The sequence below is a fragment of the Herbiconiux sp. 320_LB genome, assembly GCF_059691755.1.
On sequence record NZ_JCAWAD010000006.1, the window covers coordinates 171,751 to 227,233 of the forward strand.

The following is a 55,483-nucleotide window of genomic DNA, read 5'->3' on the forward strand; positions in this document are numbered from 1 at the left end:
AGCTCACACAATGCTCTGGGGCCAGCCCGCAGGCTCAGTTGTTGATGACCTCGGTGCCCTCGACCGGCGGCACCCGGAGCGCACGGAGCAGCTCGATCGAGTGCGCCGTCGTGACCATGAGGCGCGAGAACTCCTGACCCTCGAGGTCGATCACGACCGAGGTGCGCGTGCCCTTGACCAGCAGGAAGTCTTTGCCGTCGTGGAACTTCCAGGTACCCACGGCCAGCGTCAGCGGAACCGCGGTGCCGGGCGCCCGGATGCCGCGTACCCACACCCACGGGTCGTCCGTCAGCGCGGCCGAACGGATGCTCTCGAGGGGCACCACGATGTCGGTGCGCCGGAACGACAGCATCTTCTCGACGCGTGTCAGTCTCACCTCGAGGCGGTCGGTGTGGACGAAGAGGACGGCCATGTCTCTATCCTGCCGTGGCTTGCCTGAATACCGGCAGGATTCCCCCTGCGCCCGGGTAACGATTGGGGAATCCCACCCCTAGGGGGGAGAAGGACGCCCCGGCGAGGCCGACCTGACTGGTCACGAGGGAGGCCCGAGAGGGCCGGGAAAGGCGCACGCGATCAGGCTCGCGGCGGGCTCGCCTGCGCCGCCGCGCGGGCCGCGCCGGGGAGGGCGTCGAGGATGCGAGCGAGGGACGCGTCGTCGTGGGCCGCCGAGACGAACCAGGCCTCGTAGACCGAGGGCGGGAGCGAGACGCCGGCGTCGAGCATCGCGTGGAAGAACGGCCCGTAGCGGTAGCCCTCCTGCGCCTGCACGTCGGCGTAGTCGCGCGGAGGCGTCGCCGATCCGAAGGTGAAGCTGAACAGGTTGCCCGCGCGCTGCACGCTGTGGGCGACGCCCTCGGCCTCGAGGGCCGACGAGACCGCTGTCGACACGGCGAGCGCCGTGCGATCCAGCGCCTCGTAGACCGCGGCGTCGGCGAGCCGCAGCGTCGTGAGCCCAGCAGCGACGGCGACCGGGTTGCCGCTGAGCGTGCCGGCCTGGTACACCGGGCCGAGCGGCGCGAGGTGGTCCATCACGTCGGCCCGGCCGCCGAGCGCGGCGAGCGGCATCCCGCCGCCCACGACCTTCCCGTAGGTGACCAGGTCGGGGAGGTAGGCGGGCACCGGGGCGCCGTCGGGAGCATCCTGGTGCAGCTCGGCGACCAGCTGCCCGGAGTTCTCCAGGCCCCACCAGCCGGCCGCGCCGACCCGGAAACCGGTGAGCACCTCGTCGACGATGAGCAATGCGCCGTGGGCGTGGGCGATGTCGGCGAGGGCGGCGTTGAAGCCGGCCACGGGCGGCACGACGCCCATGTTGGCCGGGGCGGCCTCGACGATGATCGCGGCGATGTCGCCGCCGAACGAGGCGAAGGCCTCGCGCACCGCGCCGAGGTCGTTGTAGGGCAGCACGATCGTGAGCGCGGCGGTGGCCGCGGGCACCCCGGCGGAGGCGGGCAGCGCCAGCGTGGCGAGGCCGGAGCCGGCCTCGGCCAGCAGCGAGTCCGAGTGGCCGTGGTAGTGCCCGGCGAACTTGATCAGCACGTCGCGCCCGGTGAACCCGCGCGCCAGCCGGATCGCGGTCATGGTCGCCTCGGTTCCGGTCGAGACCAGCCGCAGCTTCTCGATCGGGTGGGCGCCGCCGGCGGTCACGCGCTCGCGCACGAGCTCGGCCAGGTCGGTCTCGGCCGGGGTGGTGGCGCCGAACGACAGTCCGCGCGCGGCGGCCTCCTGCACGGCGGCGACGACCTCGGGATGCGCGTGGCCGAGGATCGCCGGACCCCACGACGACACCAGGTCGACGTACTCGACGCCCTCGGAGTCGGTGACGTACGGCCCGCGGGCCGAGACCAGGAAGCGGGGGGTGCCCCCGACCGAGCGGAAAGCCCTCACCGGCGAGTTGACCCCGCCCGGGATGGACCGCTGCGCCCGCTCGAACTCGGCGGCGTTGGTCGTGGTGCTCTCGTGCGCGTCGATCAGGCTCATCACAGCCCCTTCAGAGTCGTGGCGACCTCGACCGCCCAGTAGGTGAGCACGGCTTCGGCGCCGGCCCGGCGGATGCTGGTGAGCGACTCCAGGATGGCGCGGTCGCGGTCGATCCAGCCGTTCGCCGCCGCGGCCTCGATCATCGCGTACTCGCCGGAGACCTGATAGGCCCAGACCGGCACGGGCACCGCCGCCGAGACGTCGGCGACGAGGTCGAGGTAGCTCATCGCGGGCTTGACCATCACGATGTCGGCCCCCTCCTCGACGTCGATCACGGCCTCGCGGAGCCCCTCGCGCCGGTTGGCGGGGTCGAGCTGATAGGTCTTGCGGTCGCCGCGGAGGGTCGAACCGACGGCCTCGCGGAACGGGCCGTAGAAGGCGGAGGCGTACTTCGCCGCGTAGGCGAGGATCGCCACGTCCTGGAAGCCGTCCGCATCCAGCGCAGCCCGCACGGCGGCGACCTGGCCGTCCATCATCCCCGAGAGGCCGAGCAGCTGCGAGCCGGCCCTGGCTTGCTCGACCGCCATGTCGCGGTAGCGCACGAGGGTGGCGTCGTTGTCGACCGAGCCGTCGGGAGCGAGCACGCCGCAGTGACCGTGGTCGGTGAACTCGTCGAGGCAGAGGTCGGTCTGCACGACCAGCGCGTCGCCGACCTCCTGGGCCACGACCCGCGTGGCCGCGTTGAGCACGCCGTCGGGGTCGGTCGCCGCGGTGCCGCGCGCATCCTTGTCGGATTCGCCGGGCACGCCGAACAGCATCACGCCGCCGATCCCGGCCTCTGCCGCCTCGACGACCGCGGTCTTCAGGCTGTCGAAGGTGTGCTGCACCACTCCGGGCATCGACTGCAGCGGCGCGGGCTCGACGATGTCGTCGCGCACGAAGAGCGGGAGCACCAGCTGCGCCGGGTCGATCCGGGTCTCGGCGACGAGCCGCCGCATCGCGGGGGTGCTTCGGAGACGGCGCGGACGGATGTCGGGGAAGCCGGAGGTCATGACCTCCAGTTTAGATCCGCCACGGTGGGCGGGGGCTGGACGGGTGCACCCGAAGACCTCGATGCTCCCCGAACGGGGGATATCATCCTGAGCATTACTCAGCTACCGTTCACGGCACGGGCGTTCGCCTGATCGTCCGGTTCCTCCGATGGATTGGGGCACCAGAATGAACACGATAGCAAAGGGAGCGATCGCAGCGGGAGCCGCCGTCGTCCTCCTCACAGGCGGCCTCGGGTCGTACGCACTGTGGTCCGACCAGGCACAGGTCGCGAGCGGCACGATCCGCTCGGGCTTCCTCTCCCTTTCCGTGCAGGAGGCCGCGTGGACGGACGTGACGACGGGCATCCCGGTTCCCTTCGATCCGGCGACCGACCAGATCGTGCCGGGCGACGTCATCCGGTACACCGCGAACGCGGTCGTCGACGGCACCGGCAAGAACCTCGAGGCCACCCTGCTCGCCGACACGGCCGACCTCGGCGGCGACCTGCTGCCCTACCTCGACATCACGATGACGGTCGACTCGGTCACCACCTCCGATCTCAGTTACGACTTGGGGGCGATCGACGGGCCCGAGGCGTACCCGATCCAGCTCGACTTCAGCTTCGACGGCGACACGTCCTTCAGCGACGCGATGGACGCCGCGGTGAACCTGAACGACTTCGAGCTGACCCTGGTGCAGAACCCGAACCCGTGAGCGCGCGGCGGGCGGCCGGGCGGGTCGCTACGTGGGCCCTGCTGTTGATCGCGGCGGCGCTGCTCGTGACGATGGTCGTCCTCCCGCGCCTGGCCGGCGGCACCGCCTACACGATCCTGACCGGATCGATGCAGCCGGAGCTGCCGCCGGGTGAGCTCGTCGTGGTGCGGCCGGTCGATCCCGCGTCGGTGGCCGTCGGGCAGGTGGTCACGTATCAGCTCGAATCCGGCGAGCCCGCGGTCGTCACGCACCGGGTCGTCTCGGTCGCCGTCGCCGGGGGCGGTGACCGCGTCTTCACGCTGCAGGGCGACGCGAACCCGGCACCCGATCCCGATCCCGTGCGCGCCGTGCAGCTCCGCGGAGCGCTCTGGTACCACGTGCCGCTCGCGGGCTATCTCAATCTCTGGGCGACCGGTGCCTGGCGAGGACCGGTGACGGCGGCCGTCGCCGGCCTGCTGCTCGGGTACACGTCACTGATGTGGTTCAAGACGGTGCGATCGCTGATCGCGCGACGGAAGGGGGTTCCGGATGCGGTGCGCGATGATGCGGAGGTCGCACCCGCTCCGGAGAGCGGCGGCGATGCTGATCGTCACCCTCTCCTGGTCCGCAGCGACGGCGGCGGCCGACATCCCTCCGGCCGGGGCCGCTGAGACCTCCGTCGAGGTGAGCACCGACGGCACGATCTGGTCGGCCGCACCGCTCACCGACCTGATCCCCTCCGACTACCGCTTCGCACCCGGCTCCTCGCTGGCGCGACAGCTCCGGATCCGCACCCGGGTCACCAGCGCCGCCGAACTCCGCCTGACCCTGTCCCCGACGATATCGACCGCACTGTGGACCTCGCTGTCGGTCTCGGCGCACACCACCGGAGGCCCCGCCGTCACCGCGCCCGCCGCGGTCGACGTCGTGAAACCGCCGGGCTCGCCGGACGCCCTTCTCCTGCCGCCGGTGCAGTCCGATCCGGGCGAGTCCATCCACCTCGAGCTCCGGCTGACACTGCCGAGCGACGCGGCGAACACCCTCCAGCACGAGGCCGCAGACCTGGAGCTCCTGGTCGCCCTGCAGCAACGACCCCCGGTCGCCCTGGCCACGACGGGGCGGAAAGGGGAAGCCGTCCTGCCCGCTGTCGCGGGCATCCTGTTCGGGCTTCTGCTTCTGTTCACTAGAACATATCTTCGAATGTCGGTAGGCTGTCAGTCATGCACCTCGACTTCCAGACCTCCCTCTTCGACGACCTCGACGCCGAGCCCGGCCTCGAGGCGCTCGGCTCGACGGTGCAGCGCACCGAGCTCGGGCAGGGCGCCTGGGTCGACCTCCGGCCCGGGTGGGTGACCGACTCCGACGCCCTCTTCGAGCGCCTCGCGCTCGACGTGCCCTGGCAGGCCGATCGGCGCGAGATGTACGACCGGGTGGTCGACGTGCCGCGCCTGGTCTCGCACTTCGGCGCCGGTGACCGCTATCCCGATCCGCTGCTCGACCGGGCTCAGGATGCACTGAACGAGCACTACGGCCGGCCCACCGCGCAGGTGTTCCAGACCGCGGGCCTGTGCTTCTACCGCACCGGCGACGACAGCGTCGCCTGGCACGGCGACCGCGTCGGCCGCACGATCGATCAGGACACGATGGTCGCCATCGTCTCGGTGGGCGCCGCGCGCACGCTTTCGGTGCGGCCGAAGCCGGGTCTGGGCGGCGAACCGGGGGCGACGCTCAAGTTCCCCGTGGGCCACGGCGACCTGATCGTGATGGGCGGCAGCTGCCAGCGCACCCATGAGCACGCCGTGCTGAAGACCAAGCAGGCGGTCGGCCCGCGGATCAGCGTGCAGTTCCGGCCGGTCTGGCCGCGCTGAGAGCGGCTACGCCTCGCCGTCGGCCCGTCGGGCGTTCGCGACCTCGATCACCGCGTTGATCAGCGACTCCGCCGAACGGCCCTTCGCGATCACGTCGACCCGCAGGCCGTAGGCGCGCGCGTCGTCGGCGGTGCGCGGTCCGATGGCCGCCACAAGGGTCGACTCCGGGATCGGGCCGAGCTGCAGCTGCACCTGCTCGGCCACCGAGCCCGAGGTCACGAAGATCGCGTCGATCGCACCCGCGGCCACGTCGGCCCGGATCTGCGGGTCGACCTCGACCCCGATCGTGCGGTACGCCACGACCGACTCGACGGTGTGACCGCGCTCGATCAGCCCCTCGGTGAGCACCGGCTTGGCGATGTCGCTGCGGAGCGTCAGCACCCGGAGCTCGGGCCCGAACTGCTCGAAGCGCTTGAGCTCGCGCAGCAGCCCCTTCGCCGAGTTGTCCTCCGGCGGCACCAGGTCGACCTTGTACCCGGCGGCGGTGAGCGCCGCCGCCGTGGTCTCGCCGACCGCCGCGATGTGGGTCTCCGGCGGCACGACGGCCTGGTGCGCGGTGAGCACGTCGACCGTGGTCGCACTGGTCATGGTCAGCCAGTCGAACGATCCGGCGGCCAGCGCCTGGAGCGCCCGCTGCAGCGTCTCATCGTCCTCCGTGGGGGCGAAGTTGATCATCGGCGCCACGATCGGCTTCGCGCCGACCGCTCGCAGGTCGGCGGCGACGCCGTGACCCCACGGGCCTCCGCGGGGGACGAGGATGCGCCACCCGCCGAGCGGGCGCTGCGACCAGGCGGTCACTCGGTGCCGCCGGACAGATCGGTATCGCGGCCCGAGGCCTGAGCTCCGCTCTCGGGGCCGACCGGAGCGATCTCGGCCGCGCCGTCTTCGAGCAGCTGGGCGGCGACGGCCTGGCCCAGGAGCCCCGCGACGACCAGGTCGTCGCCGAGGAGGGAGGCGGATCGTTCGCAGCCGAGCTCGGCCTCGCCGTCGGGCTGGTAGACGGTCGCGGAGAGCTGCAACTCGTCGTCCTCGACGACGGCGGCCGCGCCGATCGGTGCGGCACAACCGGCCTCGAGCGCCGCCAGCACGGCGCGCTCGGCCAGCACCGCCGTGCGGGTCGGCGGATGTTCGATGCTGAGCAACTCGGGAATGCTGTCCCCCTCACGGGTTTCGATCGCGAGCGCACCCTGTCCTGGCGCGGTGGGCCACAGTTCGAGAGCGAACAGTTCGGATGCTGCGTCTAGCCTACCGAGCCTGGCGAGGCCCGCTGACGCCAGCACCACGGCGTCGAGGTCGCCGGAGGCCACGCGGCCGAGCCGGGTGTCGACGTTGCCGCGGATGTCGACGATCGTGAGGTCGGGCCGCAGGCTGAGCAGCTGGGCGACGCGACGGGGCGAACCGGTGCCGACCCGGGCGCCCTCGGGCAGCTCGTCCAGGGTCAGGCCGTCGCGGGCGCAGAGCGCGTCCCGCGGATCCTCGCGGATCGGCACGGCCCCGATGACCAGGCCCGGGTAGTCGGCCGTCGGGAGGTCTTTGAGCGAGTGCACGATCAGGTCGCACTCGCCGGCGACGAGCGCCTCGCGGAGGGCGCTGGCGAAGACCCCGGTTCCGCCGAGACTCGACAGCGACTCCTTCGAGCGGTCGCCCTCCGAGGCGATCACGATCGTCTCGACCTCGACGCCCGTGGCCGCCACCAGGGCCGCGACGACGTGCCCCGTCTGCGCCCGGGCGAGTGCACTCCCCCGGGTGGCGACACGGAGCGTCCGGCTCACGGTGCGATCCCCGCCAGGGCCGGTTTGAAGCCGAGGCGCACGTTCTCGCAGCAGCCGGGCCGGCACACGTCGTACCAGGGGCCGAGGTCGGTGACGGAGGGGCGCTCCTCGGTGGGGGTGCCGTTCACCCGCTCGAGCACCAGGTCGACGAGCCCGGCGACGTAGGCCGGGTCGACGCCGGGCGTCGGCGTGCGGACCCCGTAGAGACCCTGCTCGGCGCAGGTCTCGAGCGCCTCGTTGTCGAGGTCCCACATGACCTCCATGTGGTCGCTCACGAAACCGAGCGGCACGATCACGACCGCGCGGACGCCCTTGGCGGGCAGCTCGGCGATCGCGTCGTTGATGTCGGGCTCGAGCCAGGGCTGGCTCGGCGGGCCCGAGCGCGACTGGAAGACCAGCTGCCACGGCACGTCGGTGTCGCCGACCCCCGAGGTGGCGGCGAGCATGACGACCTCGGCGACCGCGCGGTGCTGGGCGGCGTAGGCGCCCTCCGGCCCGAAACCGCGGAACGAGGGGCCGGAGCGCTCGGCGTCGGCGCTCGGGATGGAGTGGGTCGTGAACAGCACCTCGACCTCACGGGCGAGGTCGATGCCCTCGAACCGTTCGCGGATGTCGGCGAGCGCGGTGCGGAGACCGTCGATGAACGGCTGCACGAACCCGGGGTGGTCGAAGAACTGACGCACCTTGTCGATCGTGATCTCGCCGGCGAGGCCGGTCTCCTCGAGCGCGATCGCGAAGTCCTCGCGGTACTGGCGGCAGCTCGAGTACGAGCTGTAGGCGCTGGTCGCGACGGCGATCAGCTGCTTCAGACCGCGGTCGTGGGCCTCGGTCAGCGCTTCACGGAGGTACGGGTCCCAGTTGCGGTTGCCCCAGAGCACCGGGAGATCGATGCCGCGGTGGGCGAGCTCGGCCTCCAGAGCGGCCTTGAGCATCCGGTTCTGGGCGTTGATCGGGCTGACGCCGCCGAAGGCGCGGTAGTGGTGCGCGACCTCTTCGAGCCGTTCGTCGGGGATGCCGCGGCCACGCGTGACGTTGCGGAGGAACGGGATAACGTCCTCCTGACCCTCCGGTCCGCCGAAGGAGGCGAGCAGGATGGCGTCGTAGGCGACCGGTTCGGTGACGTGCTCCGGCCCGGAGGAGGCGGCGGGGCTCGCACTCAGCACGACGGTCACTGCAGCACCTCGATGATCTCGGCGACCTCGAGCCGCCGGCCGGTGTAGAACGGGACCTCCTCACGGACGTGCAGCCGCGCATCCGTCTGTCGCAGGTGACGCATCAGGTCGACGAGGTTGAGCAGCTCGTCGTCCTCGAGCGCGAGGATCCACTCGTAGTCGCCGAGGGCGAAGGAGGCCACGGTGTTCGCGAGCACCGAGCGGTACTCCGAGCCCTTGCGGCCGTGGTCGGCGAGCATCGCGCGCCGCTCCTCCTCGGGCAGCAGGTACCACTCGTAGCTGCGCACGAAGGGGTAGACGGTCACCCAGGCGGCGGGCTCCTTGCCGCGCATGAAGGCGGGGAGGTGGTTGGAGGAGAACTCGGCGTCGCGGTGCACGCCCATTGCGTTCCAGGTCGGCAGGAGCGGCGCGAACACCCGGGTGCGACGCAGCTGCCGGAGCGCCCACTGCAGGGTCTCCGGAACACTGCCATGGAGCCAGACCATGATGTCGGCGTCGGCACGGAGGCCGGAGACGTCGTAGATGCCGCGCACCATCACGTCCTCGTCCTCGATCGAGACGATGGCCTCGTCGACCTCGGCCAGGAAGTCGGGCACGTCGGTGCCGTCGACGAGCAGCGGATGCTCGGGGTTGCGCCGGAAGACGGCCCAGAGCGTGTAGCCGACGACGGGGACCGCCTCGGAGTCCTCGACGTCGCGAGGGGAAGTGGGCTCGGGGTCGACGCCGACTGTCGGGTCAGTCATGTTCCTTCTTCGTGTTCTGTGATGCCGGTGGCCGCGGGACGCGGCGGTGGAGCACTCTCGATGCTACTTCTTCGAAGCGAAGCGGAAGCCGAGAACGGCGACAGCACCCAGGGTGACCACGGCTCCGGCGGCGGCCGCGGCGAAGGCGGTCGGGTTCGCCTCGCGGAAACGGTTCACGCTGCTCTTCAACCGGTGCACCGCGTGACGGGTCTGCTTGGGCACGTTGAGCTTGAACTCGATCGCGTCGAGGGTCGACCGCAGTTCGGCCCGGGTCTTCTCGATGTCGGCGTGCAGCTCGGCCTTCGACCGCTCGGGGGCGGGGGCGGGCTGGGCCTTCACGGCCGGGGTGCGCGTGTCGGTCATGACTGGCCCAATCCCTTGACGGTGTTGAGGTCTTTCTTGATGCTGGTGATCGCTTCCTCCGGCACCGGGGGCAGGCCCTTCTTCAGCGACGACATCCCGACGGCGACCAGGATGCCCGCGATGACGAGCAGCGCGGCCGCCACGATCAGGGCCGCCAGCCAGGCCGGCAGCGCGGTCGCGATGCCGAGCACCGCGGCGGCGACCAGCGTCGCGAACGCGAAGAAGGCGAAGAGCGCCGCGGCCACGAAGAGCCCGATGCCGATGCCGAGCTTGGCGAGGCGGGCCGTGAGCTCGCGCTTGAGGTTCTCGATCTCGTCTTTCAGCAGCTGGATGACGAGCGTGGGCAGCTCGGCGAACAGGGACACCAGCGAGCGGCGTGCCTTCTTGTCGCGTTCTTCGGTCACGGCTGACGCCTCCTCGTTCTACTCGTCGCCGTCGGACGAGGCCGAGTCGGCCTGGGCGCCCGCGGGCTTCGTCGCGGCGGTCGAGCCACCGGCCGACTTGGGGGTGGACTTCGTGGTCGTCTTGGCCGAGCCGGACGCGGTCGCGCTCCCCGTGGTCGACTTCGCGGTGCTGGTCCGGCTCGCGGCGGGGCGCGGCGGCGTCGCCTTCGTCGACCCGACGGCCTTCGCGGCCGAGCTCTGCTGGGGGCCGGTCAGCGGGTCGCGGCCGAGCAGCCCGGCGAGCGCATTGCGCGCCGCGCGGGAGAGGGAGGCCTTGACCTCGTCGACCCGCTTGTCGGCGAACTCCTGGGCCTTGCCCACACCGGCCTGCACGGGCCGGGTGTTCCAGATCTTGTCCGCTCCGGTCTTGATCTGCTCGTACCGCTCGCGACCGGCTCGCGAACCGAGGACGTACCCGGTGGCGAGCCCGACGACGAGGATGATCTTCCCGCGCATGTGAACTCCGATCGATCGCGAGTACAGGGTTCTTTCCAGCGTAGTCCCAAGGATGCGCGACCCGCATTGCCCCCCGAGCCCGCCCCACAGGGGATCCCCAGGCCGGTGCGGTCGGGCTCCTGCGCTCAGTCGGTGGGCAGGCGGGGCTGGCCGCGCAGCTCGGCGGCGAGCCCGGATGCGGTGGTGCCGGCCGCGGCGACGGTCGCCGCGAGGCCCGTCCCCGACACCCACGCGCCGACGACGTCGAGCCCGGGCAGGGCGGCGACGGCGGCGAGCGCCTGGGCGACCCGGGCCCTGTGGCCGAGGGTGGCGAAGGCGAGTGAGTCCTTCCACTGCACGGTGTCGAAGTCGACCACGGTGGCGGGGCTCAGGCGGATGCCGAGGAGGGTGGAGGCGTCCTGGAGCGCCAGGGCGGCGTCGACCTCCGGAGCGGCACCCGCCGCTGCGTCGGTCGGTGCCGGGCCGGCCGCATCCGCTCGCCCGTACGACAGCCGGAGCACGTGCCGGTGGGCCGGCAGCGACTCGGCGAGCCAGGCCCACTTCGCGGTCGCGTGCGTGAGCGCCTTCGCGGTGACCCCCCGGGTGCCGGGGGCGACGAGCACGCCGGTGCCGCGGGGCGCCGCATCCAGTCGCGCGTCGTCGACCACGAGGGTCGCGATCGTCACCGAGGCGGGGGTGGGCCAGTCCTCGGCGGCGGGCAGCGGCGGGACGGATCGGGGCGCGGGCGAGGCGGCCGCGCTCCCCTCGATCCCGGCACTCGCGGCACGCGCGGCACTCGCGGCACGCGCCGGCCGCCCCACGCCGGCCTGCTCGAGGAGGCCGAGAGCGGGACGGAAGTCGGTCGCCACGACGACCGCTCGCGCCCGGATCGCGTCGGACCCGGCCCGCACGACCCAGCCCTCGCCCTCCGCGCCCCGGTCGAGGCCCGTCACCCGCGTCCCGGTGCGGAACTGCACGCCGTAGTACCGCGCATCCGTCTCGAGGGCGTCGATCAGCGTGTGGATGCCGCCCACGATCCCCTGCACCTGCGACCCGGCGGGCGCCTGCTCGCGCAGGGCCATCACGGCCCCGGAGAGCGAGCCCTGGGTGGTCATGGCCTGGGTCAGCCCCGGCGCGACCGAACGCACGTCCACGATCGACGGGTCGGCCGAATGCACCCCGGCGACCACCGGCGTGACCAGGCGGTCGAGCACCTTCCGGCCCATCCGGCGGCGCACGATGTCGCCGAGATCGTGTTCGGGCTTCACCCGCAGCAGCGGCATCAGGCGGTCGAGGTACGCCCTCAGCGAACCGCCCCAGCCGATCACCCGTCGCACGTCGTCGGCCAGGGGCACGCCGGGGATGCCGAGCAGGCCGGCGGCGGGGAGGGGGGCGGTGCCTCCGGTCCAGGCCACCCAGGCGCCGGCGCGGGCCGGTACGACGATGCGGTCGCCGAGGCCCAGCTCGGTGACCAGGGCGGCGACGGTGCCGCGCCGGGTCGCGAAGCTCTCGGCACCCGAGTCGAGCACCACGCCGTCGAGCTCGTGGCGGCCGACGAAGCCGCCCAGCGAGCCGTTCGCCTCGACCACGAGCACCGTGTTGCCGAGGTGCGCGAGCCGGCGGGCGGCGACGAGACCGCCGGCCCCGCCCCCGATCACGACCACGTCGACCTCGACGCCGGCGCTCGTGTCGGAGATCGGGCCCGGGTCCACCTGGTCCGTCACCTCAGACCTCCCCGGTCTCGGCGCCCCGCTCGTGCACGAGGGCGACGATGCGGCTGAGCACGTCGGGGTCGGTCTCCGGCGGCACGCCGTGACCGAGGTTCAGCACGTGGGCGGGCGCGCTCCGTCCGCGGCGCAGCACGTCGAGCACGTGCGCCTCGAGCACCGGCCACGGCGCGGCCAGCAGCGCGGGGTCGATGTTGCCCTGCACGGTCACGTCGCCGCCGAGGCGGGCGGAGGCGACATCCAGCGGGATGCGCCAGTCGACGCCCACGACGTCAGCCCCGACCTCGTGCATCTCCTTCAGCACCTCGCCGCTGCCCACACCGAAGTGCACGACGGGCACGTCGAGATCGCGGATGGGCGCGAGGGCCGCGCGCGAGAACGGGGCGACCCGCTCGACGTAGTCGGCCTTCGAGAGCGACCCGACCCAGGAGTCGAACAGCTGGGCCGCGCTCGCGCCGGCCTCCAGCTGGGCCCGGAGGAAGCGGCCCGTGACGTCGGCCGCCCACGAGAGCAGGCCCTCCCAGGCCTCGGGATCGGCGTGCATGAGGGTGCGCGCCCGGATGTGGTCCTTGGACGGGCCGCCCTCGACCAGGTAGGCGGCGAGCGTGAAGGGGGCGCCGGCGAAGCCGATCAGCGGGGTGCTGCCCAGCTCAGCGACGGTGAGCGCGACGCCGGCCCGGATGGCGCTGAAGTCGGCGCCATCCGGAGCCGGCAGCGCCGCCACGTCGGCGAGGGTGCGGACGGGCTTCGCCAGCACGGGGCCGCGCCCCGGCACGATCTCGACGTCGACGCCCGCGAGCTTCAACGGGATGACGATGTCGCTGAAGAAGATGCCCGCGTCGACGTGATGCCGGCGCACGGGCTGGAGCGTGATCTCGCTCGCCATCGCCGGGTCCAGGCACGCGTCGAGCATCCGGGTGCCGACGCGCAGCTCGCGGTACTCCGGCAGCGATCGGCCGGCCTGCCGCATGAACCAGACCGGGGTCACCGGCCCGCGGGTGCCCCGATAGGTCGTGACGAGGGGGGAGGATGCGGTGCGGCCGTCGAGCAGGGGATGGGTTGCGGGCAGAGTCACTGGCACATCCTACGGCGCACGGCACCGGGTGCCGCTGGGCGGGTTTAGACTTGGGCAGTGCTCATCTGCCTGACCGCGAACCACCGGAACGCGAGCTTCGACCTCCTCGAGAAGCTGTCGGTGGGCACGGCCGACGTGGCCAAGAGCCTCGTGGCCGAGAGCGATTTCGTACAGGGCGCCGTCGTGCTCGCGACCTGCAACCGCTTCGAGGCCTACCTCGACATCGACGAGCCGCTCACCGCCGGGGTCTCCCTGGCCGTCGAGCAGGCGGCCGAGAGCTTCGGCACCGCGTCGGGAACGGATGTCGCCGAGCTGCGCGACAGCCTGACCGTGCTCTGCGGCGACGGCGTGGCCGACCACCTGTTCGCGGTGTCCTCCGGGCTCGAGTCGGTCGTCGTCGGGGAGGACGAGATCGCCGGCCAGGTCAAGCGCGCGCTCAGCACCGCGCGGATCGAGGGCACCACGTCGTCCTCGCTCGAGCGCCTCTTCCAGCGCGCGGCCCACACCTCCCGCGGGGTCAAGACGAAGACCGGTCTCGGCGGAGCCGGCCGGTCGCTCGCCCGCCTCGCGCTCGACCTGGCCGAGAGCCGGGTCACCGACTGGGCCCGCACCCGGGTGCTGCTGGTCGGCACCGGTCAGTACGCCCGCGTCACCCTCGCCAACCTCCGCGACCGCGGGGTCACCGACATCCGCGTCTACTCGCCCTCGGGCCGGGCGGTCGCGTTCGCCGCGAAGCAAGATCTCGTGCCGGTGCTCGCCGACGGCTACCTCGACGCCCTGGCCACGTCCGACGTGGTCATCACCTGCACCACGGTCGAGACCGTCGTGCTGGATGCGGCGCACCTCACCGCCGCCCTGGAGCTGCCGGGCGCGCTCCCCCGCCGGCTCGTGATCGACCTGGGGCTCCCCCGCAACGTCGACCCCGACGTCGCGACCGTGCGTGCGGGCGCCGCCGAGCTGCTCGACCTGGAGACCATCAGCCTCCACGCCCCGCTCGATGAGCTGAACGCCGAGTCGGATGCGCGGGCCCTGGTCGACCAGGCCGCCGCCGAGTACCGCGCCGGCAAGGCCGAGGCCGAGGTCACGCCGGCCGTCGTCGCCTTGCGGTCGCACCTCTTCGACCTCCTCGACGCCGAGATCGAGCGCTCCCGCGCCCGCGGAGACCAGGCGACCGAGACCGAGCGGGCGCTGCGGCACCTGGTCGGCGTCATCCTGCACTCCCCCTCGGTGCGTGCCCGCGAGCTGGCTCGCGAGGGCCGCGCCGACGAGGTTTTCGCCGCGATCGACACGCTCTTCGGGCTGGGCCCGGCGGCGACGGCGCACGCCACCGCGCCGATCGCGATCACGCCTGAGCTCGACGACCACCGCCGCGCCCAGGCCTGATCTCGGCCGTGGTCGAGCCGCACGACGAGGGCGCGGTCGCGTCCGGCAGTGACACCGCCGTGCCCTCGCGGAACGGCGCGGGGATGGAACCGATCCGCGTCGCCGCGCTCGCCCTCATCCGAGACCGCCGGCTGCTGATGGTCACCGCGCGGGGTCGCGACGTGGTCTACCTGCCCGGCGGCAAGATCGACGCCGGCGAGACCGCCCGGCAGGCGGCCGCCCGCGAGGCCTTCGAAGAGGTGGGGGTGCGGGTCGATCCCCCGTCGCTCGATCCGCTGTTCTCGCTCTCGGTGCAGGCGCACGGCGAGCCCGACGGACGGCTGGTCGACATGCAGGTGTTCGGCGGGGCGACCCCGGATGCTCCGGTCGCCTCGAGCGAGGTCGACGCGCTGCACTGGGTCACCACGGCCGACGAGCACCGCTGCCCGCCCGCGGGCCGCGAGACCCTCCGGCGCCTGGCCGCGCTCGACCTCATCGACTGACTCGCCTCACGAGCTGAGGGCCACGGACGGAGGGGTCCGGGCTGCGCGCACGGCCGGATAGAGCCCGGCCACGGCGCCGACGGCGATCGTCGCGAGCACGCCGCCGACCAGGATCCACGCGGGGATGACGGGTGTCCAGCCGTTCGCGATCGCTATCGCGGCGCCGGCCGCCGCCCCCAGTCCCGCTCCGGCCACCCCGCCCAGGGCCGACAGGAGCACGGCTTCGGCGAGGAATTGCAGGCGGATGTGGCGCCGGGTGGCGCCGATCGCCCGGCGCAGCCCGATCTCCCGTCGTCGTTCGAGGACGGAGATGATCATGGTGTTCGCGACCCCGATCCCGCCCACGAGGAGGGAGATGGAGCCGAGTGCGAGCAGCAGCCCCGTGAAGACCTGGTCGACGGCGGCGCGGGCGGCGAGGGCGTCGGAGGGTCGTGACACCACGACATCCGCCGGGGCCTGGGGTTGCAGGGAGGAGGGCAGGAGCTCCCGCACCACGAGGACGGCGTCGTCGGTCGAGCGCTCGTAGACCCTGGTCGGGTGGCCGGAGTAGCCGGCCCCGGTCGACGCGACCGGGATCCCGATCAGGGCGGTGAGATCGAGTTCCTGGGCCAGGGGAACCGGGTCGAGGATCCCGATCACGGTGGTGTCCTGCCCGTCGAGCCAGACCAGCTCGCCGGGGTCGCGGATGCCGAGGCGCTCCGCCGCCGTGGCCCCGAGCACCGTGGTCGGGTAGGTCGCCGTGGCCTGATCGAACCATCGGCCGGTTCGGATGGTGGCGCCGACGATGTCCAGGAGGTCGAGCTCGGTGGCCGCCACCGTCAGTCCTCCGGTGCGGGCCGCATCGACCAGGGAGTTCCGGTAGACGTGCACCTCGGGCAGCTCGGCCGTGGCGCCGGCGCCCGTGACGCCGGCGATGCGCTGCACCCGCCCGGAGGCATCCGGAGGGAGCGGGAGCGGGGCCGTCGATCCGCTGGCCTCCGCGACGGTGACGGTGAGCAGGTCGGTTCCCAGCTGGGCGAGTTGGGAGTCGAGTCGTTCCCGGCTCGACGCGGAGGTGCCGACGACGGCGACCATCGCTGCGATCCCGATCGCGACACCCAGCGCGGACAGCACGGCGCGGGCGGGCCGGGCCCGGAGTCCGGTGGAGCCGACGTAGGCGAGATCACCGGCCCGGAGGCGGGAGCGGTGGGTCGCCGGAGCGGCGGCGCTCACCCGGCGTGATGTGCGTCCTCGTGCGGAGATCATGGGCGGGCCTTCGGGTGGGGGGCGGAATCGGCGACGATGCGGCCGTCGATGATGGACACGCGTCGGGGGAGGCGCTCGGCCAGCTCCGCGTCGTGGGTGATGACGACGACGGTCGTGCCGCTCGCGTTGAGGTCGTGGAGCAGGTCCACGATGCTCTCGCCGGAGACCGAGTCGAGATTGCCGGTGGGTTCGTCGGCGAGCAGCAGCGGGGGGCCGCCGACGACCGCGCGGGCGATGGCCACCCGCTGGCGCTCCCCTCCCGAGAGCTGGCCCGGGGTGTGGTCGAGGCGGTGGCCCAGCCCCACCCGACGCAGCGCATCCCGGGCCCGGATGCGACGCGTCTGACGGGGGACACCGGTGTAGAGCATGCCGTCCGCGACGTTGTCGACGGCACCGACCCCGTCGCGGAGGTGGAACTGCTGGAAGACGAAGCCGATGCGATGGGCACGGAGAGCCGACAGCGCCTGGTCGGAGAGCTCGCCCACGTTCTGCCCGTCGAAGAAGGCGCTGCCCGACGTGGGGCGGTCGAGGGTGCCGATCACGTTCAGCAAGGTCGATTTCCCCGATCCGCTCGGTCCGACGATCGCCACGAGCTCGCCCCGGTGCACCGCGAGATCGACGCCGTCGAGCGCGTGGACCGGAGGGGAACCGTAGAGGCGGGTGACGCCGTCGAGTTCGATGAGAGCGGTCATGATGCGGGCACGACGACGTCGAGTCCGTCACGGATGCCGTCGCCGGAGATCTGCACGCGGCCCGACCCGAACGCCCCGGTCGTCACCGGGATCGTCCTGACCGAACCGGCGTCCGGGGTCTGAACCCCGAAGCTCCCGGCGGCGGTCGCGATGAGAGCCTCCACGGGGACGGTCAGCACGCCCGCGGCGAGCGTGCTGGAGAACTGCACCGAGACGCTCGCTCGCGGGAAGGCACTCGTCGCGACCTGGTCGGCGAGCGCGATGGTCACCGGGATGACGTACTTCGCCGGGGTCCCGGGCTGAGCACTCGTCGTCGACGTCGCGTCGTCGGTGCGTTCCCGGGGCTCGCTCACCGCCGCGATCGAGCCCGTGGTGACGGTGCCGTCGGGCAGGGTGACGCCGACGGTCGCGCCCACCACGGCGAGCTGCTGGTCGGTGAGCGCCAGGTCGAGGTCGACGACCTTGTCCGTCGCCGACACCCGGTACAGCTCGGCACCGGGTGCGATGTCGGCTCCGATCGACGCCGTGAGGCGCGCCACCCTGAGGTCGTGGTCCGAGAAGACGATGGAGGCGCGGTCGAACCTCCCGGTGCGCTCCACCCCCAGGCTCTTCTGCCAGGAGCCGATCGCGGTCGCGGTCGCCTGCGTGAACCGCGTGTCGACGTCACCGGTGAAGGGGACCCCGAGCGCCACGAGGTTCTCCTCGAGCTGACGGACGTCGTCGCCGTCGGTCATCCCCAGCTCGAGCGGACGCCAGGCGGGCTGAGACCCGCGGAGCAAGAGCACCGGTCGGGTGTCGACCCGGTACAGCACGCCGCCGGGTGCGATGACGGAACCCGCCTCGGGGAGACCGGTGAGCACTCCGGCCGCCCCGGCCGGCACCGGGCGTTCCTGCGCGAAATGCAGCGTTCCCCGCGCGTTGGTCGCGGAGACCATGTCCCCCGTCGTGACCGGCACGGTCGCCGGAGCCGCCGCCGGGGCGGCCGGGGCCGCCGGACGGAACAGCGTCACGGCCGCGACGGCGACCAGCGCCACGACGACCGTGATCGCCGCGATCGTCAGCAGCACGACGCGGCGACGGCGACGCGGTGGCCGTGCCGTCGCGCCGGGATCGGAACCGGCGTGGGCGTCGGCACCGGCGTGGGCCTCCGCGCGGTGGGGTGGATAGGGGGTGGTGGTGTCTGACATGGCGACGCACTTCCTGGCTGGGGGACGGGGACGAGCGGCGGTCGGGTGGCCCGACCGTCGTTCAGGAGGTTCTGCAGGTCTCGAAGTCCGCATCCGAGACCTCGGCCGGGATGAAGCCCGGGTCCCCCGCGGTCGGCTCCTGGATCTCGTACCCCTTCTCGCGAAGACACTTCGCGCGCTCGAGGAGTTTGTCGAGGTCCTCCGTGGACAGCTGGATGTCGGGCCGGGCCGGAGGGTCGCCGATCTCGGAGGTGCACAGGGGGTAGGCCTCGCGGATCTCCGGTGCGTCCTCGGTGATGCCCTGACCGGGAAGCGGATCCTTGACCTCGAGGCCGTGGCCACGGAGGCACTGCGCGAGCTTCAGATCGTAGGCGTCGCGCGCCGCCGAGAACTCGGAGTCCGATCCTGGCTGGCCGGCGCCGGTCCCCGCGTTCGTCGTCGGCGCGGCGGTCGGTGCGCAGCCGGCGAGGACGAACACCAGCACCGGAGCGGCCAGAAGCAGGAGTGGCCATCGGCGACGGGTCCGGCCGGTGGCCGCGGGGTGGGTCGTGGCAGAGGGGCGGGGTGTGGCCGCGGGGTGGGTTTCGGTGAGGTGATTCATGATCTTCTCCTTGGGGTCGTGATGCCGTGGACCCCACTCCACCAGCCGGCCTGTTGCGATGGCGTTGCGGTTTCCGCTCACGTTTCCGCAACACCTGGCTGCCTACACTGGGGAACCTCACACGACCTCCAACGACCTCGAAACGACCTCGAAAGGTGAAGATGCGCGTCCTGATCGTCGAAGACGAGGTGTTCCTCGCCGAAGCGCTGCAGCAGGGGCTCCGCCATGAATCGATGGCGGCCGACCTGGCGGCGGACGGCGACGAAGCCCTCGAGCGCGTCGGCGTGAACGACTACGACGTCGTGATCCTCGACCGCGACATCCCCGGTATCCATGGGGACGAGGTCTGCGCGACGATCGTCCGCGAGCATCCAACGGTTCGTGTGCTCATGCTGACGGCCGCCGGCCGACTCGACGACAAGGTCTCGGGCTTCGAGCTCGGCGCGGACGACTACCTCACGAAGCCGGTGGCGCTCGAGGAGCTCATCGCCCGCCTCCGTGCTCTGGCCCGCCGCCCGGCCGCGGCAACACCCCCGGTGCTCGAGTTCGGCGATCTCCGGGTCGACCCGTTTCGGCGGGAGGCGTATCGCGCCGGAAGGTTCCTGAAGCTGACCCGGAAGCAGTTCGCCGTTCTCCTCCTCCTCACGCAGGCGGGAGGCGGAGTGGTCAGCGCTGAGACGATGCTGGAGAAGGTGTGGGATGAGAACACCGACCCGTTCACGACAGCCCCTCGGGTCACCGTCTCGACCTTGCGGAAGGCGCTCGGCGCGCCGGACCTCATCCTGACGGTGCCGGGCACCGGTTACCGGCTGCGGGGCGGATCGTGATCGGCCGCGCCTCCACTCGGAAGAGAGGGCTCTCCTTCCGGCTGCAACTGACCCTGAGCTACGCCGCGTTCATCGTCGTCGTCGGTGCGGCGTTCGCCGTCGTCGGGTTCCTCGTCCTCCGCTTCGTGCCCGAGGGCAATCTGCTCGTCATCGACGGAGGGGCGCCGGCACCGGCTCGGTCGGATCTTCTCGAGGTGTTCGTGCGCTACGCGGCCATCGCCCTTCTCCTGCTCGCCGTCCTCGGACTCGGTGGGGGCTGGTTCCTCGCCGGGCGGATGCTCAGACCCCTGACCCTCATCACCGCCGCCGCCACCGCGGCGCGCGACGGATCGCTCGACCACCGCATCCGGATGCGCGGACGCCGGAACGAGCTCGCCGACCTCGCCGACACCTTCGATCAGATGCTGGAGCAGCTGAGCGACGCCTTCCAGGCCCACGAACGGTTCGCCGCCAATGCCTCGCACGAGCTCCGCACTCCCCTGGCGGTGACGTCGATGATGCTCGAGGTGGCCGCCCGCCACCCGGAGCAGCAGGACTACCCCGTCCTCGTGGAACGGCTCCGGCTCACCAACGATCGCGCCGTGAGCCTCACCGAATCGCTCCTGCGTCTGGCCGATGTCAACGCGGTCGATGCCCGATCCACTTCCGTCGACCTCGCTCCGATCGCCCGCGAGCTGATCGCCGAGAAGCAGGCCGACGCGGATGCCCGCGGCGTCACGATCACCGCGGAGATCGAGACCTGCGTCGTGCACGGAGACCCGGTGCTCCTCAGGCAACTGCTCGACAACCTGGTCGACAACACGATCCGACACAGCGGCATCGACGGCACGGCGAGGATCCAGGCCCACCACGACCCATCTCACAGACGGATCGTGCTCCGGATCGAGAGCACCGGGGCGACCTTCGACGCGGTGACCGCGGGACGGCTCGCCGAACCGTTCCTGCGCGGCGGCGGCCGCGCAGCCGACCGCACCGACGGTCACGGACTCGGTCTCGCCCTCGTCGACCGCATCGCCGCGGTGCACCACGGCTCGCTCGCACTCGCGCCGCGCCCGCACGGCGGACTCGTCGTCACGCTCGAGCTGCCCGCCCGCGGGTGAGGCGCTAGGCGCGGATCGGACCGAGGGCCGCGCGCACCAGGTCGACGTCGGCGGGGGTGTTCCAGAGGTGGAAGGCGACTCGGGCGCGGCCGGCGCGCGCCGAGGCCGCGATGCCGGCGGCCGTGAGGGCGGCGAAGGCCGCGCCGTCGGCATCCGGCCACGAGACGATCGGAGTGGATCCCGCCTCGAGGCCCAGGTGCTCCCGCAGGGCGTTCGCGAGGCCGACGTCGTGGGCCCGCACCGCCTCCAGGTCGGCGGCCGCGAAGAGCTCGAGCGAGCGGGCCGCGCCGATCCAGACCGGCCAGGCGGGCGAGACGTCGAAGCGGCGCGCGGAGGCCGCCAGCTGCATCCCGGGCCCGTAGCAGGAGCCCCAGACCTCGTCACCGGCGTACCAACCGGCGTCGACCGGCACGAGGCGTTCGGCGAACTCGGGGGTCACCGTCATGAACGAGGCACCCCGCGGCGCACAGAGCCACTTGTAGGCGTGGCAGACGGTGACGTCGTAACGGGACGCATCCACGGGCATCCAGCCGGCCGCCTGCGTGGTGTCGCAGTAGGTCGCCGCGCCGTGCCGGGCGGCCGCCTCGACGATCGCGTCGGCATCGGCGAGGGCGCCGGTCGCCGACTGCACGAGCGAGAACGAGACCAGGGTGGTCGACGGCCCGATCGCGGCCGCGAGCCCGTCGAGGGGAACGCATCGCACGGTCAACCGGCCCTGCTGCTCCTGCACCAGGAACGGGAACACCATCGAGCTGAAGTCGCCGTCGACGACCAGCACCTCGGAGCCCTCCGGCAGCGAGGCCGCGATCATCCCCGTGGTGACCGAGACCTGCGACCCGGTCGCCACCCGGTCGACCGGCACGCCGACCAGCCGCGCGAACGCCGCGCGCGCCTCCTCGACCGCCAGGCCGTAGCCGGCCAGGTCGCGGTGGCCGCCCGACCACTCGGCGAGGTCCGCGGCGAGCGCGGCGACGGTCTCCCGCGGGGGGATGCCCGCGGTGCACGCGGCCAGGTAGCCGGGGCGGGCGTCGAAGCGCGACTGCAGCTCGGCGAGGCCGAGGCGCTCGTCGGAGACCAGAAGCGGAGGGGCGTCGGTCGGGCTCATGGCTCCAGGATCCCGGACGCCGACCGATTGAACAATGCCCGGTCGATCATGGCATCCATAACCGTCCGTTATGCGTCCGGTACAGTTCGACAATGAGCCTCGCCCCGCCACCCGGCGCCTTCGACCTCGATTCGCAGACCCTCCGCGTGATCGGGGCGATCGCCGAGTACGGCTCGATCACGCGGGCCGCGACGGTGCTCGGCTACAGCCAGCCGGCGGTCAGCCAGCAGCTCAAGCGCGTCGAGGCCCGGCTCGGCATGCCCCTGGTGACCCGCGCGGGCCGTGGCATCCGGCTCACGGATGCGGGCGAGGTCGTCGCCCGGCACGCCGCCGCCGTGCTCGCCGCGCTGGAGGCCGCCGCCGGCGAGCTCTCCGACCTGTCGGGACTGCGCTCGGGCCGGGTGCGTCTGGCGGCCTTCCCCTCGGCCTCGTCGACGATCGTGCCGCGGTTGATCCGGCGGATGGGCACGGTGCACGAGGGCGTGCGCTTCACCTACGTCGAGGCCGAGCCGCCCGAGGCGGTGGCCGCCGTACGCGACGGCGAGAGCGACCTGGCCATCGCCTTCCACTACCCGGGCGATCGCGACGACCCGTTCCAGGCCGGGGCGGAGGGGCTCAGCGTGCAGACGCTGGGGCGGGACGAGATCCTCCTGCTCGCGCCTGAGGGGCACCCGGCCGTGCGGGCCGCGGGTGGCGGCACCGGAGGCGGTGGCGTCAGAGGCGATGACGGCGACAGCAGTACCAGCGCGGTTCGCGTCGACCTCGCGGCCCTCCGCGCCGAGAACTGGATCGCCGGTTGCCCCCGCTGCCGCGGCCACCTGCTCGACAGCTGCGCGCGCAGCGGCTTCGCCCCCGCGATCGGCTTCGAGACCGACAACGTCGTGGCGGTGATGAGCATGGTCGCGGCCGGCCTCGGCGTCGCGCTCCTGCCCGCCCTGGCGCTGGCCGCATCCCCGCTCCCGGCCGACGTCGTCGCCCTGCCCACCACGGGTGACGACCACCGGATGCTCGTCGCCGTCACGAGACCCGGCGCCGACCACATCCCCGCGGTCGGTGAGACGCTCCGCCTGCTGCTCGAGGCGGACGCGGCTCAGTAGATGTACTCGAGGAAGTCGACCCCGAGCGTCCGCATCCCCTCCAGCACCGCGAGCCGACCGAGCAGCTCGGCGTCGTTGAAGCGCATGGTCACCGCGTAGGCGATGCCACCGCCCGGCCCGGTGACGACCCCGGCCTCCGACCGCACCCCCGCATCCGTGCCCGTCTTGTTGTAGAGCGTGATGCCGTGGTCGGTTCTGGTGTGGGCGAGGGGATCGAGCCCGAACGCCCCGGCCACCATCGACAGATCCGCGTTGAGTCGCAGCCAGCTGCGCACCAGCGCGCTCGTGGTCTCGTCGACCACCTCGCCGCGATGCAGCCGACGGAACAGGGTGGCGAGCTCGCGCGCGGAGCCGACCGAGAGCTGCGGCGCGTCATCCGGACCCCGCTCGTCGCGCACGATGTCGAGCAGGAGGGTTCGGCGGAGCCCCAGCGATTCGGCGCGGGCGCGCACCGCATCCAGCCCCACCCGGCGCAGCAGCACGTTCGTCGCCAGGTTGTCGCTGGTCGCACCGATCAGTGCGGCGAGGTCGGCGACGGGCAGGGCGGGCACCTGGAGGTGCTGCCACAGACCCGAATCGGCGACCGAGTCGCCGGCGGTGCGGTTGAGGATGCTGAGGGCCTCGGCGCCCGGCGCCGGCCGGGAGGCGCGGACGGGCGCATCCGACCGGCCGGCCGTTGGGCCCTCGGCCGCGGGCGAGGGTGTCGTCGAGCCGTCCCGCGACACGATTCGCGCCGCCACCTCGATCAGCAGCAGCACCTTGCCGATGGAGGCCGTGGGCACCGAGAGGTGGTCGTCGACCGAGAACAGCACGCGGCCCGAGTCGACGTCGACCGCGCAGGCCGTGACCTGCACGCCCGAGAGCGCGAGCTCGGTCAGCGACGCGAACCCCTTGCGGAAGATGCCGCCGCCGTCGTCGACCGCGCCAGACCGCCGGCCCCGGGGAGCGAGCTCCTCCCGCTCGCTCCGTTCCGCCCGCGCACTCCGGCGCGTCGACTCCGGGCGGGTGGAATCAGGCATGCTCTGGCGTCCTCCTCGGTCGGCTACCAGATGGTCACACGCTCAGCTGGGTCCAACCAGAGATCGTCGTGTGAATCGACGTCGAAGGCCTCGTAGAACTCGTCGATGTTGCGCACGATCTGGTTCGCCCGGAACTCGTTGGGCGAGTGCGGGTCGATCGCGAGCAGCCGGATGACCTCGGCGTCGCGCGACTTCTGCTGCCAGGCCTGCGCCCAGGAGAGGAAGAAGCGCTGTGCGCCGGTCAGGCCGTCGATCACGGGCGGCTCTTCGCCGCCGAGCGACAGGAGGTACGCCTTCCAGGCGATGCCGAGACCGCCGAGGTCGCCGATGTTCTCGCCGATCGTGAGGGCGCCGTTGACGTGGTGGTCGGGCACCTGGGCCGGAGCCAGGGCGTCGTACTGGGCGATCAGTGAGGAGGTGCGCTTCTCGAAGGCCTCGCGGTCGGCCTCGGTCCACCAGTCGATGAGTCGACCCTCGCCGTCGAAGCGCGATCCCTGGTCGTCGAAGCCGTGGCCGATCTCGTGGCCGATGACGGCGCCGATCGCGCCGTAGTTCGCGGCGTCGTCGCGGGCCTCGTCGAAGAAGGGGTACTGCAGGATGGCGGCGGGGAAGACGATCTCGTTGAAGCCGGGGTTGTAGTACGCGTTGATCGTCTGCGGCGTCATGAACCACTCGTCGCGGTCGAGCGGCTTGCCGATCTTGCCGAGCTCGCGCTGGAACTCGAACTCGCTGGTCGCACGGATGTTGGCGATCAGGTCGGTGGGGTCGATCTCGAGGGTCGAGTAGTCGCGCCATTTCGTCGGGAAACCGATCTTGGGCGTGAACGTGGCCAGCTTCTCGAGCGCCTTCTCGCGTGTGGCGGGGCTCATCCATTCGAGGGTCGAGATGGAGTCGCGGTAGGCCTCGATCAGGTTCGCGACCAACACGTCCATCGCCGCCTTGGCGGTCGGCGGGAAGTGGCGCTCGACGTAGATGCGGCCGACCGCCTCGCCCATGGCGCCCTCGACGAGCGAGACCCCCCGCTTCCACCGCGCGCGCATGCTCGGCGTGCCGGTGAGGGTGCGGGCGTAGAAGTCGAAGTTCTCCTCGACGAAGTCGGTGGAGAGGTACGGGGCCCAGCCGTGCACGATCTTCCAGGCCAGCCAGTCTTTCCAGCTCTCCAGCGGTTCGCCGGCGAGGGTGGCCGAGACGCCCTCGATGAAGCTCGGCTCCTGCACCACGACCTCGGCGAAGACGCCCTCGTCGGCACCGAGGGCCTCGCGCCACAGCTCGTACAGCGAGACGCCGTCGGCGTCGGTCGCCGTGCCGCCGGGCAGATCGAGGAACTGCTGCCAGGTCATCGGGTTGTAGGTGGCCTGGGCGTCGCGGGTGCGCACGTTGTCCCAGTGCGACGCGGCGATGCGGGTCTCGAGGTCGAAGACCCGCTGGGCGCGGACCGGCGCGTCGTCGAGGCCGGCCAGCTCGAACATCCGCTGGATGTGGGCGAGGTAGGCCTCGCGGATCGGGGCGAACTTCTCGTCGCGGTAGTAGCTCTCGTCGGGCAGCGAGATGCCGCCCTGGCCGATGAAGACGAGGTAGCGCTCCGGCTGCCCGGGATCGTTGTCGACGCCGTAGCGGAGGAAGCCGCCGATGCCCTGGCGCTCGAGGCGGCCGAGGGTCGTGGCGAAGGAGGGCAGGTCGTCGATCGCGTCGACCAGGTCGAGCTGCGGGGCGATCGGCTGGGCGCCGAGCCGCTCGATGCGATCCTCGTCCATGAAGCTGGTGTAGAGGTCGCCGAACTTCCGCATCTCCGAGCCCTCGGGGGCCTGCTGGGCCTCCTCGACGATCTCGTGGACGGCCTTCTCGGCCTCCTCGGCCAGCACCAGGAAGGAGCCGAAGCGCGCCTTGTCCTCAGGGATCTCGGTGCGTTCGATCCACTTGCCGTTGACGTGCCTGTACAGGTCGTCCTGCGGGCGGATGGCGGGGTCGAGTTCGGCGGTGTCGATTCCGGATGCAGTCACACGGCAACTCTACGCACCCGCACCGACAGCGGGCCGGGTGATCCTGGCCTCGCGCGGTCCACCCCTTGTCTCGCCAGCCTGCGCCCACATCTCCCGCCGCCCTGCACCCTCGCGCGGCCCCCGCGCGGCCCTCGTCCGGCCCTCCCGATGTCGGACCCCGGTCCTAGGCTTCAGGAATGCTCAGGATCGACCGCGACATCCTCCGGCTCGCGGTGCCGGCGCTCGGCGCCCTCGTCGCCGAGCCGCTGTTCCTCCTCACCGACACCGCGCTGGTCGGCCACCTCGGCGCCGATCCGCTCGCCGGGCTCGGGGTGGCGAGCGCGATCCTGCAGACGGCGGTGGGGCTGCTCATCTTCCTCGCCTACGCCACGACGCCCGCCGTCGCGCGGCGGCTCGGCGGAGGAGATCGGCCCGGCGCGATCAAGGCCGGAATCGACGGCATGTGGCTGGCTCTCGGCATCGGAGTCGTGCTCGCGCTCCTGGCCTGGCCCGCGGCGGACCCGCTGGTGCGGCTGTTCGGCTCCACCGCGACCGTGAGCGAGGAGGCCACCACCTACCTCACCATCTCGCTGATCGGCCTGCCCGGGATGCTCGTGGTGATCGCCGCGACCGGTCTCCTCCGCGGGTTGCAGGACACGCGCACCCCGCTCGTCGTCGCCGTGGCCGGCTTCGCCGCGAACGCCGCGCTGAACGCGGCGCTCATCTACGGCGCGGGGTGGGGCATCGCCGGGTCGGCGGCCGGCACCGTCGTCGCCCAGTGGGCGATGGCGGCGGTGTACGTGGTGATCGCGGTGCGGGCGGCCCGCGCCACCGGGATCTCGCTCCGGCCGGGGCTCGACGGCGTGAGCGGCGCCGCCGCGGCCGGCGGCTGGCTGTTCCTCCGCACCGCGAGTCTGCGCACCGCCCTGCTGGCGACGGTGGTCGTCGCCTCGTCGCTCGGGGTCGTGCAGCTCGGCGCCTTCCAGATCGCGCTGACGATCTTCTCGACGCTCGCGTTCATCCTCGACGCCCTCGCCGTGGCCGGGCAGGCGATGATCGGGCACGGCCTCGGCGCCGCCGACGTGCCTCGGGTCGCGGCCGTGACCCGGCGGCTGATCGGCTGGGGGCTGGTCTCCGGCGTCGTGCTCGGGGCACTGCTCGCGGTGGCCGCGCCGTTCGCCGGGCCGGTGTTCAGCCCGGATGCGGAGGTGCAGGCGGCGCTCACGGTGACACTCCTCGTGATGGCCGTCGGCATCCCGCTGGCCGGTTTCGTGTTCGTGCTCGACGGGGTGCTGATCGGGGCCGGCGACGCCCGGTACCTCGCGATCGCGGGCCTGGTGTCGCTGGTGCTCTACTCGCCGTTCCTGGTCGCGGTGGGCATCATCCGACCGGAGGGCGCGGCGGGGCTCGTCTGGCTCTGGGCCGCGTTCGGCTTCGGCTACCTCGGCGCGCGGGCGCTGACCCTGGGGCTCCGGGCGCGCGGCACACGGTGGATCGTGACCGGGGCACCCGGCTGACGCCCGCCGGGTAGTCACTCGGGCCGGAGCTCGGACCGCACCTCGGCCCGCCGTCGGGTCGGACCAGGCTCAGACCCTCGGCCGGGCGAAGGTCGGGCTTCGGTCGGATCCGGTCCGACCGCGGTCAGATCTCGTAGACCGACCCCGGCGCGGCCGCCTCGACCGGTCCATCGAAGTGATCGGATGCACGCCGGGCCGCGACCGCGGGCGTCACCTCGTCCGCGACGTGGGTCAGCACCAGCCGCCCGACGCGGGCGGCCGTCGCCGTGCGGCCGGCATCCTCCGGGGTGTGATGGGCCGGGGCCTCTGGAGCTTCTGCGGCGTCGGAGCGACTCGGCGCCGAGCCGTACCCGGCCTCGATCAGCAGCAGGTCCACATCCTCGGCCAGCTCTTCGAGCGAGATGCAGGGCGCGGAGTCGCCCGAGTAGGCCAGACGGCGGTCGCCCTCCGCGATCGTCAGCCCGAAGGCGGGCACGCCGTGCTGCACCGGGCCCCAGGCCAGCGTGAGCGGGCCCACCGCGGTCTCGCCCCAGCCGCTCATCGGGGTGAAGTCGAAGACCTCGGGCAGGATCGCCGCCGCGTTCGGCCCGAGGAAGGCGGCCAGCCGGTCGAGCAGCCCCTCCGGCCCGATCAGCCGCACCGGCCCGGCGGGGGCCAGGTCGGAGAAGCGGAGCGCGTAGTAGGCGACGAGCAGGTCGGCGGTGTGGTCGGCGTGCCGGTGCGAGATCCAGATCGCGTCGAGGTCGGCGAGGGAGGTGTGCCGCTGCAGCTCGGCGAGGGTTCCGGTGCCGGCGTCGACCCACACGGCGGCCGGGCGCGACGACGCCGGGGCCACGTCGACAGGATGCGTCGCCGGGTGGGCCGCATCCGTTGCCGGGCGGGCCGCATCCGTCGCCGGGCGGGCCGCACCCGCGGCCGGCGTGAGACCACCCCCGCTCTGCACCAGGTACCCCGAGCAGGCGTTCCCCGGCTTCGGATACGGGGTCGCGGTTCCGAGCACGGTGAGCAGCATCCCCCTATTGTCCCCGGTCTCTCATTCCCAGTCGCGCGGTGGCGCGCGCAGTGACGCGCGCAGTGACGTGCTCGGTGACCCGTATGCGGGATACCGGGCGCCGGCGCCCGGCTGTTAGCCTGCTGATTCGGGCGGCGGCCGGACCGCGCCCAGGGGGAGAACACCGATGCCCAGAATCCGATCGCGCCGTCGCGCCGGAATCCTGGCGGCCACAGCCGCCGCACTCGCGATCGCGGCGATCGCCTCGCCCGCGGCGGCATGGGCCGCACCCGCGCCCGCAGCCGTCGCCCCCGCGGCCGCACCCGCACCGGCCCTCGTCACCCCCGTGGCCGCCCCCGCCCACCAGGCGACCGTCGCCCTCGACGCCCCCGCGGGTGCCACGACGGCCTGGATCGAGTTCGAGCAATCCGGCCTGGCGCCGGCCTCCCTCGAGGTCGCCGCGCGCCTGGACGGCGGCCCCTGGCGCACCGTCGACCTCACCGCCACGACGTTCGGTCTGCACGGCGAGCTGTCGATCGGCGCCGGGCGCCTCGAGGTCAGCGTCGAAGCGGCACCCGGTTTCCCCGCGAGCACTCCGGATGCGGCGCTGACGATCCTCGACGGGTCCGGCGCCGTCGTGGCGAGTTCGAGCCGGCGGCTGACCGTCCCGGCCCTCCCGACCCCGGGCCCGTCGGGAGGCGGGTCGGATCCCGCCGCCGTGTCGGTCGTCCCGGCCGACGGTCAGTCGCCGGCGACGGCCGCCCGCGGTGGCCTCGCCGCGACGGGTGGGCCCGACCCGCTCGCACCCTTGAGCCTCGCGCTCGCGACGCTGCTCCTCGGTGGCGCAGCGCTCGTGCTGCGAACCCGGATCGGCGCAGCGCGACGATCAGTCCGCACGACGCAGGCGGGTGCCTGAGATGCGCCGCCTGATCACCTCCGCCGTCGCCGTGGTCGCCACCTCGGCCGTCGTCCTCGCGTCCGTCGCCACCGGCGCCGCCGCCTCCGCCGCTCCCTCCGCGGGACCCGAGCTGCCCTCCGTCGTCGTCGCGGGTACCGTCGGTCATCGCGTCAGCGACCCGGGAGCGGTACCGGTCGTCGACTCCGAGATCGGCCGCGGGAGCGCCCTCTCGACCACCGCCGGCTCGACCGTCGCGCTCGGCTCCGCGGTCGACGGCTTCGGCTCGGCCCTCGTGCGCGTGTCGGCCCTCTCGGCACCGGCCGCACCAGCAACACCAACCACCACCACCACCACCACCACCACCACCACCACCACCACCACCACCACCACCACGGTTTACCGCTCCGGCGGCGTGCCCGCCCTCCAGGTCGGCGCCGGCACCTCGGCCTCCACCACCCTCCTGCTCCCGGTGCACGACGGCGCGGTGCAGCTCTGGGCCGACCAGCCGGTCGCGGTGCGCGTCGACGTGCTCGCCGGCTTCGAATCGAACCCGGCGCTTCCCGGCTCGATGATCGCCCTGGATGCGCCGGTGCTGCGAGCCGACACGACGACCGGCCTGGCCGCATCCGTCGTGGGGACCGACCCGGTGACCGTCGGGGCCGTCGGGCTCGGCGGCGTGCCGAGCGAGAACGTGCGCGCCGTCTACGCCACACTCGTCGTGACCGCCGATCGCGCGACCACGATCACGGCGGGCGGTCAGCGCCTGCCGCTGCCGCCGGGCCGCACCACGGTGACCACGATCGTGCCGCTCGACGAGAACGGGGCCGTGGCGGTCGGCTCCAGCGTGCCGGTCTCCCAGCTGCAGCTGTTCGTCTCCGGCTGGATCCCGGATGCGCCCGACCAGTCCTCCCAGCTCAACCTGCCCGGCAGCTTCGTGTCCACCGCCGACACCACCGACGGGGCCACGACCGCGATCGACGACCGGCAGCCCGTCGAGGCGCACCTCGCGCGCACCGCGGATGCCGAGTACACGATCGGCCTGGTCTCGGCGACGACCACCGCCGCCTCCGAGACGACCTTCCTCGATCTGGGCCCGGCGTACAGCGGTCGCGGCCGCGGTGCCGTGCTCGACCGGGTCGCCGGAGCGATCCCGCAGCTCATGCTCACCGCGGCCGACAGCGACTCGGCCCTCCTCACGCTCCGCCGCGGAGCGGCCGAGGTCTCCTGGGCGCCGGTCGGCGACATCCTCGGTGCCGAGCGGAGCCGCCCGCACGACGCCGCGCCCACCATCTCGATCGACTCCCACGACGACGGTCACGACATCGACCTGGGCGACCACGGGTACTTCACCCTCTCGGGCGACCTGACGACCCCGGGCTCCGCCGTCGACCGGGTCGAGATCAGCGGACCGGACGGACTCATCGGCACCGCCGACGTGCGCACCGACGCCCTCGGCAGCCACTGGGAGTTCGACGCCTCGGCTCCGCGCGACGGCAGCTTCCGCTACACCGCCACGGTGTTCGACCGCGCCGATCGCTCGGCGTCGGACGACGTGACGATCGACGTCGAGGCCGTCGATCCCGACGACACGGTGACCTCGCCCGAGACCCACGTTTTCAACCGCGATCCCGCCCAGCAGTGGCTGCACAAGGTCAGCGACACCGAGCTGACCCTCGACGTCGAGCCGCAGTTCAAGCCGGGTGACGTGGTCGTGGGCGCCGAGAGCGCGGCGACTCCGGATGGCGCGTTCGCCAAGGTGGTCGCGATCGATCGCGCGGGCGCGAGCTGGCGCATCCAGGTCGAGCCGGCCACGCTCGAGGACGCGTTCTTCCAGGTCGACATCGACCAGGTCGAGGCGCTCGACGACCCCTCCGAGATGACCGCCGACGACGACGCGGCCGCGATGACGCCGCCGACGGATGCGAGCGGCCAGCCGGATCCGTACACCCCGGTCGACTACGGCGAGGGCGAGGGCGACCGCACCTGGATCGTGCCGGCCGACCAGGTGGATCTGGGCGACCTCCCGGCCGAGGACGGGCCGGCGATCGCGCCCGCGTCGCTGCTCGCCGCCCCGGCGACCCCGGCATCCACCTCGACCCCGGCAACCCCGGCGACCCCCGCGTCGCTGAAGGCCGCCGCCGCCCCCCTCACCGCCTCACTCGGCATCCAGGCGAACCTCCTCGTGGAGTGGAAGTCGAAGCTGGGTCAGCCCACGGTGCAGGAGGTGTCGCGGAACGCCAAGACGCCCGAAGAGGCCCAGGCGGTGCTGAACAGCACGTACAAGGACGACATCGACAACGACACCGCTGCCATCGCGCTGGCGTTGAAGGGTCAGGTCGGTGTCGACCTCACCTTCGTGATGCACGTGAGCTTCAGCTGGAAGTGGGGATTCAACCCGCCCGAGGTGCAGCTGGACGAGCTGACCGTGAAGCTCGTCGCGACCCTCAAGGCCTCGGCGCAGGTGAAGTTCTCCGTCGGCACCAAGCGCGAGTTCGGCACCTGGAACGCCCTGGGCTCGTACAAGCTGCCCACGGTCTCGTTCTTCGCCGGCCCGGTGCCGGTCGTCATCACGAACGACGTCGGGATGTCGCTGCGGTCGTCGTTCGGCCTCGAGGCGAAGCTCACCCTGCCGGAGCTCTCGTTCAAGCGGGTCTACACCTACGGCTTCACCTACACGGCCGAGAAGGGGTACCAGACCCTCACGAAGGATCCGGAGAACACCGCGAAACTGAGCTTCCTCGAAGGTCTGGGCGGTACGGACCTGTCCGCGACCGCGAGCGTGTCGTACGGCCCGGTGCTCGCGCTGACCTCGAAGCTCTACGACGCCGCCGGCCCCGAGATCAGTCTCAGCGGACTGGTCAAGCTCGAGCTCACGGCGGGCGTCGAGATCGCGCCGGCCACCCCCACGGTCCCGGAGCACGGGCGCGCCTACCTGCAGTACAAACTCGCGCTGGTCGCTGAGCTGGCGGGCAAGATGAAGCTGGTGATCTGGAAGAAGGAGCTCGGCAACGTGACGCTCTTCACCCTGAAGGGCGAGTATCCGATCACCGCGGGCAAGTGGACGACGGATGACCTGAAGGCGACTCCGCCGCCGGTCTAGTCCGGCACTGAATCACCGGCCTAGTCCCGCACCGGCCCACCGGTCTAGGCCGGCACCGGCCCCGTGGTGTCGCCGAGGTGCAGCTCGCAGGTGAACTGCACCGACTCGGCCATCTCACCGGCGAGCATCCTGGTCACTGCGAGCCCCGCGGCCCGGCCCTTCGCGGCGGCCGGCTGGCGCATCGTGGTGAGGTCGTGTGCGGCGAGGCCGTCGATCCGCACCCCGTCGAAGCCCGCGACGCTGAGGTCGGCGGGCACCGCGAGGCCGAGCTCCTCGGCGACCTGCAGCACCCCGACGGCGAGCAGATCGCTCTGCGCGAGGATCGCGGTCGGCCGCTCGTCCGCCGGTTTCGGGGTCTGCCCGTCCGATTTCGCGAGCAGCGCCCGGGCGGCCTCCGCGCCGAACTCGACCAGGTTGAAGGAGGCCGAATAGGCGACGGCGTCGGGGTAGACACGACGCAGTCCGGTCAGGCGGTCGGCGGTCACGGTCGTGGTGGTCGCCGCCTCCCGCTCGGCGTCGACGAAGCCGGATCGCCGCTCGACGTCGGTCGCGAGGGTGACGGTGGCCACGCGTCGGTGCCCGAGACCGTGCAGATGCCGGGCGAGCGTCTCGGAGGCGTCGGCGTTGTCGAGTGCGATGTCGACCACCCCGGCCTCGGGTCCGCCCTCGATCGACACGATCGGCACCCCCCGTCGACGCAGCGATTCGACCACCCGACCGAAGGCCGGTGCGCAGCCCATCAGCACGGCGGCGTCGATCGCCGCCGATTCGATGGGCGAGGGGGATGCGGTGGCGGCCTGTGGTGCGGCGGGCTCGCTCGCCTCTGCGTCGGTCCCGACGGGCTCGATCGCCTCTGCGTCGGTGCCGACCGGCGCCTCGGTCAGCAGCAGCAGCCCGTTGCTCCCCGTGCCCAGGCCGGACGCGATGCCGTCCAGGGTCGCCACGTTCACCGGATCGCGGAACGCGGCGAGCAGCGTCTCGTCGAACACGATCCCCACCACTCCCGACCGGCCCTGGCGCAGCGATCGCGCGCGCGGATCCGGCCCCGAGTAGCCGAGCTCGGCCGCCGCCGCCATCACGCGGTCGCGGGTCGCGGCCGACACCGGGCCGGCTCCGCTGAAGGCGAGCGAGGCGGTCGACCGGGAGACGCCGGCGCGTTGCGCCACGTCGAGCAGCGTCGCCCTCGCGAGGGGAGGTTGCTGAGTGCCCGGCATGCTTGCTAGCGTAGTCGAATCGGTTCGATCGAATCGATTCGACCCCATCCCTCCCGCATCGAAGGAGATCATGACCGAGACGTTGAAGCGCCGGCAGCTCATCGCCTGGCGCAACGCCATCTTCACGATCTTCGCCCTCAGCGGCCTCTCGATCGCCTCGTGGGTGGCCCGGCTCCCCGCGGTCCGCGACGGGCTGCAGCTCGACACCGCCCAGGTCGGACTCCTCATCTTCGTGATGTCCGCCGGCTCGGTCATCGGCCTGGTCGCCTCGGCCCCGGTCATGCTGCGCACGGGTGCGCGCACCGGGATGCTGCTCTGCCTCCTGCTGCTCACGGTCTCGCTCGCCGTGATCGGTCTCGGCGCCTCCGTCGCGGTCACGGTGACCCTCGTGGCCGTCGGCCTCGCCCTGTTCGGCTTCGCCAACGGCGCACTCGACGTGATGATGAACGTCGAGGGCGCCGCCTCCGAGCGCGCGATCGGCAAGACCCTCATGCCGCTCATGCACGCCTTCTTCAGCTTCGGCACGGTCGCCGGTGCGGGCCTGGGCGCCCTCGCCTCGGCGCTGTCGATCCCGGTCGCCGTGCACCTGATCGTGATCGGGCTGCTGATCGGCGTCGCGGGCGTGGTCGCCGTGCGGTACGTGCCCCGGGGCGCCGAGGCGGCGGTTCCGGATGCGGCCGATACCGCAAGCGCACGCGCCGCAGACCGGCTCCGCCCCCGCGGGCACCACCCCCACCGGCGCCTCCCCCGCCGGCATCTCCGCCGCGTCGGGCTCCTCCGCCTCCTCCGCGGCGACTCCCACGTTCGGCCGGCGCCTGCTCGCGAGCCTCGCGGTCTGGAAAGACCTGCGCCTGCTCGCGATCGGCGTGATCATGCTCGGCATGGCGTTCGCCGAGGGCTCGGCGAACGACTGGCTCGCCCTCGCCGTCGTCGACGGGCACGACCAGTCGAACACGGTCGGCGCCCTCGTCTTCGGCGTCTTCACGGTCTCGATGACCCTCGGCCGGGTGCTCGGCGGGCCGATCCTCGACCGGTTCGGGCGGGTTCCGGTGCTGCGGGTCAGCGCGCTGCTCGGTGTGCTGGGTCTGCTGCTGTTCATCCTCGCGCCGAACATCTGGCTCGCCTCGATCGGCACCGTGTTCTGGGCGCTCGGCTGCTCGCTCGGCTTCCCGGTCGGCATGTCGGCGGCCGCCGACACCGACGACCCCAAGCTCTCCGCGGCGCGGGTGAGCGCGGTCGCGATCATCGGCTACGTGGCGTTCCTGGTGGGCCCGCCGGTGCTGGGCCTGCTCGGTCACGAGTTCGGCATCCTGCACGCGCTTCTGCTGGTGCTGGTACTGGTGGCCCTCGCGGGCATCGCCTCGCCGGCCGCGCGCGAGCGCATCCGGCGCACCGTCTCCGGCGCCCCCGCCCGCGAGGCCTCCACCCCGCGCTGAGTCGGGCGCGCGGCCGGAGCCGGGCCGGGCGTGCACCCGCCGGGCGTTACGCTCTACTGGTGCGTCTCGTCATTGCCACCTGTTCCGTCGACTACGCCGGCCGGCTGAGCGCCCACCTGCCGCTCGCGAAGCGTCTGCTGATGCTGAAGAGCGACGGCAGCATCCTGGTGCACTCCGACGGCGGCAGCTACAAGCCCCTCAACTGGATGAGCCCGCCGTGCAGCATCACGGTGCTCGAGCCCGACGCCGACCAGGCCGAGGCCGGGATCACCCAGCTCTGGAAGGTCACGCAGAAGAAGACCGACGACGTGCTCGTGGTCTCGCTCTACGACGTGCTGCACGACTCCGAGCACGAGCTCGGCATCGACCCTGGCCTGGTCAAGGACGGCGTCGAGGCGCACCTGCAGAAGCTCCTCGCCGAGCAGATCACGGTGCTCGGCGACGGGCACACCCTGGTGCGCCGCGAGTACATGACGGCGATCGGTCCGGTAGACATCCTCGCTCGCGATGCCGCCGGGGCCGCGGTGGCCGTCGAGATCAAGCGGCGTGGCGACATCGACGGGGTCGAGCAGCTCACCCGCTACCTCGAGCTGATGAACCGCGACCCGCACCTGGCTCCGGTGCAGGGGGTCTTCGCGGCTCAGGAGATCAAGCCGCAGGCGCGGACGCTCGCACTCGACCGGGGCATCCGCTGCGTCGTGCTCGACTACGACGCCATGCGCGGTCTCGACGACGCCGACTCCCGGCTGTTCTGACCCCGGACCACGGGCTGCGACCCTCGGACGGCCCGCTCGCACGCCGGAGCGGTCACCCGTAGGGTTGACGGATGGCCCGTCGTGCACCCGCCTTCCCCAAGACCTACGCTAACCGTCCGCTGCGCAAGGCGCTCGAGACCTTCGCCGCGCTGCCCAATCGCACGACGCTGGATGCACTGCTCGCCGCCATGCGCACCGGCGGTCTCGTGGTCGACGTCACCGGAACGACCGACCCGGCCGACCCCCAGCTGCGCACCGTGCTCTCGACCGAGGGTCAGCTGATCCTGCCCCTGTTCACCTCGCTCGGCGAGCTGCGGCTGGCGGTGCCGGTCGACGAGCGACCGGGGGTCAAGGCGCTGATCATCCCCGCCGCCGAGGCGCTCGCCTTCATCGAGACCGCCGACTTCGTTGCCGTGCAGTTCGACGCCGGCAGCATCGGCCAGATCGTCAAGCGCGAGTTCGTCGTCGCCTGACCGGCTGGCCGCGGATGCGCGCTAGCCGACGAGGGCGAGCGCCAGCGCCGACAGCGGCACGATGATCACAACGGCTACGAGGCCCAGCCCCATGAACTTGGGCCACGAGACCGTGACCCCGAGCGCCTTGAGCCGCTGGTGCCAGAGCAGGGTGGCGAGCGAGGCCCAGGGCGTGACGAGCGGACCGAGGTTCACGCCGATCAGCAGGGCCGTCAGCCGCAGCGGATCCCCCGCCAGCGGTTCGAGCACCAGATAGGCGGGCAGGTTGTTGATCGCGTTCGCCCCCACGGCGCCCACGGCGGCGAGGTGCACGAGGCTCAGCGGGTCGTCGCCCGAGCCGCTGACGGTCGAGAGCAGATCGCCGAGGCCGTGCACCTGGGCCGCCTCGACCAGCACGAACAGCCCGATCGCGATGCCGAGCGCCTGCCACGGGATGAGCGAGATGCCGATCGCGCTCCGGTTGCGCACCAGGAACGCGATGAGCAGCAGCACCGCCGCGACCCCCGCGACGATGGCGACCTCGATGCCCGAGACGAGCATCGGCAGAAGCGCCACGACGACGACCGCGCAGTAGATCAGCAGGGGCTTGTCGGTGATCGGGGTGCGTTCGGGCAGCGTGAAGCGCCCGCGCAGCGACCGGCGGTAGACGATCGACAGGATGGCCACGCTGATCAGCACCCCGACGAGCCCGGGCACGGCCGTGGTCGCCAGGAACTGGGCCGGCGTCTCGCCCAGCGCGTCGGCGGCGAGCAGGTTGGTGAGGTTCGAGACCGGGAGGAAGAGGGAGGCGGTGTTCGCCAGCCACACCGTCACCAGGGCGAACGGAAGCGGCGAGACCCCGATGTGCAGTGCCAGCCCGACCACGACCGGGGTGACGAGCACCGCGGTGGTGTCGAGCGAGAGGAACGCGGTGCTGACGACGGCGAGCGCGATGACGAGCACCCAGAGCAGCACGACCCGCCCGCGCCCCCAGCCGGCCATCAGCTCGGCGAGCGCGGTGAACACCCCGGCGGCGCTCGCGAGCTCGGCGACGATCGTGATGCCGACCACGAACGCCAGCACCGGGCTCACCCGGGCCGCGAGCGCGCCGAACTCGGGAAGCGGCAGCAGCCCGGTGGCGACCACGATCGCGGCGGCCACGAGCAGCAGGAGGGTGAGGATGGCGCCGACCCGGCGCGCGGCGAAGGCGAGCATGCTGCGGTGAGTCTATGCCCGCGTCCCCGCCGATCGGAGTCTTCAGCTGTCGACCGGCGGCCCCGGATCGAGGGCATTCTCGGTGGCCGACGCACGTCGGCTGTGTGCCGACCCTAGGATGTCTGAGTGATTCCCACTACTCCTTCGAAGCCGTGGTCGTGCATCCTCTTCGATCTCGACGGAACCATCACCGACTCCGCGCCCGGCATCATCGGGCGCCTCTCCCGCACCCTGACGGCGATGGGCCGGCCCGTTCCGCTCCCGGCCGAGCTGGTCGCGTTCGTCGGTCCGCCGATCCTCGACGGCTTCCGCGACGTCGCCTCGATGAACGAGGAGGAGGCCAAGGAGGCTCTCGTCGTCTACCGCGGTCTCGCCGCCAGCGAGGGCCCTCAGGATGACGCGGCCGTCTACCCGGGGATGCTCGGGCTGGTGCGGGCGCTGCATGCCGCGGGCATCCCGCTCGCCCTGACGACCTCGAAGTCGGAGGTGCAGGCCGCCCGCGTGCTGGAGCACCTGGACATCGCCTCGTGCTTCACGGTGGTCTGCGGATCCTCCGAGGACGAGACCCGCAGCTCGAAGGCCGACGTGATCGCCGAGGCGCTCCGCCGCCTGCGCGAGCAGGAGGTCGACCTCTCGAACCTCGTGCTGGTCGGCGACCGCGAGCATGACGTCGAGGGCGCGGCCGAGCACGGCATCCCGACGATCATGGTCGAGTGGGGCTACGGCTCCCCCGCCGAGGCCGTCGGGGCGATCGCCGTGGTCCACTCCGTGGACCAGCTCCGCGCCGCCCTCCTCTAGCCCCCGCCCCGAAGCCCCTCGGCCCTCCGCCCCGGCCCCCGGGTGATGAGGCTCCCGCCCACCCCAACCCGGTGACGCCCCGAAGGCCCTCGACCCGTCAGTTGTTGTCGCTAAAGGCCTCGGATGGCGACAACAACTGACGGGTCGGGGACAGGGAGGCTAGCCTCAGCGGGTGGGGGTGCGACGCGCGCGGCGTGCGAGCGCGAGGGCGAGGCCGCCCGCCAGGAGCGTGAGGCCGGCGAAGCCCACCGCGAAGACGGGGTCGCTGCCCGTCTTCGCGAGGCTTCCGGTGCCCGCGGTTCCGCGGTAGCCCGTGCCGCCGGTGCCCGCGGCCGCCGAGCCCGCGCCGGTGGTGCCGGAGTTCGCCCCGCCCGCGCCCGATCCGGTGCCCGAGCCACCCGCACCCGACCCGGTGCCCGTGCCGCCGGTGCCGCCGGTGCCCGTGCCGGAACCGGTACCGCCGGGAGCAGGGTTCGTGGGCGAGGGGGACGGAGTCGGCGTCGGCGTCGGCACGACCGCGGCCGTCGCGCGCGCCGCCAGAGGCAGCACCACGGTGACGCTCTGCGCCTCGGGATCGCCGTTCATGATCCGCCCGACGATCGTGATCGTGCCGGAGAACGTGCCCGCGGCGGTCGGTGCGAACCGCAGGTCGACGGTCGCCGTGTTGGGGGTCGCCGCCGGATCGATGGTCTGGCCGGCCCCGAACGACGACGCCGAGATCGACACCGTCGACATCACCGCGCCACCCTGATCGCGCACGACCACGTCGGCGTTCGCGAAGCGCAGCGGATCGATGCCGCGCACGGTCAGTGTCAGTCGCTTGGTCGCCGACTCCCCCGTCTTCACCGTGCCGAAGTCGAGCGTGGTTCCGCCGCCCGGCACCGCGACCTCGAAGAACGCCCGGTCGGTGGTGAGCGACTCGGCCTTCACCGGGACGACCAGCGTGGCCGTGCCGGTGCGCTCGAGGTCCACCGCGGTCAGCGTGACGTTCTGCAGCGAGGGGGTCCGCGCGGGCGGCGCGGTGTAGCGCACGACGAAGGCGCGACGCTGGCCGGGCATGATCGACTCGCCGGCGACCAGGGTCGTCGAGACCAATTGGAACGGCGCGGCCAGAGCCGTCAGCGGTGTCGGGTCGATCGACACCGCGTCGACGCCGTCGTTCAGCACCTCCACGGTGCGCGTGACGACCCGGCCCTGCTTGACGTACCCGAAGTCGGCCCCGAATCCCGGCACCGAGATCGACACCTGGTCACCCGGCATCGCATGCGCCCGCTGGGCCGGCGCTCCGACAGCCAACAGGGCGCCCGCGAGCACTCCGGCGAGCGCGAGCACCACCGCCAGGGCGAGACCGAAGGGACGCGTGAGGCTCACGGAGGACATAGGGACCCGCTTTCGAGGTGCGACAAGAACGTCCCCCACGCTCTCCGACAAACGCCTCCCACCGTTATGAGCAATCTCTACTCATCCACCACGGCGCGCCCCGCGAACCCTCCTTACTATGGAGGGCATGGGCGACTTCTCCCTCATCCCCACCTTCGTGGTGTTCGGGGCGGCCCTTCTGGCTCTGATCCTGGGCCTGCGCTGGCTCCGCGGCCGCGCCCGTCGAGGCATCGCCGCCCGCACCGCGAACCCCGCCTTCACGAGGGACCCGTCGAATCCCGCCGACCCGTCGAACCCCGCGGTCCAGCTCGGCTCCGCACCGCCGGAGATCCCCGGCGGCGCCCCCGTGCGCCTGCCGCTGGACCAGCTGCTCAAGCAGGCCGACATCCAGTTGGTGCGCATGGACGACGCCATCCGCGACGCCGCCGACGAGCTCGAGTTCGCCCGGGCCGAGTTCGGCAACACCGACGTCCGCGAGTTCGCCGACGCCCTGGTGACCGCCCGCGGCCGCTCCTCCGAGGCCTTCACGCTCAAACAGCAGCTCGACGACGCCTACCCCGACACCGAGCAGCAGAAGCGCGACTGGGCGAAGCGCATCCTGTCGCTCAGCGACGCCGCCCTGGCCCTGGTCACCGCGCAGTCCCGCGCCTTCCAGCGCCTCCGCCGGCTCGAGACCTCCGCCCCCGACGCGCTCCGCCGCCTACGCGAGACCGTCCAGGCCGGCCGTGCCCGCCTGCCGCTGGCCACGGCCACGCTCACCGAGCTCGCCGACGCCTACGATCCGGATGCGCTGGCCGGCATCCGCGACAACGACACCGCCGCGGCCCACCACTTCGACGAGGCCGAGTCCCTCGCCGCCGAGGCCGAGGCCTCGCTGTCCGCGAACTCGATCGCCCCGGTCACCCGCACCGTGCAGTCGGCCGAGACGGCGGCCCGCACCGGGCTGGCCCTGCTCGACGCCATCGACCGGCACCGCACCACCCTCCTCGGCGCCCGCCAGGCGCGGCAGCAGGCGCTCGAGGCCGCGGCCGCCCAGCTCGCCGAGGCCGCCCGGCTGTCCGCTTCGATCGAGGATGCGGAGGCGGTCGCGCACATCGCCGAGGCCTCCGCGGTTCTCGACGACGCCGTCTCGACGGCCCGCGCGCGCAGTCGGGCGCATCCTCTGGCCGACGTGGATGCGGTGAGCGCCGCCGCCGCGGCCCTCGACCGCACGCTCGCCGTCGCCCGCACCGCCCAGCAGCGCCTCGACTCGGCCCGAGAGGCGCTGGTCGGCGCCGTGGCCATCGCCACGAGCCACATCGGCACCGCTCGCGACGCGATCTCGGGCCGTCGCGCGCGGGTCGGCGCGGATGCCCGCACCCGCCTCGCCGCGGCCGAACGCGAGCTCGATCTCGCCCGGGCCGAGTCCGACCCGGTCGCCGCGCTCGACGGAGCCCGCCGCGCGGCCACCCTGGCCACCGACGCCGACGCCCTGGCCCGCTACGACGCCCTGCGCTGATCCGGCGCCCGAGCCGGCCGGAGCACCACCACCCGCAACACCAGCGCACCGCTACCACCTGCGCACCACCGCCCGCCGCGCCACCACCACCCCGCCGCCGAACCTCACCCGCCCGGCCCACGCCGATAAAGTGCGACCATGACCACCCGCCGTCGCCGCCACCCCGCCCTCCGCATCACGGCCGTGGCCGTCGTGGCAGCCCTCCTCGCCTCCGTCAGCGGCTTCCTCGTCTACGCCGAGACGACCTACGCCGCCACGCCCGCCCCGGTGCAGGCGATCGCCGACGACCCGGCGATCGACGCGCGCTGGAGCTACGACCACGTCGTGATGACCCCCTCCGACCCTGAGGCCGGCAACGGCACGGGCCTGGTCTTCCTCGCCGGAGCCAAGGTCGACCCGCTCGCCTACGCCTCGAAGCTCAGCGGTCTGGTCGATGCGGGCACCACGGTCGTGATCGTGCGCCCGGTGCTCAACTTCGCGATCCTCGAGTTCCGGCCCTTCTCCGACTTCACCGCCCTCGCCCCGGCGAGCGCCGGGGTCACCGACTGGTTCGTCGGCGGCCACAGCCTCGGCGGAGTCAAGGCCTGCCAGTACGCCGCCGACCCTTCTGCCGGCGTGAAAGGACTTGTACTTCTCGGCTCCTACTGCGCCGGCGACGAGTCCGGCCTCGCGAAACCCGTGCTCTCGGTCTCGGGCAGCAACGACGGCCTGAGCACCCCGGAGAAGATCGACGCCTCGAAGCCCGAGCTGCCCGCCGACACGGTCTACGTGGTGCTCGACGGCGCCTCCCACGCGCAGTTCGGCGACTACGGCCTGCAGCCCGGCGACGGCACCTCGACCGTCGACGACGCCACCGTGCGCCGCGAACTCACCGAGGCCCTCACCGCCTTCATCCGCTGAGGATGCGGGCGCGGACGAGCACGAGAAGCGAGACGTGAGCAACCCGGAAAACAACGAAGTGCCGGCCTCCCGAAGAAGACCGGCACTCCTGTCCGTGCGCGAGGGGGGACTTGAACCCCCACGCCCTTGCGGGCACTGGCACCTGAAGCCAGCGCGTCTGCCAATTCCGCCACTCGCGCGAACTAGGAGAGACTAGCACGCCCGGCGCGACGCGTGCGAACCGGGCCCTGAGAGTGCATTAACACCCAAGACAAGTAACATCGTCGTAGCATTCACGCCTTTGACAGCGCGCGCCGCCCTCGCGGCGCATCGACCGCCACCACGAAGCCACCGCCCCGGCGGCCGAGTCGCGACGCGAGAAAGAAGATCGGGAGAGACGTGGGAATACTGGACAACTTCGAGAAGGGTCTCGAACGCGCCGTCAACGGCGCCTTCGCGAAGACCTTCCGCTCGGGGCTCCAGCCGGTCGAGATCTCCTCCGCGCTGAAGCGCGAACTCGACACCAAGGCCGCCGTCGTCTCGCGCGACCGCATCCTGGTCCCGAACAGCTTCCGGGTGCTCCTGGCCCCCGCCGACTTCCAGCGCATGACCACGATCGGCCCGACCCTGATCGACGACCTGAACTCGATCGTGCAGCAGCACGCCGCCCAGCAGGGGTTCCAGTTCGCCGGCGGTGTCTCGATCGACCTGGTGAACGACCAGCGCCTGTCGACCGGCGTCATCCAGATCGAGTCCTCGAACGTCAAGGGCGACGTGGCCTGGACCCCGGTGCTCGACGTCGCAGGCAAGCGCCACCCGATCACCAAGTCGCGCACCGTCATCGGCCGCGGCAGCGACGCCGACATCACCGTCGACGACACGGGCACCTCGCGCAAGCACGTCGAGATCCTGTGGGACGGCACGCACGCCCAGGCCCACGACCTCGGCTCGACGAACGGCTCTCAGCTGAACGGCCGCCCGTTCGACCGCGCGAACATCGAGCCCGAGTCCGTCATCCAGATCGGCCGCACCTCCATCGTCTTCCGCGTCGTGCCCCAGACCAGCCGCCCGGCCTCCCGGCGGCCCGCCGACCCCGCGGCGACCACCCGCATGCCGGCCCAGGCGCGCGACACCGGCCGAGCCCGCTCCCACGACGACGACCGCCCGCCCCTCGATCCCGGCGGATTCTGGCGGTAGACGGCGACAATGAGCGAACTCACCCTCCTCATCCTGCAGTTGGCGTTCCTGGCGCTGCTCTGGGTGTTCATCTTCATCGTCGTCTACACGATGCGGTCCGACCTGTTCGGGCAGCGCGTGCGCAAGCTGAAGGATGCGGCGGCCGGCCCCGCGGTCGCCCCCACCGGCGTCGCTGCGGCGGGCGCGGCCCCGGCCGGAGCGGCCGCCGCAGCCCCGGTCACCCCTCCCCCGGCCGCCCCGAAGGTGCCCACCTTCGTGCCGGCCCCCGGCACCGAGCTGAGCGGTCCTCCGCGCGCGTCGACCGCGAACGCCGGCCGACTGGTCATCACCTCCGGCCCGAAGGCGGGCACCGACATCCCGCTCGGCACCGAACCGCTGACGATCGGGCGCTCCACCGACTCGAGCGTCGTCATCCGCGACGACTACACCTCCACGCACCACGCCCGCCTGATGGTCTGGGGCGAGGAGTGGGTGGTGCAGGATCTCGACTCCACCAACGGCACCTTCCTCGACGGCCAGCGTGTGACCGCCCCGGTGCACGTCCCGCTCAACACGCCCATCCGCATCGGCGCGACGACGTTCGAACTGCGACGGTAACCCGTGGCCATTACGACCGTGAGCGCGGCCGTGTCCCACGTGGGCAAGATCCGCTCGAACAACCAGGACTCGGGTTTCGCCGGCGAGACGCTCTTCGCCGTCGCCGACGGGATGGGCGGGCACGCGGGCGGTGACGTCGCGAGCGCCCTGGCCCTCAAACGTCTGGCCGAGATCGACGGGCAGTACACCTCCGCGGTCGACGCCGAGTTCGCGCTGCAGGAGGCAATCGTCGCGGCCAACGCGGTGCTCACCGAGACGGTCTACGAGCATCCCGAGCTCACCGGCATGGGCACGACCCTGAGCGCCCTGGTGCGGGTCGGCCACAGCGTCGCGCTCGCGCACATCGGCGACTCCCGCGTCTACCGGCTGCGCGACGACGTGCTGACCCAGATCACGGTCGACCACACCTTCGTGCAGCGGCTGGTCGACTCGGGGCGCATCACGCCCGAGGAGGCAAAGACCCATCCGCGCCGCTCGGTGCTCATGCGGGTGCTCGGCGACGTCGACGCGGCCCCCGAGGTCGACCTCCAGGTGATGGACACGCGGCCCGGCGACCGGTGGATGCTCTGCTCCGACGGCCTCTCCGGGGTCGTCGAGTTCGACGACATCGAGAAGATCCTCAAAGAGAACGCCGAGCCGCGCGAGGCCGCCGACGCCCTGGTCAAGGAGAGCCTGGACCACGGCGCCCCCGACAACGTCACCGTCGTCGTCGTCGACGTGCACCAGTCGCTCGACACCCCCGAGGTCGAACCGGTCGTCGTCGGCTCCGCGGCCGTCCCGATCGCGTTCGAGCAGCCGGTGCGTCGCACCGTGCGCATCGCGGGCATCCCGGGGCTCCGGATGCACCCCCGCGGCCCCGCGAGCACCGAGCCCAGCCACTTCGAGCCGGGCTCCGACGACTACCTCGACGAGCTGATCGAAGAAGACCGGCGTCGCAGCCGCCGCCGGAAGGCGACCTGGCTGGTGGCGCTGGTCGTCGTGCTGGCCCTGATCGCCGGCGGCCTCTACGCCGGCTACCGCTGGACCCAGACGCGCTACTACGTCGGCGCCTCGAACGGCTCGGTCGCGATCTTCCAGGGCATCCAGCAGAGCGTCGGCCCGATCGCGCTCTCGCACGTCTTCCAGGAGACGGACGTGACGACGGATGCGCTGCCCGACTACACCCGCCGCCAGGTCGAGAACACCATCAGCGCCGACTCGATCACCGCGGCCCTGGAGATCGTGAAGCGCCTGAGCGACTCGGCGGCCACGAACACCCCGACCGACGGCACCGCACCGACCGACGGCAGCCAGCCCACCGACGTCCAGCCCACCGACGGCAGCACGCCGCCGCCCGCAACGCCGGCCGACGGCACGCAGAACCCGGGCACCACCGACGGCAGCACCCCGGCGCCATGACGAACCCCACCGCCTCCGTCGCCACCCCGGATCAGCCGGCCCCCACCCCGGGCCGCGGCATCCGCCGCATCCGCGTGCCGCAGAAGCTCCGCAACGTCGAGCTGTTCCTGGTCGTCTTCGTCTGCGCCGTGAACGCCCTCGCGGTCGTGCTGGTGCAGTTCGGCGCGCTCGGCTACGCCGACGGCACCGTGGTCACGCTCGGCGCGGGGCTGTCCATCCTCGTCATCGGGATGCACATCGCGCTGCGTTTCGTGGCGACGAACGCCGACCCGTTCATCCTGCCGATCGCGGCGCTGCTGAACGGTATCGGCATCGCGATGATCTACCGGATCGACATCGCCGAGAACCTCACCGGCTGGGAGAGCACCGCCGTGCGCCAGGTGGTCTGGAGCGGGATCGCGATCGCGCTGGCGATCCTGGTGATCGTGCTGATCCGCAACCACCGCGTGCTCCAGCGCTACACCTACCTGGCGATGCTGATCGCGGCCGTCCTGCTCCTGCTGCCGATGCTCCCGGTGATCGGTCAGGAGATCTACGGCGCCCGCGTCTGGATCCACGTCGGCGCCTTCTCGTTCCAGCCCGGCGAGGTCGCGAAGATCGCGCTGGCCGTGTTCTTCGCCGGCTACTTGGTCTCGCGCCGCGACAGCCTCTCGATGGTCGGCACCAAGGTGCTCGGGATGCGGTTCCCCCGCGGTCGCGACCTCGGCCCCATCCTCGTGCTCTGGGGCGTGTCGATGGCGATCATCATCTTCCAGCGTGACCTCGGCACGGCGCTGCTCTACTTCGGCCTGTTCGTCGTGATGATCTACGTCGCCACCGGGCGAGCCAGCTGGGTGGTGCTGGGCGTCGGACTGTTCCTGGCCGGCGCGGTCATCGCGAGCCAGGTGCTGGTGTACGTCAACGACCGTTTCACCAACTGGCTGGATGCGTTCGCCAGCTCCCAGTACGACGCCGACGGGGGCAGCTACCAGCTGGTGCAGGGCCTGTTCGGCCTGGCCAACGGAGGCCTGATCGGCACCGGTCTCGGCGAAGGCCGGCCCGACATCACGCCGCTGGCGCAGAGCGACTACATCATCGCCTCGCTGGGCGAGGAGCTCGGGCTCGCGGGTCTCTTCGCGATCCTCGCGCTGTATCTGCTGTTCATCTCCCGCGGCCTTCGGATCAGCTTCGCGGGGCAGGACGACTTCGGCCGTCTGCTGGGTGTCGGCCTCTCGTTCACGGTCGCCCTGCAGTGCTTCATCGTCATCGGCGGCGTGACCCGCGTCATCCCGCTGACCGGCCTGACGACGCCGTTCCTGGCGGCCGGAGGCTCGTCCCTGGTCGCGAACTGGATCATCGTGGCGCTCCTGCTGCGCCTGTCGGACACAGTCCGCAATCAGCCAAGGCTGGTGATCTAGAGCCGTGACCCGTGAACTCAAGCGTGTGAGCATCGTGGTCTTCCTGATGTTCCTCACCCTCCTCGTCTCGACGACGACCATCCAGTTCTTCCAGGCCGACAACCTCTCCAGCGACGCACGGAACGCCCGCACGGTCTACGCCTCCTACGACACCGAGCGCGGCCCGATCCTGGTCGACGGTCAGCCGATCGCGATGTCGGTGCCGACGACCGACGAGTTCAAGTACCAGCGCAGCTACCCCCAGGGCCCGCTCTACAGCGCGGTCACCGGCTACTACACGCTGGGTCAGGGCTCGAGCCAGATCGAGCAGTCGATGAACGACTACCTCAGCGGCACGAGCGACTCGCAGTTCCTGGAGTACCTCAACCGCCTCGTGACCGGGCAGAACCCCCAGGGGGCCTCGGTCGAGCTGACGATCGACCCGGTCATCCAGCAGGCGGCCTACGACGCGCTCGGCAGCTATCAGGGCGCGGTGGTCGCCATCGAGCCGGCCACCGGGCGGATCCTGGCGATGGTCTCCAAGCCCGACTACGACCCGAACACGCTCGCCGTGCACGACAGCCAGCAGGTGCTCGACACCTACGACTCGCTGATCGCCGCGTCGGGCGATCCGTTGATCAACAAGACGATCAACGACCTGAACCCCCCGGGATCCACGTTCAAGATCATCACCACCTCGGCGGCGCTCCAGAACGCGAACCTCCCGGTCGACCACACCGAGCCGAACCTGGCGCGGTTCCCGCTCCCCGGCAGCGACCAGACGGTCAGCAATGCCGGCGGCGGAACCTGCGGAGGCGGCGACACGGTCACCATCGCGACCGCGTTCATCCTCTCCTGCAACATCCCGATGGCCGAGCTCGGCGTCGAGATGGGCGAGGGCGCCCTCGGCGACATGGCGAAGGCCTTCGGTTTCGGCAGCGATCTGTCGGTGCCGATGGATGTCTCCCCCAGCGTCTACCCGCGCGGCCTCGACGACGCGCAGCTCGCGCTCTCGGCCTTCGGGCAGGGCAGCGACGTGGCGACGCCGATCCAGATCGCGATGCTCTCGGCCGCCGTGGCGAATGGAGGAAAGCTGATGACCCCCACCCTGATCGACGAGGTCCGGGCACCGGATCTGAGTGTCCTGGAGAGCTTCGAGGCCAAGGAGTTCGGCACCCCGCTGACTTCGGTAACAGCTTCGACACTTTCGGGTCTGATGGTCGACGCCGTCGATAACGGCGCGGCGACTAATGCAAGAATAGACGGGGTCAGTGTGGCTGGTAAGACCGGAACCGCGGAGAACGGGGACGGTGATCCCTACACGCTGTGGTTCACCGGTTTCGCCCCCGCAGACAACCCGCAGATCGCTGTCGCGGTCGTCGTGGAGGATGGCGGCGGGCTGGGTCAGTCCGGGACGGGGAACCAGGTGGCTGCACCGATCGCACAACGAGTACTAGAGGCGGGCTTACGTAAATGAGACCCACAGCAGGGGTGACCTTCGGGGGCCGGTACGAGCTGTCCAATCGCATCGCGATCGGCGGCATGGGCGAGGTCTGGCAGGCCACCGATCTGGTGATCGGGCGCACCGTCGCCATCAAGATCCTGAAAGACGAGTACCTCGGCGATCCCGGATTCCTGGAGCGCTTCCGCGCCGAGGCCCGGCACGCCGCCCTCGTCAGCCACGAGGGCATCGCCAACGTCTTCGACTACGGCGAGGAGGAGGGCAGCGCCTACCTCGTGATGGAGCTGGTCCCGGGCGAGGCGCTCTCGACCATCCTCGAGCGCGAGCACGTGCTCTCGACCGACCGGGTGCTCGACATCATCGCGCAGACCGCCCTCGCGCTGCAGGCCGCGCACGCCGCCGGCCTGGTGCACCGCGACATCAAGCCCGGCAACCTCCTGATCACCCCCGACGGCCGGGTGAAGATCACCGACTTCGGCATCGCGCGGATCGCCGACCAGGTGCCGCTCACCGCCACGGGCCAGGTCATGGGCACCGTGCAGTACCTCTCGCCCGAGCAGGCGAGCGGTCAGCCGGCCTCGCCGACCACCGACATCTACTCGCTGGGCATCGTCGCGTACGAGTGCCTCGCCGGCAAGCGCCCCTTCACGGGCGAGTCGCAGGTCGCCATCGCGATGGCCCAGATCAACGAGACCCCGCCCGACCTGCCGGTCACGATCGCCGAGCCGGTGCGCAACCTCGTGCTCTCCTGCATCGCGAAGAAGCCGGAAGACCGCCCGGCCTCGACCGCGGCGCTCGCCCGCGCGGCGATGGCCCTGCGCCGCGGCGACATCGCCTCGGCCGCGGCCGCCGTGCCGGCCGTCCTCGGCCCCGAGGGCCTGCCGCCCACCGTGGCGACCACCGTCATGCCCTCCGGCGCTCCGACGCAGGCCACGGCCCTGCTCGCGACGCCGGGCGGTCCGCTCGGCCCGGCCGGGCCCGTGCCGCCGGTCGCCGACGACCTGCCCGCGGAAGAGCCGAAGAAGCGCTCCCCGTGGACCTGGCCGCTCATCGTCCTCATCATCATCCTGGGCCTCGTGCTGATCGGCACGATCGTGGCCCTCGTGGTGCAGGCGAACGGTTCGAGCGCACCCGCGACGCCCAGCACCAGCGCGTCGCAGACCCCGCCGCCGACCTCCCCGACCCCGTCGGTGACCCCGACGCCCACGAGCACCTCGGTCGCGGTGAGTGAGTCGGAGCTGAAGGGCAAGTCCTTCGACGAGGCCGCCGGCATCCTGCAGAACATGGGTCTCAGCGCCAACCGCGTCCCCGGCAACGCCGCTCCGAGCGCCGACCAGGTCGACGTGGTCTACCAGGCGACCCCGGTCGGCAACGTGGCCAAGGGCACGACGATCGCGCTCACCGTCTACACCGACGTGATCGTTCCGGACTCCCCGACCACCACCCCCGCCGTGACCTCCGGGTCCAGCGACGGGAAGGTGCGGGCCGGCACCGACTTCGCGATCGGCTGGACCTCGTACAGCTGCCCCTCGGGCACCACCCTCTCCGGGTACTCGGTCGACGCGACGAACGCGACCGTGACCTCGACCCCGGGCACCACGACGGCGGCCACGCTGACGGCCACCGGAGCGCCGGGTTCGACCATCGAGGTCAAGTACAACGTGAGCTGCTCGAACTCGGTCTCCGGGTACTCGCCGTCGCTCACGCTCACCATCGAGGGCGCGGCGCCCACCCCGACGAACACCCCGGCCGGCACGGGTGCAGGTGCTGGCGCCGGCGGCGGCGCACCGAAGAACAACTGAGCGGCGACGAGCACGAGCACCAACACGGCTCAGCAGCCCAGCACGACCCCGCACCCCCGTACTAGCCGGCAGAGATCCAGGAGTTATCGACAGTGACCGACGACAACCGTCTCCTCGCCGGGCGATACCGCCTGGGCGAGCTGATCGGCCGGGGCGGGATGTCGAACGTCTACTCCGGCCGCGACGAGCGACTCGGCCGACAGGTCGCGATCAAGCTGCTGAAGTCCTCGCTCGCGGGCGACCCGGTCTTCCGCACCCGCTTCCGGCAGGAGGCACAGGCGGCGTCCCGGATGGCGCATCCGACGATCGTCCGCGTCTTCGACGCCGGCGAGGAGCGCGTCGCCGAGGCGGGCGGCTTCGAGGGCGTCGTGCCCTTCATCGTGATGGAGTTCGTCGAGGGCAAGCTGCTGAAGGATCTGATCAAGGAGGGCCCGGTCGACTCGGCCGAGGCGATCCGGATCACCGAGGGCATCCTCACCGCTCTGGAGTACTCGCACCGCGCCGGCGTCGTGCACCGCGACATCAAGCCCGGCAACGTGATGATCACGCACGGCGGGCAGGTCAAGGTCATGGACTTCGGGATCGCCCGCGCGATCTCGGACTCGTCGGCCACGGTCGCGCAGACCACCGCGATCCTCGGCACCGCCCAGTACTTCTCTCCCGAGCAGGCGCGCGGCGAGTCCGTCGACGCCCGCACCGACCTGTACTCGACCGGCGTGGTGCTGTTCGAGATGCTCACCGCCGAACCGCCCTTCAAGGGCGAGACGCCGGTGGCGGTCGCGTACCAGCACGTCAGCGAGATGCCGGTCGCGCCGTCGAAGGTCAACCCCTCGGTCTCCCCGGCGATCGACCAGGTGGTGCTGCACGCCCTCGCGAAGGACAGGTTCGCTCGTTTCCAGAGCGCGGTGGAGTTCCGCGGCGATCTCGAGGTCGCCGGCGCCGGCAAGATCCCGTCGAAGCGGCTCCCGGCCGACGATTTCCAGAGCTCTCTGTTCGGCGCACCGCCGAGCCTCGCGCAGGGCAGCGACGCCGCCCTGACCCAGCTCGCCGGCGACGACGAGTACGCGGTGCGCACGCAGTCGCGGCCGCCCGTGGTGTGGATCTGGGCGGGCATCGTCTCGGTCGCCGTCATCCTGGTCGCGATCGTGTTCTGGGTGCTCACGCTGCAGCCGAGCGATCAGCTGCCCTCGACCTCCCGGCAGATCCCGACCGTCACCGGCCAGACCTACGAGGCCGCCGACGCCACGCTCCAGCAGCTCGACCTGATCACGGCGCAGTACCTCGTCTACAGCGACACGATCCCGCAGGGCCAGGTCGTCGACACGAATCCCCCGGCCGGCACGATCGTCAGCCCCGGCACCGTGATCGACGTGCGGGTCTCACAGGGGCGGCAGGCCGTCGCGATCCCCGACCTCTCGGGCGTCGCGGCCAATCAGGCGTCGCAGACCCTGCAGGCCGCGGGATTCGTGGTGGGCAAGACCGTGAAGGAGAACTCTCCCGACGTGCCCGCCGACGTGGTGATCGGCACCGACCCGGCCTCCACCGCGAAGAGCTTCGCGGGCGACACGATCGATCTCCTGGTCTCCAGCGGCCTGGTCACGGTTCCGGATGTCGCGGGTCAGCCCATCGACGTCGCGAGCGCGACCCTCGAGCGGGTGATGCTCCAGGTCAAGGTGGAGCAGGATCCCGGGTGCAAGACCCAGGCCACGAACCCGGTTTCGAGCCAGTCGATCGCCGCGGGCGATGCGGTGCAGAAGTCGGAGATCACCATCCGCTACTGCAGCGGCGTCTGACCGCTCGGCGTCAGACCGCGCGCAGCAGCGGGTTCAGTTCGGCGGCCCGCGCCGGCGCCTCGACGAGCCCCGCCGTGGCGAGCCAGTTCGCGAGCATCTTGTAACCGCCCTCGGTCAGCACCGATTCCGGGTGGAACTGCACGCCGTAGACCGGAGCCGAGACGTGGCGGAGGCCCATGATGACCCCGCCGTCGGTGCGTGATGTGACGACCAGGCTCTCGGGAACCGTGCCGTCGACGACCGCCAGCGAGTGGTACCGGGTCGCGGTGAACCCGTCAGGCACCCCGTCGTAGAAGGCGCTGTCGTCGTGCCGGATGACCGAGGTCTTGCCGTGCATGAGCTCGTCGGCGTTCGTCACCGTCGCGCCGAGGGCCTCGGCGATCGCCTGGTGCCCGAGGCAGACCCCGAGCAGCGGGGTGCCGGTCTCGAGGGCCGCGAAGACCACCGGGATCGAGACCCCCGCGTCAGAGGGCTTGCCGGGGCCGGGAGACAGCAGCACGGCGTCGTACGCGGCGATCGTCTCGGCCGCGTCGGCGGCGTCGAACGCGTCGTTCCGCACCACGTCGGTCTCGGCGCCGAGCTGCTGCAGGTAGCCGTTGAGCGTGTAGACGAAGCTGTCGTAGTTGTCGACGACGAGAACCCGGGTCATTGGTCGACCGTCACGTCTTGCACCGGGGCGGTGATGCTGTCAACCCAGGGGAAGACGTAGAACGCCAGCACGAACAGCAAGGCGGCGAGCAGCACGACGAGGATGAGGATGCGGACCCAGAGCGGGCCGGGCAGGATGCGCCACAGAGCTGCGTACATGGACTTAGGCCCCCACGATTCCGGCGATGGCGGCGGGCGCTCCGGCTGAACGCGGGGTCCAGTCCGTCAGCACGCCGTAGGCGATGATGCGCTCGGAGGCGACATAGAGCGGGTTGCAGCTCGTGAGCGTGATCAACCGGTCGGTCGGCGTCGCCCCGGGCGACTGCGGCACGGGGTCGATGACACCCACACCGTAGGGCGTGACGTACTCGCTGCCGCGGTAGGTGTAGGTGTACCAGCCGTCCTGCGTCTCGATGTAGATCGGGTCGCCGACCTGCAGCTCGTTGATCTTGAGGAAGGGGCTGCCCCAACCGTCGCGGTGCGCGGCGACGGCGAAGTTGCCGACCTGCCCGGGCATCTGGGTCGTCGCGTAGTGGCCGGCGCCGCCCTTGTTGAGCACCGTGCGGGGATCGACACCCTCGGCGATCGTCTTCTTGAAGTCGGAGCCGAAGCGCGGCACGTACAAGACGGCGAACTCCTGCGTGTTACCCGGCGCCGCGAGCACGGGCGGCTCGCCGTACTGGAAGCTCGAGGGGGCGGCGGCCGAGGAGGTCGCAGCGGGCGCGGGCGCCTGGCTGGTCGGTGCATCGCCGGCCCAGCTGTCGGTGAGCGAGTTCGCATCCGACGCCTGCTGGTTGCTCAGCATGATCCCGTTGAGCGAGAACTGCCACCCCAGGAAGAGGAGTACGAGGACACCCGCCGTGATCAGCAGTTCGCCGAACACACCGACGACTCGGGAGAACATGCTCCGCTTCTGCCGACGGGGGCGCTTGAGGGCCGTCTCGACCCCGGCTGCGGGGGGCGACGGCTCGGTGGGCGTCTGCTCGCTCATGCCCCAATCCTAAGAGCTTCTTCCTGGAGAGCCGCCCCGAGAGTGGCGCCTGTGGAAAACCGGTGGAGAACCGCTCGCCAAAGACCGTTAGAATCATCGGCATGGCCCGAGACAAAGCACCGACCAAGGACCTGGATCGCCGCTCCCGCGACGTTCAGCGCACCAGCCGCGACGAGTCCGCGCAGGCTCCGAACCCCGTCTGGTTCAAGCCGGTGATGTTCGGGTTCATGATCATCGGGCTGCTCTGGATCATCGTGTTCTACGTGAGCCAGGGCCTGTTCCCCATTCCCGACCTCGGGAGCTGGAACATCCTGATCGGTTTCGGGATCGCCTTCATCGGCTTCATCATGACCACGAGATGGCGTTAATTACACGGCTGTAATTATCCCCAGTGTGGAATCTCCTGTGGATAACTCTCGGGTTGTGGATAAACCTGTGAGAACCGCTATCCGGTGATCGGGTAGACGAGCGCCCTGGCGACCGTCAGCAGCACCAGTCCGACGACGATCGCGGCCACCAGCAGGATCTGCAGGTTCCGTTTCCGGATCGCCCGCGTCCTCACGTAGACGAAGGCGACCAGCCCGCCGGCGATCAGACCGCCGACGTGGGCCTGCCACGAGATCCCGGAGACGACGAACCCGAACGCCAGGTTGATCACGACCAGCACGACGATCTGGGCGCTCGACCCGCCGAGGTGCCGGTTGATGATGAAGTAGGCGCCCATCAGGCCGAAGATGGCTCCGGATGCGCCGAGCACCGCGGACAGCGGCGACGCGAGCAGCGCGACCGCCACGGATCCACCGAAGCCGGCGACCAGGTACAGCGCGAGGAAGCGCCCCTTGCCCACCATCCGCTCGATCGAGGGGCCGAGCACGAACAGCGTGTACATGTTCAACAGGATGTGGAAGATGCCGAACGGGTTCTGCGCGCTCAGCGGCGAGTGGGCGAACATCGAGGTGATCATCCGCCACGGCTCGAGCGGCGCCCCCGTGGCCGGGATCGTGTAGGCCGGCGCGTAGATCAGCGCCTGCGTCACGCCGAGGCCCGGGATCAGCTGCAGCAGGTAGACGATCACGCAGACCGCCATGATCGCGTAGGTGACCACCGGCGCATCCGCCCCGGTCAGGTTGCGCAGGAACGCGGGTCGCCGCCCGGCCGAGTAGGCCCGGGGCGTCTCACGCCGGTCTTGACGCGCGCAGTCGAGGCAGTGCACCCCTACCGCGGCCTGCACCTGGCAGTCCGGGCACACCGTCTTGCCGCACCGCTGGCAGAGCACGAAGCTCTGACGGTCGGGATGGCGGTAGCAGTAGTTGTCAGCCGAGTACGGCGCACTGGTCATGCGAGCGGTGCTCAGACCTCTTCGACGGTGACGCTCTCCAGCACGACCTCGTCCAGCGGACGGTCGTAGGCGTCGGTGGCGACGCCGGCGAGCTTGTCGACGATGCGCTTGGAGGCGTCGTCGGCGACGGCGCCGAAGATGGTGTGCTTGCCCTGGAGCCAGGTGGTCGGGCCGACGGTGATGAAGAACTGCGAGCCGTTGGTGCCCTTGCCGCCCTGGATGCCGGCGTTGGCCATGGCGAGCACGTAGGGCTCGTTGAAGTTGAGCTCGCCGTTGATCTCGTCGTCGAACTTAAAGCCGGGGCCGCCGGTGCCGTTGCCCAGCGGGTCGCCGCCCTGGATCATGAAGCCCGGGATGATGCGGTGGAAGACGATGCCGTCGTAGAGGCGGTCGTGCGTGGGCTGGCCCGTCTTCGGGTCGGTCCACTCGATCTCGCCGTTCGCGAGCCCGACGAAGTTCTTGACGGTCTTGGGTGCCTGGTGACCGTAGAGGTTCACGACGATGGGACCGTGGTTGGTGGTGAGGGTTGCGACGTGGGTGTGTGCGGGCATACCTCGATTCTGTCACATCGCGGCCGAGCATCCAGTGAGCGTCCAGCTGATGTGAGGTGGATGATCAGAGGCTCAACTACTGCGGTCTGGCATTGCGTGCCAAGATGGGGTCAACCGTGCTCTCGCCGATGGAGGTTTCACCATGAGTCTTTCCCGAAAGCGTCGCAAGGCGCTCAAGCGTCTGAAGGGAACGGCAGAAGACCTGTGGGTCGACCAGCAGGCCGTGCTCGACCGTGCCA

Annotated in this window: 54 protein-coding genes and 1 tRNA gene (1 of these 55 cut by a window edge); 26 read left to right on the top strand and 29 right to left on the bottom strand. The window is 71.7% G+C overall.

Annotation, left to right across the window (positions count from 1 at the left end):
- Positions 1-34: 34 nt before the first annotated feature.
- The 3 genes from AC59HU_RS16130 to hemB form a co-directional block, all read right to left on the bottom strand.
- Entirely contained in the window at positions 35-412 is a 378-nt protein-coding gene (locus AC59HU_RS16130) for a hypothetical protein (RefSeq protein ID WP_497224442.1), read from the bottom strand.
- 161 nt (positions 413-573) lie between these two features.
- Positions 574-1,977: a glutamate-1-semialdehyde 2,1-aminomutase gene (gene hemL, locus AC59HU_RS16135; protein ID WP_497224443.1), complete on the bottom strand. Its 1,404-nt coding sequence runs from the start codon at positions 1,975-1,977 to the stop codon at positions 574-576.
- Complete coding sequence (hemB, locus tag AC59HU_RS16140; RefSeq protein ID WP_497224444.1) at positions 1,977-2,969, bottom strand: porphobilinogen synthase; 993 nt, start codon at positions 2,967-2,969, stop codon at positions 1,977-1,979. Before hemB ends, hemL begins: the two co-directional genes overlap by 1 nt.
- 166 nt (positions 2,970-3,135) lie before the next feature.
- Between hemB and AC59HU_RS16145 the strand changes: the two genes are divergently transcribed.
- From AC59HU_RS16145 to AC59HU_RS16155, 3 genes are all read left to right on the top strand, one after another.
- Complete coding sequence (locus tag AC59HU_RS16145) at positions 3,136-3,663, top strand: alternate-type signal peptide domain-containing protein (protein WP_497224445.1); 528 nt, start codon at positions 3,136-3,138, stop codon at positions 3,661-3,663.
- On the top strand, positions 3,660-4,313 hold the full coding sequence (locus tag AC59HU_RS16150; RefSeq protein WP_497224446.1) for a signal peptidase I: 654 nt from the start codon (positions 3,660-3,662) through the stop codon (positions 4,311-4,313). Before AC59HU_RS16145 ends, AC59HU_RS16150 begins: the two co-directional genes overlap by 4 nt.
- Before the next feature lie 549 nt (positions 4,314-4,862).
- On the top strand, positions 4,863-5,510 hold the full coding sequence (locus tag AC59HU_RS16155; RefSeq protein WP_497224447.1) for an alpha-ketoglutarate-dependent dioxygenase AlkB: 648 nt from the start codon (positions 4,863-4,865) through the stop codon (positions 5,508-5,510).
- A gap of 6 nt (positions 5,511-5,516) precedes the next feature.
- On the opposite strand, the gene AC59HU_RS16160 is transcribed toward AC59HU_RS16155, so the two are convergent.
- From AC59HU_RS16160 to hemE, 9 genes are all read right to left on the bottom strand, one after another.
- Entirely contained in the window at positions 5,517-6,308 is a 792-nt protein-coding gene (locus AC59HU_RS16160) for a uroporphyrinogen-III synthase (RefSeq protein WP_497224448.1), read from the bottom strand.
- The gene (gene hemC, locus AC59HU_RS16165; RefSeq protein ID WP_497224449.1) at positions 6,305-7,282 is read right to left on the bottom strand and encodes a hydroxymethylbilane synthase; all 978 of its coding nucleotides are present in this window, start codon (positions 7,280-7,282) and stop codon (positions 6,305-6,307) included. Before hemC ends, AC59HU_RS16160 begins: the two co-directional genes overlap by 4 nt.
- Entirely contained in the window at positions 7,279-8,454 is a 1,176-nt protein-coding gene (locus AC59HU_RS16170; RefSeq protein ID WP_497224450.1) for a ferrochelatase, read from the bottom strand. The genes hemC and AC59HU_RS16170 overlap by 4 nt, the downstream gene beginning before the upstream one ends.
- Positions 8,451-9,197 (bottom strand): hydrogen peroxide-dependent heme synthase, encoded by a 747-nt coding sequence (gene hemQ, locus AC59HU_RS16175; protein ID WP_497224451.1) that lies wholly within the window; start codon positions 9,195-9,197, stop codon positions 8,451-8,453. Before hemQ ends, AC59HU_RS16170 begins: the two co-directional genes overlap by 4 nt.
- Positions 9,198-9,260: 63 nt before the next feature.
- Positions 9,261-9,560, bottom strand: coding sequence for a DUF3618 domain-containing protein (locus tag AC59HU_RS16180; RefSeq protein ID WP_497224452.1), 300 nt, complete (start codon positions 9,558-9,560; stop codon positions 9,261-9,263).
- The gene (locus AC59HU_RS16185) at positions 9,557-9,964 is read right to left on the bottom strand and encodes a phage holin family protein (protein WP_497224453.1); all 408 of its coding nucleotides are present in this window, start codon (positions 9,962-9,964) and stop codon (positions 9,557-9,559) included. Before AC59HU_RS16185 ends, AC59HU_RS16180 begins: the two co-directional genes overlap by 4 nt.
- A gap of 18 nt (positions 9,965-9,982) precedes the next feature.
- Entirely contained in the window at positions 9,983-10,459 is a 477-nt protein-coding gene (locus AC59HU_RS16190) for a YtxH domain-containing protein (protein ID WP_497224454.1), read from the bottom strand.
- 125 nt (positions 10,460-10,584) lie between these two features.
- The gene (locus tag AC59HU_RS16195) at positions 10,585-12,162 is read right to left on the bottom strand and encodes a protoporphyrinogen/coproporphyrinogen oxidase (RefSeq protein WP_497224455.1); all 1,578 of its coding nucleotides are present in this window, start codon (positions 12,160-12,162) and stop codon (positions 10,585-10,587) included.
- A 1-nt stretch (position 12,163) separates the two neighbouring features.
- The gene (gene hemE / locus AC59HU_RS16200; protein WP_497224456.1) at positions 12,164-13,240 is read right to left on the bottom strand and encodes a uroporphyrinogen decarboxylase; all 1,077 of its coding nucleotides are present in this window, start codon (positions 13,238-13,240) and stop codon (positions 12,164-12,166) included.
- Positions 13,241-13,297: 57 nt separating this feature from the next.
- Between hemE and AC59HU_RS16205 the strand changes: the two genes are divergently transcribed.
- Both AC59HU_RS16205 and AC59HU_RS16210 read left to right on the top strand, forming a co-directional pair.
- Positions 13,298-14,623: a glutamyl-tRNA reductase gene (locus AC59HU_RS16205; RefSeq protein ID WP_497224457.1), complete on the top strand. Its 1,326-nt coding sequence runs from the start codon at positions 13,298-13,300 to the stop codon at positions 14,621-14,623.
- A gap of 8 nt (positions 14,624-14,631) precedes the next feature.
- The gene (locus AC59HU_RS16210; protein WP_497224458.1) at positions 14,632-15,105 is read left to right on the top strand and encodes an NUDIX hydrolase; all 474 of its coding nucleotides are present in this window, start codon (positions 14,632-14,634) and stop codon (positions 15,103-15,105) included.
- 6 nt (positions 15,106-15,111) lie between these two features.
- Here AC59HU_RS16210 and AC59HU_RS16215 read toward each other — a convergent pair whose 3' ends face one another.
- From AC59HU_RS16215 to AC59HU_RS16230, 4 genes are all read right to left on the bottom strand, one after another.
- A complete protein-coding gene (locus AC59HU_RS16215) occupies positions 15,112-16,350 on the bottom strand; it encodes an ABC transporter permease (RefSeq protein ID WP_497224459.1) in 1,239 nt (412 codons plus the stop codon).
- Positions 16,347-17,042 carry an ABC transporter ATP-binding protein gene (locus AC59HU_RS16220; protein ID WP_497224460.1) on the bottom strand — a complete coding sequence of 232 codons (696 nt, stop codon included), beginning with the start codon at positions 17,040-17,042 and terminating at the stop codon, positions 16,347-16,349. The genes AC59HU_RS16215 and AC59HU_RS16220 overlap by 4 nt, the downstream gene beginning before the upstream one ends.
- Complete coding sequence (locus AC59HU_RS16225) at positions 17,039-18,229, bottom strand: peptidoglycan-binding protein (RefSeq protein WP_497224461.1); 1,191 nt, start codon at positions 18,227-18,229, stop codon at positions 17,039-17,041. Before AC59HU_RS16225 ends, AC59HU_RS16220 begins: the two co-directional genes overlap by 4 nt.
- 61 nt (positions 18,230-18,290) lie before the next feature.
- Entirely contained in the window at positions 18,291-18,830 is a 540-nt protein-coding gene (locus AC59HU_RS16230; RefSeq protein WP_497224462.1) for a hypothetical protein, read from the bottom strand.
- A 161-nt stretch (positions 18,831-18,991) separates the two neighbouring features.
- On the opposite strand from AC59HU_RS16230, the gene AC59HU_RS16235 reads away from it, so the two are divergent.
- Positions 18,992-19,657 (top strand): response regulator transcription factor, encoded by a 666-nt coding sequence (locus tag AC59HU_RS16235; RefSeq protein ID WP_497224576.1) that lies wholly within the window; start codon positions 18,992-18,994, stop codon positions 19,655-19,657.
- On the top strand, positions 19,654-20,757 hold the full coding sequence (locus AC59HU_RS16240) for a sensor histidine kinase (RefSeq protein WP_497224463.1): 1,104 nt from the start codon (positions 19,654-19,656) through the stop codon (positions 20,755-20,757). Before AC59HU_RS16235 ends, AC59HU_RS16240 begins: the two co-directional genes overlap by 4 nt.
- A gap of 4 nt (positions 20,758-20,761) precedes the next feature.
- Here AC59HU_RS16240 and AC59HU_RS16245 read toward each other — a convergent pair whose 3' ends face one another.
- Entirely contained in the window at positions 20,762-21,862 is a 1,101-nt protein-coding gene (locus AC59HU_RS16245; RefSeq protein WP_497224464.1) for an aminotransferase class V-fold PLP-dependent enzyme, read from the bottom strand.
- Positions 21,863-21,954: 92 nt separating this feature from the next.
- Between AC59HU_RS16245 and AC59HU_RS16250 the strand changes: the two genes are divergently transcribed.
- Positions 21,955-22,959: a LysR family transcriptional regulator gene (locus tag AC59HU_RS16250; protein WP_497224465.1), complete on the top strand. Its 1,005-nt coding sequence runs from the start codon at positions 21,955-21,957 to the stop codon at positions 22,957-22,959.
- Here the strand turns inward: AC59HU_RS16250 and AC59HU_RS16255 are convergent.
- Both AC59HU_RS16255 and AC59HU_RS16260 read right to left on the bottom strand, forming a co-directional pair.
- The gene (locus tag AC59HU_RS16255; RefSeq protein WP_497224466.1) at positions 22,953-23,978 is read right to left on the bottom strand and encodes a serine hydrolase; all 1,026 of its coding nucleotides are present in this window, start codon (positions 23,976-23,978) and stop codon (positions 22,953-22,955) included. The two genes, AC59HU_RS16250 and AC59HU_RS16255, sit on opposite strands and share 7 nt — an antisense overlap.
- A gap of 23 nt (positions 23,979-24,001) precedes the next feature.
- Complete coding sequence (locus tag AC59HU_RS16260) at positions 24,002-25,978, bottom strand: M13 family metallopeptidase (protein WP_497224467.1); 1,977 nt, start codon at positions 25,976-25,978, stop codon at positions 24,002-24,004.
- Positions 25,979-26,154: 176 nt separating this feature from the next.
- On the opposite strand from AC59HU_RS16260, the gene AC59HU_RS16265 reads away from it, so the two are divergent.
- A complete protein-coding gene (locus tag AC59HU_RS16265) occupies positions 26,155-27,474 on the top strand; it encodes an MATE family efflux transporter (RefSeq protein ID WP_497224468.1) in 1,320 nt (439 codons plus the stop codon).
- Between the two features lie 124 nt (positions 27,475-27,598).
- On the opposite strand, the gene AC59HU_RS16270 is transcribed toward AC59HU_RS16265, so the two are convergent.
- A complete protein-coding gene (locus AC59HU_RS16270) occupies positions 27,599-28,486 on the bottom strand; it encodes an MBL fold metallo-hydrolase (protein ID WP_497224469.1) in 888 nt (295 codons plus the stop codon).
- A gap of 166 nt (positions 28,487-28,652) precedes the next feature.
- On the opposite strand from AC59HU_RS16270, the gene AC59HU_RS16275 reads away from it, so the two are divergent.
- Both AC59HU_RS16275 and AC59HU_RS16280 read left to right on the top strand, forming a co-directional pair.
- Positions 28,653-29,381, top strand: a complete 729-nt coding sequence (locus AC59HU_RS16275) for a hypothetical protein (RefSeq protein ID WP_497224470.1) — start codon at positions 28,653-28,655, stop codon at positions 29,379-29,381.
- Positions 29,374-32,463 carry a hypothetical protein gene (locus tag AC59HU_RS16280; RefSeq protein WP_497224471.1) on the top strand — a complete coding sequence of 1,030 codons (3,090 nt, stop codon included), beginning with the start codon at positions 29,374-29,376 and terminating at the stop codon, positions 32,461-32,463. The genes AC59HU_RS16275 and AC59HU_RS16280 overlap by 8 nt, the downstream gene beginning before the upstream one ends.
- 44 nt (positions 32,464-32,507) lie before the next feature.
- On the opposite strand, the gene AC59HU_RS16285 is transcribed toward AC59HU_RS16280, so the two are convergent.
- Complete coding sequence (locus AC59HU_RS16285) at positions 32,508-34,178, bottom strand: LacI family DNA-binding transcriptional regulator (RefSeq protein ID WP_497224472.1); 1,671 nt, start codon at positions 34,176-34,178, stop codon at positions 32,508-32,510.
- Between the two features lie 170 nt (positions 34,179-34,348).
- Between AC59HU_RS16285 and AC59HU_RS16290 the strand changes: the two genes are divergently transcribed.
- From AC59HU_RS16290 to AC59HU_RS16300, 3 genes are all read left to right on the top strand, one after another.
- Positions 34,349-35,113 (top strand): MFS transporter, encoded by a 765-nt coding sequence (locus tag AC59HU_RS16290; protein WP_497224473.1) that lies wholly within the window; start codon positions 34,349-34,351, stop codon positions 35,111-35,113.
- Positions 35,114-35,172: 59 nt separating this feature from the next.
- On the top strand, positions 35,173-35,868 hold the full coding sequence (gene nucS / locus AC59HU_RS16295) for an endonuclease NucS (protein ID WP_497224474.1): 696 nt from the start codon (positions 35,173-35,175) through the stop codon (positions 35,866-35,868).
- Between the two features lie 71 nt (positions 35,869-35,939).
- Positions 35,940-36,341 carry an SseB family protein gene (locus tag AC59HU_RS16300; RefSeq protein WP_497224475.1) on the top strand — a complete coding sequence of 134 codons (402 nt, stop codon included), beginning with the start codon at positions 35,940-35,942 and terminating at the stop codon, positions 36,339-36,341.
- Positions 36,342-36,362: 21 nt separating this feature from the next.
- On the opposite strand, the gene AC59HU_RS16305 is transcribed toward AC59HU_RS16300, so the two are convergent.
- The gene (locus tag AC59HU_RS16305) at positions 36,363-37,535 is read right to left on the bottom strand and encodes an ArsB/NhaD family transporter (protein ID WP_497224476.1); all 1,173 of its coding nucleotides are present in this window, start codon (positions 37,533-37,535) and stop codon (positions 36,363-36,365) included.
- 126 nt (positions 37,536-37,661) lie between these two features.
- Between AC59HU_RS16305 and AC59HU_RS16310 the strand changes: the two genes are divergently transcribed.
- On the top strand, positions 37,662-38,333 hold the full coding sequence (locus AC59HU_RS16310) for an HAD hydrolase-like protein (RefSeq protein WP_497224477.1): 672 nt from the start codon (positions 37,662-37,664) through the stop codon (positions 38,331-38,333).
- Between the two features lie 165 nt (positions 38,334-38,498).
- On the opposite strand, the gene AC59HU_RS16315 is transcribed toward AC59HU_RS16310, so the two are convergent.
- On the bottom strand, positions 38,499-39,713 hold the full coding sequence (locus tag AC59HU_RS16315) for an LPXTG cell wall anchor domain-containing protein (RefSeq protein WP_497224478.1): 1,215 nt from the start codon (positions 39,711-39,713) through the stop codon (positions 38,499-38,501).
- Between the two features lie 127 nt (positions 39,714-39,840).
- Here AC59HU_RS16315 and AC59HU_RS16320 point away from each other — a divergent pair, with 127 nt between their 5' ends.
- Both AC59HU_RS16320 and AC59HU_RS16325 read left to right on the top strand, forming a co-directional pair.
- The gene (locus AC59HU_RS16320; RefSeq protein ID WP_497224479.1) at positions 39,841-41,211 is read left to right on the top strand and encodes a hypothetical protein; all 1,371 of its coding nucleotides are present in this window, start codon (positions 39,841-39,843) and stop codon (positions 41,209-41,211) included.
- Positions 41,212-41,349: 138 nt separating this feature from the next.
- Positions 41,350-42,111: an alpha/beta hydrolase gene (locus AC59HU_RS16325; RefSeq protein ID WP_497224480.1), complete on the top strand. Its 762-nt coding sequence runs from the start codon at positions 41,350-41,352 to the stop codon at positions 42,109-42,111.
- Positions 42,112-42,206: 95 nt separating this feature from the next.
- Here the strand turns inward: AC59HU_RS16325 and AC59HU_RS16330 are convergent.
- A tRNA-Leu gene (locus AC59HU_RS16330) sits at positions 42,207-42,290 on the bottom strand.
- 199 nt (positions 42,291-42,489) lie between these two features.
- On the opposite strand from AC59HU_RS16330, the gene AC59HU_RS16335 reads away from it, so the two are divergent.
- The 7 genes from AC59HU_RS16335 (at position 42,490) to pknB (ending at position 51,715) form a co-directional block, all read left to right on the top strand.
- A complete protein-coding gene (locus AC59HU_RS16335; RefSeq protein WP_497224481.1) occupies positions 42,490-43,287 on the top strand; it encodes an FHA domain-containing protein in 798 nt (265 codons plus the stop codon).
- Between the two features lie 9 nt (positions 43,288-43,296).
- Positions 43,297-43,884 (top strand): FHA domain-containing protein FhaB/FipA, encoded by a 588-nt coding sequence (locus AC59HU_RS16340; RefSeq protein WP_497224482.1) that lies wholly within the window; start codon positions 43,297-43,299, stop codon positions 43,882-43,884.
- A gap of 3 nt (positions 43,885-43,887) precedes the next feature.
- Positions 43,888-45,282, top strand: a complete 1,395-nt coding sequence (locus AC59HU_RS16345) for a PP2C family protein-serine/threonine phosphatase (RefSeq protein WP_497224483.1) — start codon at positions 43,888-43,890, stop codon at positions 45,280-45,282.
- On the top strand, positions 45,279-46,679 hold the full coding sequence (locus AC59HU_RS16350) for an FtsW/RodA/SpoVE family cell cycle protein (protein WP_497224484.1): 1,401 nt from the start codon (positions 45,279-45,281) through the stop codon (positions 46,677-46,679). The genes AC59HU_RS16345 and AC59HU_RS16350 overlap by 4 nt, the downstream gene beginning before the upstream one ends.
- A gap of 4 nt (positions 46,680-46,683) precedes the next feature.
- On the top strand, positions 46,684-48,135 hold the full coding sequence (locus AC59HU_RS16355; RefSeq protein ID WP_497224485.1) for a peptidoglycan D,D-transpeptidase FtsI family protein: 1,452 nt from the start codon (positions 46,684-46,686) through the stop codon (positions 48,133-48,135).
- Positions 48,132-49,922, top strand: coding sequence for a serine/threonine protein kinase (locus tag AC59HU_RS16360; RefSeq protein WP_497224486.1), 1,791 nt, complete (start codon positions 48,132-48,134; stop codon positions 49,920-49,922). The genes AC59HU_RS16355 and AC59HU_RS16360 overlap by 4 nt, the downstream gene beginning before the upstream one ends.
- A 92-nt stretch (positions 49,923-50,014) precedes the next feature.
- Entirely contained in the window at positions 50,015-51,715 is a 1,701-nt protein-coding gene (gene pknB / locus AC59HU_RS16365; protein ID WP_497224487.1) for a Stk1 family PASTA domain-containing Ser/Thr kinase, read from the top strand.
- A gap of 10 nt (positions 51,716-51,725) precedes the next feature.
- On the opposite strand, the gene AC59HU_RS16370 is transcribed toward pknB, so the two are convergent.
- Genes AC59HU_RS16370 through AC59HU_RS16380 form a run of 3 tightly spaced genes read right to left on the bottom strand, consistent with a single transcriptional unit; the run spans position 51,726 to position 53,354 of the window.
- A complete protein-coding gene (locus AC59HU_RS16370) occupies positions 51,726-52,364 on the bottom strand; it encodes an anthranilate synthase component II (protein ID WP_497224488.1) in 639 nt (212 codons plus the stop codon).
- The gene (locus AC59HU_RS16375; protein ID WP_497224489.1) at positions 52,361-52,522 is read right to left on the bottom strand and encodes a hypothetical protein; all 162 of its coding nucleotides are present in this window, start codon (positions 52,520-52,522) and stop codon (positions 52,361-52,363) included. The genes AC59HU_RS16370 and AC59HU_RS16375 overlap by 4 nt, the downstream gene beginning before the upstream one ends.
- Positions 52,523-52,526: 4 nt before the next feature.
- A complete protein-coding gene (locus AC59HU_RS16380; RefSeq protein ID WP_497224490.1) occupies positions 52,527-53,354 on the bottom strand; it encodes a class E sortase in 828 nt (275 codons plus the stop codon).
- Positions 53,355-53,455: 101 nt separating this feature from the next.
- On the opposite strand from AC59HU_RS16380, the gene AC59HU_RS16385 reads away from it, so the two are divergent.
- Entirely contained in the window at positions 53,456-53,722 is a 267-nt protein-coding gene (locus AC59HU_RS16385) for a cell division protein CrgA (RefSeq protein WP_497224491.1), read from the top strand.
- 77 nt (positions 53,723-53,799) lie between these two features.
- On the opposite strand, the gene AC59HU_RS16390 is transcribed toward AC59HU_RS16385, so the two are convergent.
- Both AC59HU_RS16390 and AC59HU_RS16395 read right to left on the bottom strand, forming a co-directional pair.
- Entirely contained in the window at positions 53,800-54,693 is an 894-nt protein-coding gene (locus AC59HU_RS16390; RefSeq protein ID WP_497224492.1) for a rhomboid family intramembrane serine protease, read from the bottom strand.
- An 11-nt stretch (positions 54,694-54,704) separates the two neighbouring features.
- The gene (locus tag AC59HU_RS16395; protein WP_497224493.1) at positions 54,705-55,244 is read right to left on the bottom strand and encodes a peptidylprolyl isomerase; all 540 of its coding nucleotides are present in this window, start codon (positions 55,242-55,244) and stop codon (positions 54,705-54,707) included.
- 142 nt (positions 55,245-55,386) lie between these two features.
- Between AC59HU_RS16395 and AC59HU_RS16400 the strand changes: the two genes are divergently transcribed.
- A protein-coding gene (locus tag AC59HU_RS16400; protein ID WP_497224494.1) for a hypothetical protein crosses the window boundary here: on the top strand, positions 55,387-55,483 show its start. Its footprint extends 455 nt past the window's final position; only the first 97 of its 552 coding nucleotides appear in the window; the start codon lies at positions 55,387-55,389; the stop codon falls past the right edge of the window.

Bases quoted from the DNA above. Each gene is read 5' to 3' on its own strand.
- AC59HU_RS16130 (WP_497224442.1), bottom strand. From the start codon at position 412: ATGGCCGTCCTCTTCGTCCACACCGACCGCCTCGAGGTGAGACTGACA.
- hemL (WP_497224443.1), bottom strand. From the start codon at position 1,977: ATGAGCCTGATCGACGCGCACGAGAGCACCACGACCAACGCCGCCGAG.
- hemB (WP_497224444.1), bottom strand. From the start codon at position 2,969: ATGACCTCCGGCTTCCCCGACATCCGTCCGCGCCGTCTCCGAAGCACC.
- AC59HU_RS16145 (WP_497224445.1), top strand. From the start codon at position 3,136: ATGAACACGATAGCAAAGGGAGCGATCGCAGCGGGAGCCGCCGTCGTC.
- AC59HU_RS16155 (WP_497224447.1), top strand. From the start codon at position 4,863: ATGCACCTCGACTTCCAGACCTCCCTCTTCGACGACCTCGACGCCGAG.
- hemQ (WP_497224451.1), bottom strand. From the start codon at position 9,197: ATGACTGACCCGACAGTCGGCGTCGACCCCGAGCCCACTTCCCCTCGC.
- AC59HU_RS16180 (WP_497224452.1), bottom strand. From the start codon at position 9,560: ATGACCGACACGCGCACCCCGGCCGTGAAGGCCCAGCCCGCCCCCGCC.
- AC59HU_RS16190 (WP_497224454.1), bottom strand. From the start codon at position 10,459: ATGCGCGGGAAGATCATCCTCGTCGTCGGGCTCGCCACCGGGTACGTC.
- AC59HU_RS16215 (WP_497224459.1), bottom strand. From the start codon at position 16,350: ATGATCTCCGCACGAGGACGCACATCACGCCGGGTGAGCGCCGCCGCT.
- AC59HU_RS16220 (WP_497224460.1), bottom strand. From the start codon at position 17,042: ATGACCGCTCTCATCGAACTCGACGGCGTCACCCGCCTCTACGGTTCC.
- AC59HU_RS16225 (WP_497224461.1), bottom strand. From the start codon at position 18,229: ATGTCAGACACCACCACCCCCTATCCACCCCACCGCGCGGAGGCCCAC.
- AC59HU_RS16230 (WP_497224462.1), bottom strand. From the start codon at position 18,830: ATGAATCACCTCACCGAAACCCACCCCGCGGCCACACCCCGCCCCTCT.
- AC59HU_RS16235 (WP_497224576.1), top strand. From the start codon at position 18,992: ATGCGCGTCCTGATCGTCGAAGACGAGGTGTTCCTCGCCGAAGCGCTG.
- AC59HU_RS16245 (WP_497224464.1), bottom strand. From the start codon at position 21,862: ATGAGCCCGACCGACGCCCCTCCGCTTCTGGTCTCCGACGAGCGCCTC.
- AC59HU_RS16250 (WP_497224465.1), top strand. From the start codon at position 21,955: ATGAGCCTCGCCCCGCCACCCGGCGCCTTCGACCTCGATTCGCAGACC.
- AC59HU_RS16255 (WP_497224466.1), bottom strand. From the start codon at position 23,978: ATGCCTGATTCCACCCGCCCGGAGTCGACGCGCCGGAGTGCGCGGGCG.
- AC59HU_RS16265 (WP_497224468.1), top strand. From the start codon at position 26,155: ATGCTCAGGATCGACCGCGACATCCTCCGGCTCGCGGTGCCGGCGCTC.
- AC59HU_RS16270 (WP_497224469.1), bottom strand. From the start codon at position 28,486: ATGCTGCTCACCGTGCTCGGAACCGCGACCCCGTATCCGAAGCCGGGG.
- AC59HU_RS16275 (WP_497224470.1), top strand. From the start codon at position 28,653: ATGCCCAGAATCCGATCGCGCCGTCGCGCCGGAATCCTGGCGGCCACA.
- AC59HU_RS16285 (WP_497224472.1), bottom strand. From the start codon at position 34,178: ATGAGCGGCATGAGGGTCTTGCCGATCGCGCGCTCGGAGGCGGCGCCC.
- AC59HU_RS16290 (WP_497224473.1), top strand. From the start codon at position 34,349: ATGCGGCCGATACCGCAAGCGCACGCGCCGCAGACCGGCTCCGCCCCC.
- AC59HU_RS16300 (WP_497224475.1), top strand. From the start codon at position 35,940: ATGGCCCGTCGTGCACCCGCCTTCCCCAAGACCTACGCTAACCGTCCG.
- AC59HU_RS16305 (WP_497224476.1), bottom strand. From the start codon at position 37,535: ATGCTCGCCTTCGCCGCGCGCCGGGTCGGCGCCATCCTCACCCTCCTG.
- AC59HU_RS16315 (WP_497224478.1), bottom strand. From the start codon at position 39,713: ATGTCCTCCGTGAGCCTCACGCGTCCCTTCGGTCTCGCCCTGGCGGTG.
- AC59HU_RS16320 (WP_497224479.1), top strand. From the start codon at position 39,841: ATGGGCGACTTCTCCCTCATCCCCACCTTCGTGGTGTTCGGGGCGGCC.
- AC59HU_RS16325 (WP_497224480.1), top strand. From the start codon at position 41,350: ATGACCACCCGCCGTCGCCGCCACCCCGCCCTCCGCATCACGGCCGTG.
- AC59HU_RS16340 (WP_497224482.1), top strand. From the start codon at position 43,297: ATGAGCGAACTCACCCTCCTCATCCTGCAGTTGGCGTTCCTGGCGCTG.
- AC59HU_RS16350 (WP_497224484.1), top strand. From the start codon at position 45,279: ATGACGAACCCCACCGCCTCCGTCGCCACCCCGGATCAGCCGGCCCCC.
- AC59HU_RS16360 (WP_497224486.1), top strand. From the start codon at position 48,132: ATGAGACCCACAGCAGGGGTGACCTTCGGGGGCCGGTACGAGCTGTCC.
- AC59HU_RS16370 (WP_497224488.1), bottom strand. From the start codon at position 52,364: ATGACCCGGGTTCTCGTCGTCGACAACTACGACAGCTTCGTCTACACG.
- AC59HU_RS16375 (WP_497224489.1), bottom strand. From the start codon at position 52,522: ATGTACGCAGCTCTGTGGCGCATCCTGCCCGGCCCGCTCTGGGTCCGC.
- AC59HU_RS16380 (WP_497224490.1), bottom strand. From the start codon at position 53,354: ATGAGCGAGCAGACGCCCACCGAGCCGTCGCCCCCCGCAGCCGGGGTC.
- AC59HU_RS16385 (WP_497224491.1), top strand. From the start codon at position 53,456: ATGGCCCGAGACAAAGCACCGACCAAGGACCTGGATCGCCGCTCCCGC.
- AC59HU_RS16390 (WP_497224492.1), bottom strand. From the start codon at position 54,693: ATGACCAGTGCGCCGTACTCGGCTGACAACTACTGCTACCGCCATCCC.
- AC59HU_RS16395 (WP_497224493.1), bottom strand. From the start codon at position 55,244: ATGCCCGCACACACCCACGTCGCAACCCTCACCACCAACCACGGTCCC.